Genomic DNA, 57,671 nt, shown 5'->3' on the forward strand with positions numbered 1-57,671 from the left:
GCGGGTCGTGAACACCTGCGCGGGAATGCCGACGTCGAGCGGCTTGGCCCCCTCGAGCACAAGGACGGCGACACGTTGCAGGCGGGAGGACGACACCCGGAACAGGGTACGGGGGTACGGGCCGTGGTATCGGCGGCACCGCCCGCGCCCACCGGCGCCGGGTGGTCGGCGGATCCCCGATGCGGCGCCGTCCTGCGGTGCTCCGCGCTAGACGTGCGCCCCGGGCACGTGCCGCGGCTCGGCGATCAGCCCGTAGATGACCAGCGCGGACACGACCATGGTGGCCAGCGACCAGAACGGGTAGACCGGCAGGAAGATCATCTGCCCGACCAGGCAGAACACCGCCAGACAGAGGCCCGTCAGCCGTGCCGCCCTGGAGCCCACGAGCACGCCGATGCCCGCCAGGGCCATCACGATGCCGATGGCGACCCAGATCCAGCCCCAGGCCGTGTAGTTGAAGATGAGCAGCCGGTTGCCCTCGGAGTAGGCCTTCGAGTAGTAGCCGTGATTGAAGATCGCCACGAATCCGTTGAGCAGGTTGAAAAGAGCGCTGACCAGCAGCAGGATCCCGGCGAAGGCCACCCAGTGCGAGCGCTCCATCGGAGGTATGGCGTCGTCTGAGAGAGAGGCTTGTCGCTGCATGGGATCCATCAGACGCAGCACCACGGCAGGTCGCAATCAGTGATGGCCCGTTGGGGTTGCGCGGCCGACGGTGTCCTCGGACGCCCGGCTCGTGGGTGCCGGCGGCAGCCGGCCACGGGCCCGACGGGCCTTGCCGACGGCGGCTCCGACAGGCGCCCCCGCATGGCCTGCCGGATAGTGGGCGGCGACGGCACCCTTGGGATTGGACGCTCATGGACCGCTATCCCCCCATCGCCGACCACGGTCTGGTCGGCGACCTTCAGACCGCCGCCCTCGTGTCCTCCCAGGGCGTGGTGAACTGGTTCTGCTCGCCGAGGTTCGACTCGCCCAGTGTCTTCGCCTCGCTGCTCGACCATGACCGTGGCGGGTACTTCCGGCTGGCACCCGAGCATGCCGACATGACGTGCAAGCAGCTCTACTACCCGGACACCGGCGTGCTGGTCACGAGGTTCATGTCGCCGGAGGGCGTCGGCGAGGTCATCGACTGGATGCCGGCGAACACCAGCCGTGTCCCCACCGACCGCCACTGCCTGATGCGGGTGATTCGCGTGGTGCGCGGCACCGTGCGGTTCCTGCTGGAGTGCAGGCCGCGCTTCGACTACGGCCGGGCCGAGCACGAGCTCGATCTGCGACCCCAGGAGGCGGTGTTCCGGGGCCCCGGGATCGCCGGTCATCTACAGGCCGGCTTCCCGCTCGCGCGGGACGGGCAGGACGTACGGGGTGCGGTCACGCTCGGCAGCGGCGAGTCGGCCGTCGCCGTCTTCACCACGTGCGCGGTCGACGGTGAGGCACCGCCGCCGCCCACGGTCGAGAGCGTGACGTCCGCTCTGTGGCGCGAGGTGGACTTCTGGCAGAAGTGGCTGCGCACCTCCCACTACCGGGGGCGTTGGGGCGAGATGGTGAACCGCTCCGCCATCACGATCAAACTCCTCACCTACCACCCGACCGGTGCGCCGGTCGCCGCCGCCACCATGGGCCTGCCGGAACAGGTCGGCGGTGAGCGCAACTGGGACTACCGGTACTCGTGGGTGAGAGACGGATCGCTCTCGGTACGGGCCCTGCTCGACCTCGGGTTCACCGAGGAGGCGTCGGCGTTCACCAAGTGGCTGGGCGACCGGATGCACGACCGGGCGGAGCTGCCCGGCGAACGCCTCCAGATCATGTACCGGGTCGACGGGGACCCGCACCTGACCGAGGAGACCCTCGACCACTGGGAGGGCTACCGGGGATCGAGGCCGGTCCGGGCCGGCAACGCGGCCGCCGACCAGTTGCAGCTCGACATCTACGGCGAGTCCCTCTACGCCATGGCCGAGGGCATGGACATCGGCGTGGAGCTGGGCTACCACGGCTGGAAGGGGCTGGCCCGGACGTTGGACTGGCTGTGCGACAACTGGGACCGTCCCGACGAGGGCGTCTGGGAGACCCGCGGAGGCCGTAACGACTTCACGTTCAGCCGGGTGATGTGCTGGGTCGCCTTCGATCGAGGCATGCGCATGGCGACCGAACTGAGCCGCCCCGCCGACATCCCGCGCTGGCGCAACGCCCGCGACAGCATCCTCGACCAGGTGATGGACAAGGGCTGGAGCCATGCCGAGCAGGCCCTGGTGCAGCACTACGGCGGCGACGTCCTCGACGCCTCCCTCCTGCTGATCCCGCGCGTGGGTTTCCTCGCCGCGAAGAGCCCCGGCTGGCTCTCCACCCTGGACGCGATGGAACGCAAGCTGGTCTCGGACAGCCTCGTGTACCGGTACGACCCGGCCGCCTCCCCGGACGGCCTGCGCGGCTCGGAGGGCACCTTCAGCCTCTGCACCTACCTCTACGTCGACGCCATGGCCCGGGCCGGGCGCGTACGGCCGGCGCGCTACACCTTCGAGAAGATGCACACCTACGCCAACCATGTCGGCCTTTTCGCCGAGGAGATCGGCCCGAGTGGCGAGCAACTCGGCAACTTCCCGCAGGCGTTCACCCACCTGTCCCTCATCATGGCGGCATCGACCCTGGACGAGGCCATCGACCGGCAGCGGCGGCTCGACTGAGCCGGAGTCGGCGAGTTCACGCCGGCGGACTTCGAGCCCCACGGGCCGCGGTGACCGTGCCCGCCCGCCTGCCCGCCTGCCCGCCTGCCCGCCGGGAGGGAGGGGACGACGCCCGGCCGGGGAGAGGTCCTACGGGCCGGGCTCGTCGGGCGGTGAAGCACCGGGGGCAGCGTCCCGGGTGCGCCGTCCCCCGATGCCCTGGGAGTCGGCCGTCCGTGCCTCGGCGCGACGGAGGTCGTCCGCGAACTCCCTTTCGACAGCCTCGTCGAGGAGACGGAGTTCGGCGTGCAGCGCGGGCCCGCACTCGTCCGGCAGGCTCGCGAGGAGACCTTCGAGCAGGGCCCGCAGCCGTCGGCAGACCTGGACGGAGGTCGCGCCGTAGTCGCGGATCTCGGTGACCGCGAGCTCCAGGTAGTCCTCCCAGGGCCGGCCGGACAGCACGAGGCGCAGCCGGCCACGGTCGTCGGCGAGCTCGTAGTGGCCGCGGGGTCCGGCGCGGCCGACGGTGTGCAGGAACGCTTCGATGTGGTTCAGCACCTGGACGGCGGTGGTGGGGTCGTTGACGGCGGGTGAGAGGGCGCGGATGGCGATGTCGACCAGGATGCGCAGGGCGAAGGCCGGGTCCTGCTCGATCGTCCGCTCCGCCCCGAGGGCGAGAAGGTCTGTCACCCGTTGCGGGTCGGGCGGGGACGCGGCGCTGTGGACCTCGACGACGGTGCCGCCGGGCGGCACGAAGTCGCCGACGGAGGCGGCCAGCACGAACACGCAGTCGTGCCGGGCCGCGAGCGAGACCATCCCGGGTACGTTCAACGCCTGGACGACACCGCCGCGTTCCGACCGGATACGGGTCACCGAGCCGGTCGTCGGCGGGGCCTTGTCGGGCGCAGCGGTGCTCCGTAGGTGTGCCGCCGCGTGATGGACGACCTGTTCGCCCGAGCGTCCCACGATGTCCGCGATCGCCACCGGCCGCAGGTTGTGGGTGAAGCGGTTGAGGTAGATCAGCAGGAGAAGGAGGCTTGCGGAGACGGCGATACCGGCCATGGACACGCCGAGGTTGGGCACGGAGTCCGTCTCGATGCTCCGCAGCAGCGTGTACGCGAAAGCGAAAGTGCCGGTGAACGTGCCCAGCACTGCTTTCTGCAACCGGTCGCGATACCAGAGCCGCATGTACCGCGGTGAGAGGGTGCCGGTGGCCTGCTGGATGACGAGGACGCCGATGGTGACGACGAACCCGAGCAGCGCGATCATCGATCCGACCACGGAGCTGAGGACACTGGTCGCGGTCGACGCGGAGTAGTCCCAGGTCGACGGCAGCCAGGACGCCCCGTCCACGGAGGCAGCCGCCTCGGCCAGGGCGACGCCGAGCACGAGCCCGAACAGCGGGACGATCCAGAGACTGGCCTTGACGTACTGCCTCAGTCGGAAGCGGGCGGCCCAGGAGGTCATACGGAACCCATCAGAACGGCGGTGTCGCCCGGCAGCGGTGTGATGGTCTGGGTCCCGGTGACCGGGGCCAGCCGGCCGTCGGCGCGGACGACGAACAGGATGTCGTGGTCCGGGGGGACCGGCGTGGATCCGGGCCGCACATGGAAGCGGGCACCCCGCTCGTAGCGGGCCGCGAGTCGCTGTCGGACGAGTGCGCGGCCGAAGAGGATGTCGCCGCCGGTGTAGGGGGCGACCACCCCGTGGCTGTCCCGCGGCGGCCCCACCCGGTAGACGGGCCCCTGCACGTTGTCCTTGATGACGACCGAGGCGAGGGCGTTGAAATCGTCGTCGTCGGTGAGCAGGAACACCGCCGTCACGCCCTCCAAGCGGGCTCGGGGGTTGGTGGCGGTCGCCAGCATCTCGCCATGGGCGAGGTCGATCCCGGCCGAGGTGATCCGCTCGCGTTCCTCGTCGAGTCCGGCCCACATCAGCACGTCGAGTCCCGCGGTCTTCAGGGCCTGTCCCAGGCCGATCACCCACGGGGCCCCGCCGACCAGCAGAGGGCGCGTCCGCGCCGACCGGACGACCTCCAGCTTCCGGGCCACGGGGGCGGCGGTCAGCGCGTAGAGCAGGACCGTCCCCACGATCACGAGGAAGGTGATCGGAAGGATCTTGGACGCGCCGGGCAGTCCCTTCTCCACCAGGGCGGCGGAGAAGGCGGACGCGGTCGAGGCGGCGACGATGCCGCGCGGTGCCATCCACCCGATGAAGCCCCATTCGCCCATGGTGAGATCGGACCCCCGGGCCGCCGCGTACGCGACGAGCGGCCGGATCAGGAGGACGAGCACGGCGATCAGGATCAGGGAGGGGACGAGCACGGGCACCACGGACGCGGGGGTGACGGCGGAGGAGATGGAGATGAACAGCAGACCGATGATCATCTGGACGAGTGTTTCGAGGAACGGTCTGCGGGCCGGCATGTCCATCCCCGGCAGGTTGGTGATGGCGAGTCCGGTGACGATGGCGGCGATGAGGCCGGTGTCGTCGCGGACGATGTCACAGAGCGCGGAGACGAGGATGACCGTCGCCAGCTGGGCGAGGGTGCCGAGCGTCTCGCCGAGCCTCAGCTTGTGCAGGGCCAGCCACAGGACGACGGTGGCCACCGCACCGCCCGCGAGGCCCACGCCCATGCTGAGGAGGAACTGCCCGATCTGGTAGCCCCGGCCGATGTCGATCGGATGGCTGGTCGCGACCGCGTGGAACACGATGGCGCCGAGAATGCCGCCGATCGGGTCGGTCAGCGTTCCTTCCCAGATCAGGATGCGCCGCAGCTTGTCCGTCGGTCTGACGTATTCGAGCAGGGGGCCGACGACGGTGGGGCCGGACACCACGAGGATCACGCCGATCATCGCCGCCACCCGCAGCGGGATGCCGAACAGGGCCGGTCCGATGCCCGCGACGGCGAAGAAGGTGACCAGGATGCCGATGATCAGCAGCCGTACCACGGTGCCGCGGGTACGGCCGGTGAGGTTGCGCAGGTTCAGTCCGAGGCCCGCGTCGTAGAGGATCACGGCGACGGACAGCGAGACCAGCGCGGGAAAGTCCGGGCCGACGAGCTGCCCGGGGTGAATGACGTCGGTCACGGCCCCCGCCGCGAAGCCGACCGGCAGCAGGACGATCAGTGCGGGAACACGCAGCTTGTTCGCCAGGATCTGCGAGCCCGTGGCGAGGGCGACGGTCAGGGCGATACCCAGGAGGATGTCCTCGCCGGTCATAGCGGTTGTCCTCCTCTTGACTCTCAGGCCGGTGGGATTCAACCGCGTCCGCACGTCCCATGGCCGCCGATCCCAGCCGGACACGGATCCCACCACCCCATCGGCCCCACCGAGGCCCCGGAGGCCTTGAGCGGACTGCTCGTCGGCCGGAGGCGGGGCGAAAACAGGGCTCACATTGGCCTAGACCTGACAAGCGGACCCGGCTAGGCTCTGCCGCGCCACATCTGAGAGCGCTCTCACCCATCCGCTGTTCCACCCCCACTTCCTGGAACGACGAAGGGCAACTCCCATGAGACGCACAAGGTTCAAGCACGTCTGCCTGGCCGCGCTCCTCACCCTGGCCGGGCTCGGTGGCGCGGGCACGCTGCCCGCGGCGGCGAGCGGGGGCGGTGCCACGGCCTCCTCCCCGTCGGCCGCCGACGCCGCCCCCGCCTCCGCCGCACTGCTCGACGGCATGCGGAAGGAGTTCGGGCTCACGAAGGAGCAGGCGGTGGCCCGGCTCGAGGCCGAACGCGACGCCACCGCGCTCGAACCGAGGGCGCGCCGCACGGCGGGGACTGCGTACGCCGGGTCCTGGTTCGACGCCGCCGACGGCCGTCTCACGGTGGCCGTCACCTCAAAGAGTTCGCAGGCCACGCGCGCGGCGATTCGCGCCGAGGGCGCAGGCGTCCGGGTCGTCGAGCACAGCGCACGGGTGCTGGACGCGGCGAAGTCACGCATCGACCGGCTCTCCGCCCCCTCGGGGGTGAGTGGTTGGCACGTCGACGCGGCGACGAACACCGTGGTGGTCACGGTCGTCCGGGGCGAGGACTCCGACAACGATGTCCAGCGATTCCTGGCGCAGGCCCGTGCCGCCGGTCCCGTCAGCGTCGAGACGGTCGCCGCGACCCCGCGCACCTTCGCGGCGGGCACGGTCGGCGGCGACCCCTACTACACGGGCAACGTCCGCTGCTCGATCGGCTTCTCGGTCCACGGCGGGTTCGTCACCGCCGGTCACTGCGGCCAGGCCGGTGCGGGTGTCCGGGGCTGGGACGGCTCGTACATCGGCAACTTCCAGGGCTCATCGTTCCCCGACAACGACTACGCCTGGGTCAACGTGGGCAGCGGCTGGTGGACGGTGCCGGTCGTGCTCGGCTGGGGCACGGTCTCCGACCAGTTGGTGCGCGGCTCGGCCGAGGCACCGGTGGGCGCCTCCGTCTGCCGGTCCGGGTCGACCACGCACTGGCACTGCGGCACGGTGCTGGCGAAGAACGAGACCGTCAACTACAGCCAGGGGGCCGTGCACCAGATGACGAAGACGAGCGTCTGCGCCGAAGGGGGCGACTCCGGCGGCTCGTTCATCAGCGGCGACCAGGCACAGGGCGTCACCTCCGGCGGCTGGGGCAACTGCACCGGCGGCGGCGAGACGTGGTTCCAGCCGGTGAACGAGATCCTCAGCCGCTACGGGCTCACCCTCCACACCTACTGACCGCGAAAGGAGAAGGACGGCCTGAGGGGTTCCGTGCCTCCGGCGTACACCCGGTGCGCGTCCGGTGTGCGTCCGGTGTGCGTCCGGTGTGCGTCCGGCGTGCGGAGCCCCTCCTGGACCGCTCGGACAGGGAGCGGACGCCATGCCCGGGGCGGTCACCATCGCCCGTTGACGTGGTCCGACGACCCCCAGGAGTACGGCAGTTGAACACTTCGCGTGCCGCCTGTCGGGCCGTCGGAGCGTCCTTACGCTGACGCGCGTGCGAGAACAGCGGCAGGCGGGCGACGACCGTCATGGCAGTGCCCTCGAGCGGTCCCCGCGGGCGACCCGGGCGCCCCACGTGGCCGGTCGGAGCAGTGGCCCGAATCCCCTGCTGGGGCTTCAGCAGACCGCGGGCAACGCGGCGACCGTCGCCGCGCTGAACGCGGCCGGCCCGTCCACCGTCCGGCGCAGGCCCCCGCAGGTACCGCCCGCCATCGAGGAGGTCGGGGACGACGCCCTCGAACTCCCGTCGTATCTACGGGACATGGAGGCGGCGGGGCTGTCCACGGCGTACGGGCTCACCGGCCACGAGTTCGTCACCACCACGCTGGCCGATGTCGTCGGGCGGCGCGACGGTGTGGTCGCCGAGATCGCCGCGGAGCTCGCCGGGCGTCCCGAGTCCTTCTACGGGCGCGGCCGGGCCTTCGCCGTCACCGGGGTGCGGGGTACGGACCGTTACGACGTCACGGTGAGCGTCTCGCCCGCCGACGACGACCGTCCCGGCGTCTTCTCCGCCGCGGGTCCGGACAGCGAGGGCGCGGCCACCAAGGTCGACGTGCAGCACAACTCGGCCGCCACCGTGGCGCAGAGTACGAGCGGATCCGCGTCGAAGGGCGTGGCGTTCACCGGGTTCGGGCTGGCCCCGGTCGCGCCCGGCGTCTGGGTCGGCGGGGCGGCCACCGTCAATGCCCAGCCGTTCCAGTCGTCGCGGGACTCCCGCACCCAGCGGAACATGGCGGAGCCGCGGGTTCTGCGCAGTGACAAGGGGTCGGTCGAGGTATCGCGCCGGGTCCGCTACAACGTGCGGATCATGAAGGACGGCGAGCGCTCGGCCCGGAACGCCGGTGGGGCCGGCGCTCTGACGATGCGGGTGCCGGTGGAGCATCTGGTGCCGACGGCCGCCGGGCCGCTGCCCCGTCCGCGTCCGGTGGCCCCCGAGACAGCCCGGGCCGTGTCGCTGGCCGATTCCATGGCCCCGCTCGCCGTCTCGGACCGGGCCGCGCCGCACCAGGGCGGCGGCGGTCTCTTCGACGCGGTCGCCTCCGCGCTGCATCCGTCCCTGACCTGGCCCGGTGCTCCCGGCCGGGCCCGGCTGTACGAGGCCACCGCCACCGCGACCGTGCTGGAGGACCTGCCCCGGCTGCTGCGTGACGGGGTCGTCGGCGAGGATCTGACCAGCAGGGACGGCAGCACCACCGGCACCTACCGGATGCGGGCCGCGATCACCGAGCTGGCCCCCGGGTGGAGCACCGGCAAGACGCAGCTGCGCACCCATCAGCAGTCGCAGCACGCGGTGACGGACACAGCGGGCAAGGGCCGTGGCGGTGCCTTCGGCGTCGGTCCGGCGGCGGGGTTCGGTGTCCTCGGGAACGCGGCCGCCGTCCGCGGCACCGTCATGCCCGTCGCCGGTGCGCGCAAGGCGCGGTTCAGCGTGGCCGAGCAGACCGTGTCCAGCCGGCAGGGCGCGGAGGTCCGCGGCGAGAAGGTGCTCTATCTGGGCACCGTGCTGTTCACCGTCGAGGGCACCGGTCCGACCTCACCCCTGACCAGGGCGCGGGGCGGCGGCCGTACCGCGCACCACACGATGCGGGTCTGGGTCTCGCTGCGGGCCGACGAGGCCCAGGAGCTGGGGCTGCCCCTGCCCGAGGGGGTGACGGCCGGCGAGTTCGTCAAGCGTCCGGAACGTGCCGGGAAGGACGTCAAGGGCAAGGGGAAGGCAACCGCGACCGAGCAGGACCTGACGGAGAACGGCGAACGGGCGGGCGAGGACGGAGCCGCCGAGCACGACGTGCGGCACCTGCCGTTCGGCGCGATGGGCTCCAGCGTGGCGATCAGCCGGCTGGACACCGCGCCGATGATGCGGGCCGTGACGCGGCTGTTCGCCACCGATGCGCGGCTCGCCGGGTATCTTCCCGCCTTCGGGGAGGAGGAGCAGCCGCGTGATCTCAGCCCTGAGGAGGCCGAGGTCCAGCGGCGCAACTACCGCGAGCTGGTGACCGTACTGTCGGAGACCAACCTGCGGGTCAACAAGGACCAGTTGCTGTCCACCGGCGTCCGGGTGCGGTTGCGCCGCAAGTCCCGCTTCCACACGCACGACGTGCAGCTGAAGGTCACCGGTTCGCTGCGGGAGACCGGTCACCTCGGTGAGACCAAGGACTGGCTCGTCCGCAGCCACGCGGGCGTCACGAGCAACCTCCAGAGCGGGCGGGCGAGTTCACGCACGGTCGGCGGGATGGCGCTCGGCCAGTTCCGGCTGATCCCCGGCGCTCTGACCCTGTCGGCGCGTGCCGAGAAGGGCCGTACGACGACCCGGCGCGGCCTCGCCGGGCCGACCCTGCGCACCGACGTCCTCACCAACGGTTCCGAGGACGCGAGCGTGTTCGGCGGGGCGCTGAGCCTGAACGTCGACGTGACGATGACATCCCGGCAGCGCAAGGCGGCCCGCGCGCTCACCCCCGGCGCACCGGGCCGGGACGCGCCCGCCGCCGCGCGGGTCGGCACGCTGCCCCTCGACGCTCAGGACGTGCGTCTGCTCACCCCGACCGCGTTCACCCTGGACGGCGACGCCAAGCGGCAGCTGGACGAGGCGACCGCCGCCCGCAGGGCGGGCCACCGTGATACGCGGACGGAGTTCACGGCGGCGGGCATCGGTGACCTGGCCGGTCTGGCGTCGCGGCAGCTGGGCGGCAGGCGGGGTGTGCGGGACTGGACGCTGGTGGAGACCGTGGGCGACGGGCAGCCGGTGCGGGACCTGGCCTTCGAGCTGCTGGCGCGGGCCGCCGCCCGCAACAAGGAGGCGCGGGAGGACCGGGCGCTGGAGACGGAGGGGCTCGCGCCGCGGCTCGCGATCGAGGACCGGTTCAGCCCACAGGCGGTGACGGCCGCGCTGCGGCAGGCCGTCTCGGCCGGCTGGGTGGTGCAGAACCTGCGGCACGCGCGGCGGCTGGCCGGGCTGACCGGCGCGGTCGGCACCCGGTTCGCGCTGACCGGTGGGCGGGTCGTCCATCAGGGCACGGGGGCGGGCACCGAGACCTTCGTGCTGGGTGGGCATCAGGTCACCGGGCAGGAGGGCACGAGTCACCACGTCTCGGTGCAGGGCGGCCTGACGGGCGCGGAGAACGGCGCCGAGTGGCGTCTCGCCGAGGGGGTGGCGGCCGGCCGGAATTTGGGCAGCGGCGACACTACGGCGTCCACGCTGGTCGGCACCGTCGAACGCAACGCGCACACCTCCCGCAAGAGCCCGCTCTATCTGGTGCAGTGCGATCTGGTGGTGCGCATGGTCGCCGAGGTCGCGGTGACGGGCGGCGGCCCGTACGTGGCGCGCGGTGGCCGTACGGTGCCGGGGGCGGTCGCGGTGTGGCTGACCGAACGTCAGCTACGGGCGGCGGGGCTGAAGGTACCGGGCGAACAGGGGCGCGAGGACGCGGCCTCCGGTTCGGGCACGACGTCGGCGAAGACGTCCGGAAAGTCCGGGAAATCCGAGAACTCCGGGATCTCCGACAAGTCCTCGCGGCCTGCCGGGACGGCACGGGCCGGGGCGGAGACGGAGACCTCGGCCGCGGCCACCTCGGCCTTCGGCGGTGCTCCGAAGAGCGCGCCCCTGGTGCCCCCGGCCCCGGTTCCCGCGCTGGCCGAGTCGCTTCCGCTCGGCTTCGGCATGATCGAGGACCTGCCCGACTTCGTGCCGCTGCTGGAGGGGATCCGGGGGCGCCTCGGTGCCTCCCTCGCGGACGACCTGCTGCCGCGTACCCATCTGTCGGACCGCAACGACAATGTGCAGCGGCTGCTACGGGTGCTCGACCGGGACGGCTCGGCGGGCCTGTTGTCGAGCGCGATGGACGGCGGGGTGGGCGTCGAGCTGCTCGACGGGCGCAAACGGCCCTACCGGGCGCTGTTCCGTATCCGCAGGACCGGGCGGGGCAGCTATGTGGAGACCGCGTCCGACGGCCGGGACATGGAGTACATCACCTCCGCCGCCGCCCAGCGGGCCACCGCGCACGACGAGAGCGACAGCCGGGGCGTCGAGGCGGTCCTGGCCGGTTCCGGGAAACCCGACGGGGGCGCGGGCCAGTTGAAGAGCGTCGGCGCCGCCGCGGGGCTCGGTCTCGGCGCGAGCGACTCGCGGCGCTCCGTGGGTGTCGGGCGTGCCCAGCTGGGCGTGAAGACCGTCGCGGAGGCGGCGTCCGCCCCGTCGGCCCGGATGAACGTGCCGATCGAGGCGACCCTGGAGGTGTTCTCCGGCAACCGCCGACTGGCCCTCGCGCCGTTGAAGGGCCTGAGCCTGACCCACCGGGTGCTCGCCGCGGATCTGCGTGCGCTGTCGCAGCTCGCCCCGGTACCGCCCCAGCAGGTCGGTGTGCACGCGGTGGCCGCCGCGGACGCGGGTGCCGACCGGCTCGGTCCCTGGCGCGACTCCGGGGTCCGGCTGCCGATGGAGGCCCAGGTCAACGGGTTCCGGGGGACGCCCAGGGTGCGGCAGGCGGTCGACGACGCGGTCCAGCGGGCGGGCGGCGGCGCGCGGTTCCGCACCGGCGGCGAGGCCGCGTATCACCTGTTGCGCGAGGCCGTCTCCACGGAGTGGCTGATCGCGGCGCTGCCGCTGCTGACCGCCGCGGGCGTCGACCTTCCGCCGGTGCACGCGACCGGCGCGTCGGGCCAGGACCTGCGCGCCTCGCTGCACGCCCGGCTGCGCGGCGGCCGGGTGCTGGGCGTGGGCGACAAGATGACCTTCGAGACGGTCGCGCAGAGCGGGCTGGACGCGCCGCGCCCGGCGGGTACCGACGGCCAGCAGGCCAACGAGCACGGCCGGTCGGCGCGCGGCCTGCTCGGCGCGGGGGTGTTGAACGCGGACGAGTTCCGGATGAACCAGCTCCTCGGCACCGTGGACGGTTCCGGCAGCGCCACCGCGACCGCCGCCAACGCCGCCGGTTCGATACCGCTGCACAAGCCCAAGGCCGAGTCGGTGCTGGTGCAGTTCACGCTGGACGTGCGGGCGGTGGCGGAGGTGAGCGACCGGGTGCGTTCGGGCCGCCGCGCGACGGCCGTGCAGGAGGTCACGCTGCCGGAGCCGGTGGTCGTCCGGATGCCCGCGCCCGCGGTGCGGCGCATGCTGGCCGACGCGGCGAACGCCGGGCGTCTGCGGGATCCGGGGGGTCACCTGGCCTGATGCGTCGGGCGCGGCGGTGCCGTCCTGCCGGGTCGGGGGCGCCGCCGGCGTGGACGACGAGCCTGCCGCCTTCCGCTACCGGGCCGCGCGGTCCGGTACACCCCCATCCACGTTCCGCCGCCGGACGTTCCCCGGCGGGCCTCCGGCGCCGAGGAGACCAGGTCCCTCGACGGCCGGTGCGCGGGTCAGAGCTTGGCGCCGAAGTTCTGTGTCCACCACGGGCCGCCGGACCCGTCGTGGATTCCCACGCCGATGTTCTTGAAGGAGCAGTTCAGGATGTTGGCCCGGTGGCCTTCGCTGTTCATCCAGGACGTCATCACCGACGCGGCCGTCTGCTGCCCCTTGGCTATGTTCTCGCCGTACGTGGACCAGCGGTACCCGGCGGCCGTGATGCGCCGGCCGGGGTCGGCGCCGTCGGGGTTGGTGTGGTCGAAGAAGTCGCGGGCGGCCATGTCGTCCGAGTGGCCCTGTGCGGCGTCGCGCAGCAGGCTGTCCTCCGTGAGGGGGCCGCAGCCTGCCGTCGCCCGCTCCTTGTTCACCAGTGCGATCACCTGGGTCGAGAGATCCGACGAACCCGCCTGCACGGTCGGCGTCTCGGAAGCGGTCCGCTTCGGCTCGGTCGACTTCGCCGGAGCCGCCGCGACCGCGGTCCTGCTGGGGCGGGGCGTCGGTGAGGCGCTCGCACTCGGCGACTTGGACGCGGACGCCGTCGGGGACGGGGACGGGGACGGCGAGCTGCTGCGGGCGCTGTCCGGCGTGGGGTGGTCCGAGGCGAGTGCGTCGTTCGCGGGCTGGACTGCGGTGCTCTCCCCCGTCCCGCCGTCCGGCTGCGTGCCGAAGTAGTAGAGGCCGCCGCCGGCCACGCAGGCGGCCACGACCGCGCCGCCGACCGCCCGTCGGCGGGTGCGGCGCCTGCGACGGGCGTCGGTGCGGGAGGTGGTGCGGTCCTTCGTGGCACGGTGGTTCAGCGCCGGGACGGACCCGCCCAGATCCTCGTCCCCGGCGAGCGGGGACGCCGAGCCGACCACGGCGATGGTGTCGGCGGCGGAGTTCGTCCTCGCCAGGAGCGCGGACGACGCCGCGACCAGCGCCAGACCGGCCAGCAGGCCCTCGGCGGGCATCAGCCCGCTCCACAGGCCCGAGCAGTGTGCGCAGCCGCGTGCGTGCCGGGCGGTGCGCTTGCGCCACAACGCCGAGGGCCGGCCGTCCCAGCCCGCGAGCGCGCCGCGCAGTTCCGGGCACTGCGGTCGCGAGTCCAGCGCCCGCACGACGACACGGGCCGCCTCCAGCTGCGCCTTCATCCGCTGTACGCGGACCGCCGTGTGCTCCGGCGTCAGGTCCAGGGCCGCTGCTATCTCGGCCCGGGTCAGTTCACCGGCGCACTCCAGCCACCACAGGGACAGCAGTCCCCGGTCGTCGGGCTCCAGCCAGCGCGTCGCCCGCGCGGTCTCCTGCCGCTGGCCGGACAGCTGGAGTTGCACGATGGTCAGGTCGACGAAGTCGGCCCCCGGATCGGCGACGTCGTCGGCCTCCTCGATGCCGCCCTGGACGGGCTGCTGCCGGTTCCAGTGCGCCCGGACCTGGTTCATCGCGATGGCCACCAGCCAGGAGCGGAAGCTCGCGGGATCCCGCAGTGAGCCCAGCGAGTCGAGGGCGCGCAGCATGGTGTCCTGCACGACGTCGTCGACGTCCACCGAACCGTTCAACGCCCGGCCCACGATGTTGTAGACGAGCGGAAGGTACGCGCCGACGAGCGCGTCCTGGGCCGCCTGGTCGCCCGCTCGGGCGGCGGTGACCAGCGCCACCGCCTCCACCGTGTGCCGTGTACTCATTGAGACTTCCCTGTCCTCGACGCCGAACGATGCTGTCCGTCATATGGGGGATCTCTGCGGAAGCAACGGATAACAGTTCCTCGGAAATTCGTGCGAGGTGAGGGTCGCCGGTTCGGGGCCATGAGTGCAATGGGACTCGTCACATCACGCGCGGGACGTCGGCCGCGGGGGCGCGGTCCGGGGGCACGTGACGGGTCGTCTTCGCCCTCGTCGAAGGGGTGTCGGCCTGATGGCCGCGACGACTACGGTGGCCCGGCCGGCCCGCCGTGTCCCACGCCCCCGGCGAACCGACGTCCGCACGGCACAAGGAACCCCTATGACGCGTATGCCTGTTACGGCCAGATATGCCCGCACACTGCTCGTCACCCTGGGCCTGTCGGGCATCGCCTGCTCGGTGCGGCTGACCGCGGCCGCGGCCGTCTTCGAGTCCGGCGCGCTGGGCGGGCTGGTGGTCGGGATGCTGTTGCTGGCGGCGACGGGGTGCGCGGTGCTCGCCGTGACGTCGCTGGTCATCTCGGCGAGGTTCGCCGACGGTGGTGGCGCGGTGCGCAGGGGCGCGGTCGTCGTCGGCTGGGTGATCATCCTGGGCAGCTCGGCCGCGGCCCTGGCCCATCACTTCGCGTGGGGCGCCGGTGTCGCCGCGGGTGCGCTGCTGGTGGCCCTCTCCAGCGGTGCGGCGACCAGGGAGTGGTTCGGTCGCTCGCGTCTCTTGAATGCTTGATTCAGCGTTCCTAGCATATCTTGGTGACTCCAATCACCTCACGGCGTCTTCGCCGCCCCCCACACCCCGTCAGACCCCGCCGCCTGTACGGGGCCCTGCTCCTGGTCCTGGGTCTGACGGTCCCCTCGCTCCCGTCGGCCACCGCCGCGCCGGCCGGGCCGGCCGTCACGGCGATCCCCCAGGTATGGCCGACGCCCCGGCACATCGAGTCCACAGGCCGACAGATCGACGTCCCCGACCGGGTGGTCGAGGTGGTCGGACCGGACACCGACGCCTCCGCCCGCCGCGTCGTCGAGGCCGCGCTGCGGGCCGCCGGAGCCGACCGGATCGTCACGGTCCCCTCCGACGCCCGCACGCCCGCGGCCGCGCTCACCGTCTTCGTCGGCGGCCCGCACGAGAATCCCGCCACCGCGGGCGCGCTGCGGCGACTCGCTGTCGGCTCCCCGGCCGGACTGCCCCCGGAGGGATACGTCCTGGCCTCCGGCCGCCACGCCGGACGCGCCCTGCTCGCCCTCTCCGGCGCCGACGCCACCGGCACCTACTACGCCGCCCAGACCCTCCGCCAACTCCTCACCGGCCCCCGTCTGCCCGCGGTGAGCGTCCGCGACCGGCCCACGGCCCGGCTGCGCGGGGTCGTCGAGGGCTTCTACGGCACCCCCTGGACGCACGCCGAGCGGCTGAGCCGACTCGACTTCTACGGGCGCACCAAACAGAACGTGTACGTCTACTCGCCGAAGGACGACGCGTATCTGCGGGAGCGCTGGCGCGACGAGTACCCCGCCGCCGAGCTGGGCCGGCTGCGCGAGCTCGTCGACCGGGCCGGCACCGACCACGTCCGCTTCACCTACGCCCTCTCCCCCGGCCTGTCGGTCTGCTACTCCTCCGCCACCGACACCGCCGCGCTGGTCCGCAAGTTCGCCTCGCTGTACGACATCGGGGTGCGCTCCTTCGCGATCCCGCTGGACGACATCAGCTACACGAAGTGGAACTGCCCCGCCGACGAGGAGGAGTTCGGCAGCGGGGGCGGCGCGGCCGGAGCCGCACAGGCCCGGCTGCTCAACCAGGTGTGGCGGGACTTCTCGGCCGGCCGTTCCGGTCTCCAGCCACTGGAGACGGTCCCCACCGAGTACTCCGACCTCGCCGACACCCCGTACAAGAAGGCGCTGCGCGAGCGGCTCGACCCGGGCGTGGTCGTCGAGTGGACGGGCGTCGGCGTCATCGCGCCGACGGTCACCGCCGCGCAGGTGCGGCAGGCCCGCGCGGTGTTCGGGCACCCGGTCCTGGTCTGGGACAACTACCCGGTCAACGACTACGCCACCAGCCGTCTGCTGCTCGGCCCCTACACCGGCCGGGAGCCGGACGTGGCCCGTGAGGCCGTCGGCGTCACCGCCAACCCGATGGTCCAGGGCGAGGCGAGCAGGCTCGCGCTGTTCACCTCGGCGGCGTACCTGTGGAACCCGGACGGCTACGACCCGCAGGCCGCCTTCCTCGCCTCCGTCCGTGATCTCGCGGGCAGTGCGCACGCGGGGAAATGGCTGCGGATCTTCGCCGAGAACAACTACTCGTCCCAGCTGAACGCCACCGAGTCCCCGACCCTGGCCCCGCTCATCGCCGCCTTCGGTACGGCCCATGAGGGGGACAGCGGCCTCGCCCGGGCGACGGCCGCGCTGCGGTCCTACTTCACCGACATGGCCGCCACGCCCGCCCGGTTGCGCGCCGGTCTCGCCAACCCCGGCTTCCTGTCCGAGACTTCCCCCTGGCTGGACAAGCTGGGCTCCTACGGCACCGCCGGACTGACCGCCGTGGACCTGCTGCTGGCCGGCAAGCGGGGTGACGACGAGGACGTGTCGACGTACTGGACCAGGCTGCGCAGCGAACGCAAGGCGCTGGACGCGATCCCGCAGCAGGTCGCGCCGGGTGTGCTGGACGGCTTCCTCTACCGGGCGATGATCCGGTACGCCCCCGACCCCGGCGCGGACCCGTCCTTCTCGCCCGCTTCGCTGTCCCTCGAACCCGGGGCGAGCGCCACGGTCACCCTCACCCTCGCCGATCGCCGGTCCACCGCCGCGACGTCCGTCGACTGGAGGCTCACCGTGCCCGACGGCGTCACCGCGTCCCCGGCCGGCGGCACGGTCACCGTCCCGGCCGGCGGCAGCTCGACGGCCACCGTCACCTTCACCGCCGCCCGGGGCGCCTCGGCGGGTGTCCGCTCGGTCGTGGTGTCCGGCGGTTCCGGCGGCCTCACCCGGGCGATCCCCGTCCGGGTGACCGACGGCACGGGGACGCCACGGGCGCTCACCGCCGACTTCAGCGGCGGGTCCGTCAGTTCCGTCGACCTCGTCTCCGGGACCAGTACGGCGATCAAGGTCGGCGCCAACCCCGGCGAGGTGGTCGTGAGCGCCGACGGCCGTACCGCGTACGCGGCCGACCAGGGGTCGGACTCGGTCAGTGTGATCGATGTGCCGAGCGGGACGGTCACCGGCACGGTCGCGGTGGGGCGTGTGCCGGCCGGGCTCGCCCTCACCCCCGACGGCGGCACGCTCTGGGTGGCGAACTACACGGACGGCACCGTGCAGCCCGTCGACACCGGCACCCTGACGGCGGGCGCGGCCGTCCCCGTCGGCTCGGGTCCGGAGAACATGGCGGTCACGCCCGGCGGCGGCACCCTGTACGTGGCGAACATCCACGACGCCACGGTCACCCCGGTCGACCTCGCGACCCGTACGGCCGAGGCCGCGATACCGGTGGGGCCGTCGCCGTTCAACGTGGTCGCGGCGCCGGACGGGCGGACCGTGTACGTGTCCGACTCCGGGGGTTCGACGGTGACTCCGATCGACACGGCCACGAACGACACCGGCCCGACGCTGCTCGTCTCCGGTCAGGCCTACGGCCTCGCGCTCTCCCCGGACGGCCGGACCCTGTGGGTCAGCGCCAGCACCGGGGACACCGTCACACCGGTCGACACGGTGACCGGTGCCCCGGGGACGCCGGTCACGGTGGGCAGGTCGGCCTTCGACGTGGGCCTGAACTGGAACGGCAGCACGGCGTACGTCACGACGGCCGACGCAAACGCCTTGGTACCGGTCGACATCGCCTCGGGGAAGGCCGGTACCCCGCTCCCCACCGGTGCCTATCCGCTGGCGGTGGCCCTGATCCCCTAGGGACGGGGCCTCCCGGCACAGCGACCACGTGGAGCGTCTAGTGCTGTGACCGCATAGGTTCGCCGGGTCGGCGGTCGTGGCGGTTGCCTGTGCGGTGACATCGATCCGACCGCTGGAGGCGCGGTGGCCGAGCCCGTCCGTGTGCGCAGACTGACCGACCACGAGGGGCAGAAAAGCAGATCGTGCGCGGGCGATGATGCTGCTGGCCTCCGCTGGAGGAAGACGGGTGCCGGTGATCGCGCAGCTGGTGCAGGCCGACGAGGACACCGTCCGGGATGTGGACGACCGGGCGGCGTTCGAGTGGTGGGGCGGTCACCTACGACTGCCATGTCTGCCGGCAGCCCTACGAGCGCCCCGACCTGGCCGCCTGCGCCACGCACGACGCGGTAGGACGGCATCATCGCGTCGAAGGCGCCCTTGAACTGCTGAATCGACCCACAAAGCCCTGACCGCACCACACGGGCCTCGACCCGGAATCCTGGGGACAGGGACTGTGGGACGGGAACTCGACGCCACGTAGGCAGGCAATCTCCGGAATCCCAGCAGCACGCGGTGGCGGTAGCCCTCCGGCCGGCCGCCCCAGCCGTCCAGTCATGCCGGTATGGGCACAACGGCCGGATGACCTGTCATTTGGGGATTCGGGCCATGCCGCAGCCGGGACTGCCCGGATGGTCGCCTGGGCCTGAGGTTGGGGCCGCGCTTCAGCGAGGCAGCAGGACGTCGACCTGCCCCCGGATGTCCTGCACGATCTCCTCGACGCTCAAGGCGGTGTTCACGCCCGCCGCCATGCTGAGGAACATCACTGCGGACACGATGTGTGCCAGCGTCGCGGCGTCGCCCTCCGCGACCCGATCGTCTCGGCGCAGCACGGCGGCGACGGCCTCCTCGGTCTGCGCGACGATGGCCAGTGCCGCGCCGTGCCGGGGCTCCTCGGGGTCGCCGAAGACCATCTCTCGCAGGTAGGTGCGTCCGTTGTCGATCTGGATGCGGTTGCACTCGACGATCGGCCGGACGATCGCCAGCACCGCGTCCAGCACGCCAGGGATGGCCTCGGCGTCCGCCCGGCCCTGCTCAAGTGCTTCGACGTACTTGGCGTTCTGGACAAGGAGGAGGAGTTCGCCCTTGGTCTTGGCATAAAGGAACAGGGTCCCGGTGCCGATGTCGGCCTTGTCGGCGATCTGCTGGGTCGTGACCTCGTCGACGCCGTGTTCGGCGAACAGTTCACTGGCGGCAGCGACGATGCGGTCGAGTTTCTCCTGCTTGTTCCGCTCGCGCCGTCCGACCGACTGGGAGGCGACAGACATGGGTGGTGTCCTCGTGCGTTCTGTGTCGCCCGTCGCGGTTGCGGCGGGTCAGTTGTTGCCGATGACGGCCTTGCCGCGGATGCCGCCCTGGGACAGGGACTGCAGCGCCTGCGGGGTCTGGTCGAAGCCGACCACCTTTCCCACGACCGGGCGCACCACGCCCTGGTCGACGAGGGTGGTGATCTGGCGGAGCTGGTCGCCGCTGGCGCGCATGAACAGGAACTCGTACGTCACGCCGAGCTTCTTGGCCTGCCTGCGGATCTTGCCGCTCAGGCCTGCGACCGCCAGGCGCAGCAGCGGGTTCAGGCCGGCCTCGCGGGCGAACCCGGGGTCCGGGGGACCGGAGATCCCGATGGCCTTGCCGCCGCGCTTGAGCACCCGCAGGGACTTCTCGAGATTCTCACCACCGAGGCTGTCCAGCACCAGGTCGTAGCCGGTCAGGAGCTGCTCGAAGTCCTGACTGCGGTAATCGATCACCGTGTCCGCGCCGAGCGCGCGCACGAAGTCCGCGTTGGAACCGCTGGCGGTCGTGGCGACGCTCGCCCCGAGGTGCGCGGCGAGCTGGATCGCGATCGAACCGACCCCGCCGGCGCCGGCGTGGATGAGAACCTTCTGCCCGGGCCGCACCTTCCCGCGCTCCACCAGCGCCTGCCACGCCGTGAGCGCCGCCAGCGGCAGCGAGCCGGCCTCTTCCATGCTGATGGAAGCGGGCTTGAGCGCCAGGTCGCCTTCCGCTATGGCGATGCGCTCGGCGAAGGTGCCGATGCGGTCCTGGTGGGGCCGGGCGTAGACCTCGTCTCCGGGCTTGAAGCCGCGAACCGCCGTCCCGACGCTGATGACGGTGCCCGCGACGTCGTTGCCCAGGATCAGCGGCAGCTTGTAGGGCAGGATCTGCTTGAACTCACCGGCGCGGATCTTCTCATCCAGCGGGTTCAGTCCGGCAGCCTCCACCCGGACGAGCACGTCGTGCTCCCCCACGGTGGGTTCGGGGACATCCGCCTCTTGCAGCGGCTCCTTGTACTTGGTGACGACGAACGCTCGCATGGGGCGCCACTCCTTGTCTTCATCCTGTTTATCCAGGCGTGAGGCCAGATCAGCCAATTCGGCGTGCCATGGGGCCTCGCCTCACTCACTCACTCAACCCGAGTGAACTCAATTATGAGTCTACTCAGGATTATTCTCAACCGAGGGCGCCCTGGACCCGCAACGCGCCCTTCCCGGTGCCACATGCCGGCCGCGTGCACCCGCCGGCAGCAGCGGGCCCCGGCCACCACCGAAGACACCCCTCCGGCGCGAGCCGCAGCCCTGCCTCCGCCCCCGTGCGAGCCGCCGCCCCGGCCGCCGTCACCGAAGCACCCCCGCGAGCCGCAGCCCCGCCCCCTCCGAAGCCCCGAGCCGCAGTTCCGTCCTGTCCGGCCGTGCCCACAGGCCCGCCCCGTCCCGTTCGGCCGCGCCCGGAGCCGACCCGGCCGGGGCGGCCGGCGTCAGGCGACGCTCAGGACGATCTTCCCGGTGGTGCGGCCCTGCTCGCCGATCTCGTGCGCCTTCGCGGCCTCGGCCAGCGGGACGACGGTCTCGACCACGGGCGTGAGCGCGCCCCGCTCGGCCAGGGCGGCGATCTCGCGCAGACCCAGGTGGTCGGGCTCGACCAGCATCCACACCGCCCGCACGTGGCCGGGGACGTCGGCGGGGACGTCGTCGGGGCCGGGCAGGGTGATCAGCCGGCCGCCCGGGCGCAGCACCGTCAGGGACCGCTCGGCGTTCTGGCCGCCGAGCCCGTCCAGCACCACGTCCACGTCCCCGACGGCGTCCTCGAAGCGGACCGTGCGGTAGTCGATCACCTCGTCCGCGCCCAGCTGCCGCAGCAGGTCGTGCTTGCCGGCGCTGGCCGTGCCGATGACGTACGCGCCGCGGGCCTTGGCGATCTGCACGGCCAGGTGGCCGACCCCGCCGGCCGCCGCGTGCACCAGCACCCGCTCACCGGCGCGCACCCCGGCGGTGTCCACCAGGGCCTGCCAGGCGGTCAGCGCGGCCAGCGGCAGCGCCGCCGCCTGCACGTGGGTGAGGTTCGCCGGCTTGGGCGCGAGGTGGCGGGCCGGGGCGACGACGTACTCGGCGTAGGCGCCGACCTGCCGCGGGAACAGCGGCATGCCGTACACCTCGTCCCCGGGGCGGAACATCCCCACGCCCGGTCCGACGGCCTCCACGGTGCCGGAGACGTCCCAGCCGACCGCCGGGACCTCGCCCCACTCGATCAGGGCCCCGCTGGCCCGGGTCTTGAAGTCCACCGGATTCACACCGGCCGCGTGGACCCGCACCAGGACCTCGTTCAGTCCCGGCTCGGGCCGGGCGACCTCACGCTCCACGAGCACCTCCGGTCCGCCCCACTGCTCCACGACCACCGCACGCATACTGTCCGCCTCACTCTTTCCGTCTTGATCGGATACCGGCCGCCCGGGCCCTTCCCGGCGCGACGCAGTCCACGATCCGGCACCCGCTCCCACCATGGTGTTGGCCGTCAGGCCACTATGTGACAGGATCTGGCCATGAGCGAGATGCAGTGGCCGTGCACCGACCCCCGCCCCGACCCGAGCGCCGACGCGGCCGGGCGGCACCGCATCGCCGTCCTCGCCCTGCCCGGCGTCCCGCCCTTCGAACTCGGCATCCCCTCCCGCGTCTTCGGCAGCGTCCTGGACGCCGGCTCACGCCCGCTGTACGAGGTCACCGTCTGCACCGCCGACGGCGCCCCGGTCCTCAGCGACGCCGGGTTCACCGTGCAGCCCGCGGCCGGTCCCGAGGCCCTGGCCGCCGCGGACACCGTGATCGTCCCGCCCACGCACGCCATGCCCGAGCTGGGCCACGGCGGCCCGCTGCCGCCCGAGGTCACCGCGGCCATCGCCGGCATCCGGCCCGGCACCCGCCTGGTGTCCATCTGCACCGGCTCCTACGTCCTGGCCGCCGCGGGCCTCCTCGACGGCCGGCCCGCCACCACCCACTGGCACCTCGCCCCCGAGTTCCGCCGCGCCTACCCCCGCGTCAAGGTCGACGAGGAGGTCCTCTTCGTCGACGACGGCGACGTCCTGACCTCCGCGGGCGTCGCCGCCGGCGTCGACCTGTGCCTGCACATGATCCGCCGCGACCACGGCGCCGCCGCCGCCAACCGCGCCGCCCGCATGTGCGTCGTCCCGCCCTGGCGGGACGGCGGCCAGGCCCAGTACATCGACCGCCCGGTGCCCGAACCCACCGTCGCCACCACCACCGCCACCCGCGCCTGGGCCCTGGAACACCTCGGCGAACCCCTCTCCCTGAACCGCCTGGCCGAACACGCCCGGATGAGCCTGCGCTCCTTCACCCGCCGCTTCCGCGACGAGGTCGGCATGACCCCCGTGCAGTGGCTCACCGCGCAACGCCTGGAACTGGCCAAGCAGTTGCTGGAGACCACCGACCTGTCCATCGACCTGGTCGCCCACCGCTGTGGCTTCGGCTCCGCCAACTCCCTGCGCGCCCACATGCGCACCGCCTTCGGTGTCTCACCCGCCTCCTACCGCCGCACCTTCCATACCGACGACCTGGTGGAAGCGGGCGTCTGAGGACACATCAGCGCCGCACATACCCGCTCCGCGGGCCGGCCGGGATCCGCCTGATCATCCGCTGCCGGTGCCCCCTCCAGCGGAGGCCAGCAGCATCATCGCCCGCCGATGGCGCACCGAACTCGTGCTGCCCCGGCGCACGATCTGCTGCAGCTTCTGCCCCTCGTGGTCGGTCAGTCTGCGTACACGGACGGGCTCGGCCACCGCGCCTCCAGCGGTCGGATCGGATGTCACCGCACAGGCAACCGCCACGACCGCCGACCCGGCGAACCTATGCGGTCACAGCACTAGCCGGCGGTGCGTCGGATCCGTCCGGCGTACCGCCGCTCCAGCTCCAGGTTGCCCTCGAAGCCGCCGGGCACGTTGGCGGAGACGTAGACCGGGGGGCGGTCGCCGGAGGCGAGGAGCTGGGCGGCGGCCTCGGCGACCGTCATCTGCACCAACAGGGCGCCGGTGAGCGTGGACAGGGCGCAGACCGCGCCGCCGCCGGGCAGCGGGAGGAGGGCGTCGCCGGGCGGGGCCGCGTTGTCGAGGGCGACGTCGGCGAGGTCGGCGAGCTTCCTGCCGCTGGGGTGGACGGCCGGCACGGCCGCGGTGTGGGCCAGGGAGGTGATGGCGAGCAGACGGTGACCCCGCCCCTTGGCGTGCAGGGCCATCTCGACCACGACGCTGTTGACCCCGGAGTTGGAGATGACGACGAAGAGGTCCTGGGGGCGGGGGGCGGCGAGTTCGTAGAGGCGCAGCGCGATGCCGGGCTGACGTTCGAGGAGCGGGTCGTCGAGGACGCCGGGGTGGTCGCCGCCGTGGAGGACGAGGTCGGCCATCTGGAGGCGGTTGGTGGGCACCAGTCCGCCGGCCCGGCCTGCCAGTTCGAGGACGAGAGCCTGGGAGTGGCCGGTGCCGAAGGCCTGGACCACGCCGTCCTCGCGGACGCAGTCGGCGATCAGCCCGGCGGCCGCGCTCACGTCGGCGCGCGCCGACTCGGTGAGGCGGTTCAGGACGGCCAGGCTCTCGCGCGCGAAGGTCTCGGCACTCACGGACTCGACGGTCACGTCACACTCCCCACTGGTGGATTGAACCACCCCATACACATCTAGAGATGAATCAATAAATCACAAGCCGAGGGGCGCGGGCAACGGGCCCGGCAGGGTCGGCCGGTTCGGCCCGACCATCAGTGACCATCGGTCCTGATATTCAAGGGTCGTGCGAACGGGTGGCTGGTACCTTCTCTGCATGCCCTCGACCGATGTCACCACCCTGATCCGCACCGAGCTGCCCCGGCTGGCCGGCTCCCTGCGGAAGGTCGGCGAGCTGATCCTGGAGGATCCGGCCGCCGTCACCCACTGCTCGGCCGCGGAGCTGGGGCGTCGCACCGGCACCTCCCAGGCCACCGTCACCCGGTTCTGCCGGGCCGTCGGCCTCGACTCCTACCAGCATCTGCTGATCGAACTCGCCCAGGAGCGCGGCCGCGGCGAATCCTCCGACTGGGGCAGCGCCGAGATCGGTCCGGACATCTCCCCCGACGACAGCCTGGAGCGGGTCGTCCAGGTCGTCGGCACCGCCGACCTGCGGGCCGTTCAGCAGACGATCGACCGGATCGACCTGGACGCGATCGAGCGCGCGGCCCAGGCCGTGGCCCGCGCCCGGCGCATCGACGTCTACGGCGTCGGCGGCAGCGGCGCGGTCGCGCAGGAGACCGAGACACGGCTGTTCCGGATCGGCTGCGCGGTGCGCGGCTGGACCGAGGTGCACGCGGCCACCACCTCGGCCGCCCTGCTGACCCCGGCGGACGTGGCGATCGGCATCTCCCACTCCGGGGCGACCCGGGAGACGATCGAGCCGTTCGAGCTGGCCAAGGAGCGCGGCGCCACGACCGTCGCCCTCACCGCCGACTCGCGTTCGCCGCTGGCCCGCGCCGCCGACGTGCGGCTCATCTCCTCGTCTTCGGAGACCAGCTTCCGCACCGGCAGCATCGGTGCGCGCCACTCGGTGCTCATGCTCATCGACTGCCTCTACGTACGGGTCGGCCAGCTCTCCTATCAGCGGGCGAGCGCCTCCCTCGCGCTGACCGACCACATCGCCGGGGCGCATGCGGTGAAGGCCCGGCGAGCCCGCTGAGCCGATCGACCATGCATGGATGAGCCAACCAAAATGACAAGAGATGGTTGATTGAACCACCCTGCGGTGCCAGGATGGGGCTCCCCCGCGCACTCCTAGGAGCCCCATGCGTGTCATCTCTGTCGAGTCGACCGAGCTCTTCACCGGCACGGAGGACGAGCCGCGCCAGGTGGTCGCGGTCGACGTCGGGCACGACCCCGGCCGGCCGGTCCGGCTGAGCGTGACGGGCCCGGGCGTCCGCAGCGTCGGCGAGACCGCCGTCACCGTCGGCGAGGACGGCACCGTACGCGCCGAGATACCCGTGGCCGTCGACGGCCTCGCCCCCGGCGACCGCCGCGAGATCACGGTCACGGCCGTCGACGGATCCCGACTGGCCCGGCACACGGCCGAGTTCACCGTCGCCGAGCCCGGCTGGACGATGTTCATGGTCAGCCACTTCCACTACGACCCCGTCTGGTGGAACACCCAGGCCGCCTACACCGAGACCTGGGACGTCGCCGACGACCCGGCCGTCACCGGACTGCCCGCCCGGACCTTCGACTCGCGCGGCCAGTCCGGCATGAGCCTGGTGCGGGCCCACTGCGACCTGGCCCGGCGCGACCCGGCCTACACGTTCGTGCTCGCCGAGGTCGACTACCTCAAGCCGTACTGGGACGCCTTCCCCGAGGAGCGGGCCTTCCTGCGCCAGCTGATCCGCACCGGCCGGGTCGAGATCATGGGCGGCACCTACAACGAGCCCAACACCAACCTCACCGGCGCGGAGGCCACCGTACGCAACGCGCTGTACGGCGACGGCTTCCAGCGCGGGATCATCGGGGCGGCGCCGGAGACCGCCTGGCAGCTGGACGCGTTCGGGCACGACCCGCAGTTCCCGGGGCTGATGGCGGACGCGGGAATCACGTCCAGTTCCTGGGCGCGCGGCCCGTTCCACCAGTGGGGGCCGACCCTGTCGGTGTTCGGCGAGGAGCCCCGCGACCCGCGACGCATGCAGTTCCCGGCCGAGTTCAGCTGGATCGCCCCCTCCGGGCGCGGGCTGCTGACCGCGTACATGGTCAACCACTACGGCGCCGGCTGGGCCATCGACAACGCGCCCACGCTGCCCGAGGCGGAGGCCGCCGCACTCAAGCTCTTCCAGGGCCTGAAGAAGGTCGCGCTCACGCGCAACGTCCTGCTGCCCGTCGGCGGCGACTACGCCCCGCCGTGCCGCTGGGTGATGGGCATCCACCGCGACTGGAACGCCCGTTATGTCTGGCCGCGGTTCGTCAGCGGCGTGCCCCGGGACTTCTTCGCCGCCGTCCGGGCGGAGTTGGAGCGGGAGGGGCGGACGGCGTCCCCGCAGACCCGGGACATGAACCCGGTCTACACCGGCAAGGACGTCTCCTACATCGACACCAAGCAGGCCCAGCGGTACGGCGAGACACTGCTCGCCGACGCCGAGGCCTGGGCGACCCTCGCCTCCCTGGTCGCCGGGCACCCCTTCCCGGACGCGGCCCTGGACAAGGCCTGGCGGCAGCTGATCTACGGCGCCCACCACGACGCGATCACCGGCTCGGAGTCGGACCAGGTCTACATCGACCTGCTCACCGGCTGGCGGGAGCTGTACGACCTCGCCGGAGCGGTGCACACCGACGCGACCGACGCGCTGGCCCGCAAGGTGGTCGCGCTGCCCGGCGGCGCGCCCGACCTGGTCGTCTTCAACTCCGCGACCTGGCGGCGCAGGGACGTCCTGACCGTCGCCGACCCCGGTCTGGTCCCGCTGGACCTCGACGGCCTGCCGCTGCCCGCGGTGCTCGAGGACGGCACCCTGCGGGTCGTCGTCCCCGAGGTGCCGGGCATGGGCCTCAAGGCGCTCTCCCTCGCCGAGGGCCGGGCACCCGGCTGGACGGCCGGCGAAGGGACGACGATCCGCAACACGTTCTACGAGGTGACGGTCGACCCCGCGCGCGGCGGAGGCGTCAGCAGTCTGCGCGCGCTCACCGAGGGCGGCCGGGAGCTGCTGCGATCCGGGGACATCGGCAACGAGCTCGTGGTGCAGGAGGAGTATCCGCGGCATCCGCGCTTCGGCGAGGGCCCCTGGCACCTCACGCCGACCGGCACCACCCTGGCCCGCAGCCGTGACGTGACCGCTGACATCGATGTCGAGCACTCGCCGGCCGGCTCCCGCGTCACCGTCCGGGCCGATCTCGGGCTGTTCCGGTACACCCAGCGGCTCACGCTGTGGGCGGGCGTGGACCGGCTGGACGTGACGACGACCGTCGACGGCTACGACGGCGCGGACCGGCTGATCCGGGTGCGCTGGCCCTCGGACGTGCGCGGCGGGCTGCCGGTGCACGAGGTCGCGGACGCGGTCGTCGGGCGCGGCTTCGGGTTCGTGGAGGTGGACAGCGAGCGGTTCCCGTGGACGCTGGACAACCCCGCGAACTCCTGGTTCGGCCTGGGCTCCACGGCCCGCGTCGCCGTCCACGACGGCGCGGGCCGACTCCTCGGCCACCGGTCGATCGGCGTCGCCGAGCTGGTGTTCGCCGACTGGGACACCGCCGGCGAGCTGGGCACCCCCCTCGCCGCTGCCCTGGTACGGGTGGGCGTCACGGCCACCTCGACGATCGCGGGCGGCCCGCGCTACGGCGACCTGGAGGTCGACTCCAACCTGCCCGACATCCGGATCGCCGTGGGCGGCCCGGAGCGCAATCCCGTGGTCGCCGAGGCACTCGGCTGGGACCCGGCGGCGGCCCGCGAGGTGCGCCGCCAACTGGCCGAGGAGGGCCTGGCCGTCGTATGGGTGGCGCCCCGCGCCTCGCTGCGCGAGGAGTGGGTGCCCGGCGCCGACCTGCGCGACCTGGAACGGCTGCCGCTGCTGGTGGTGGCGGGCGTCGGCCCCGAGGACGACATGAAGGCCGTCGACGCGCTGGTCGCCGACCTGGACGACGCGACCGTACGGGCCACCGCGGCCGGTGGCGGGGAGGCGCTGCCGCCGGGCGACGCGTGGGACGGCCGGGGCTTCGCGGTCCTCAACCGGGGCACGCCGGGCTGTGTGGTCACCTCCTCCGGCGACCTCTACACGTCCCTCATGCGCTCGTGCACGGGCTGGCCCTCCGGTATCTGGGTCGACCCGCCCCGGCGTACCGCGCCGGACGGCTCCGCCTTCCAGCTCCAGCGCTGGTCGCACACCTTCGAGTACGCGGTCGTCGCGGGCGAGGGCGACTGGCGCGAGCTGGGCTGGCCGCGCGCCGGGCATGCCTTCAACCATCCGCTCACCGCGCGGCTGCGCGAGCCCTGCGAGACACCGGCCGACCTGCCGAGGAACGCGGCCCTGCTGAGACTTCAGCCCGAGGGCCGGGTGCTGCTGGACGCGCTGAAGCCGGCCGGCTCCCCGCTGGCCCGGGGCGGCACCGCGCCGCCCGACCCCGCGCACGGGGTCGTCGTACGGGTGCACGAGGTGGACGGACGGCCGGTGAGGGCGCGGCTGGTGGGTCCCTCGCCATGGACGGAGGGCAGCCGGGCGGATGTGCTGGAACGGCCCGGTCAGCCTCTCGACCCGGGCCCGGACGGCGCGTTGGAGCTCGACCTGACGGGCTTCGAGGTGGCCACCGTGCTGGCCTCGCCGTCGGCCGGCCCGCGGGCGGAGGGGCCCGGGGTCGCCGCGCGGGAACCCGCCCAGCCGGTGTACACCCGCTACTGGCTGCACAACTCCGGGCCGGCCCCCCGGGGCAACCTGCCCGTGGCCGTCCACCTCGCACCGGCCGCGCTCACCGCCGACGGCCCGGTCACCGCGACGGTCCGCGTCTCCTCCGAGCTCACCGACGCGCCGGTGTCGGGCACGGTGGCGCTGGAGGTGCCGCCCGGCTGGAGCGTCGAGCCCGCCGCACTGCCGTACGCGCTCGGCCCGGGCGGCTTCACGCTCACGGAGGTCACCGTCACACCGCCCGCGGACCCCGTGCCGGGCCGGTACCTGCTCGCCGCGCGGCTGGCGTACGGCGGACAGACGTACGAGGACGTGGTCGCCCTGGATGTGCCCGGGGAGGCCGCGCCGGGCGGACCCGACGGGCGGACCGGGCCGAGCCTGGTGATGGAGCTGGGCGCCGACCGGATCGAGGTGCGCCGGGGCGAGCGGGTGCGGGTGCCGGTGCACGTGCGCAACACGACGCGCGGTCCGGTGAGCGGGACGCTGTGGGCACTGTCGTCCTGGGGCACCTGGGCCGGTGTGGGGCCGGGCTGCCAGGGGTTCGCGGTGTCCGCCGGGGAGAGCGCGGTGTGCGAGGTGGAGGTGGACGGTTCGGCGGTACCGCCGGGCTCGTACTGGCTGATGGCCAAGGCCGGCTGGCACGGCTGCGTGGCCTACACGGAGGCGGTCGTGCTGGAGGTGACGTCATGAGCGGGCCCACGTTGGTGGGAGACGAGCCCGCGCCCGGACAGCCGGCGCCGACAACCCAGCACGCCCTGAGCAGGCACCCGGTGCTGGGAGACGAGGCCACCCACGGACAGACGCCGCCGGCGGCACGCCACGTCGTGAGCGAGGACGCGCCGGTACCGGACGAGGCGGCACGCGGACAAGCGGCGTCGGCCGCACACCACGCCGTGAGGGGGCATGCGGCGCTGGTGCGTGGTGAGGCCGTGCCCGAGGGGCGGGTGGACGTGGTGCTGGACGCGGTGCCCGCCCGGGACCGGGAGACCCGGCCGGAGGCACTGGCCCGCGCGCAGCGGCAGCGCAGACGGTGGGCCACGCAGGTCGTGGTCGTCGACGAACTGGCCCGCCGCGCCTGCGCCGAGCGCGGCCTCGCACCACCGCCCGAGGTGTCCCCGGCGCGGGTGCTCGCGGTGTCCGGCACCGAGGTCGCCGACCTGGGCAGCATCGTCGCCGTGGCACTCGCCCACTCCCCCGCGGTGCGCGCCCTGCTGGCGGCGCTGGAGGCCGAGCAGCAGGTGCCGGAGCAGGCCGCACGGGCCTACTACGACCGCAATCCGGACCGATTCCTCACCCCCGAGGCGCTGCGGCGCGGCGTCGACCCGTACGGAGTTGCCGGCGCCGGGGACTTCCTGCCGTACGCGGAGGTCCGTGACCAGGTGGTGCGGGAGCTGCGGCGGGCGGTGGGCCGGCAGGCCTTCTTCGACTGGCTGGACCGGGCCCGGGCCGAGGTGGAGTACGCGCCCGGGCACGAGCACCCGGGCGACCCGTCGCACCCGGACCACGAGCACCGGCACTGAACACGCCGGTAACCACCCGGAACCGAAAAGCAACACGGCAAGGCATTGACCTCCGATGAATTCTGGTCCACCTTTTCATCAATCGGAGTCCAAGTTGGTGATTTGAACCAGCAGTTTGGCCAGCGCTTGGACCGGCACTTTGGGCCAGCAGCCCGCATCAGCGGCTGCCGGATCGCAGGAGGCAACATGCGTGCGGGAAGACTGACCGGAACCGTGGCAGGCGTCATAGCCCTGGCCCTGACCGCGGCCGGCTGCGGCCTGTCGGGCGGCTCCGACGGCGGGGACGCCACGGCCGGCGGCTGCGAGGTCGACAAGGGCAACGTCGGTTCCGGGAAGCTCACCGGGGATGTCGAAGGGAAGATCACCTTCCAGACGACCAACCTGAAGAAAGACTTCGGCGACTTCTTCAACGGAGTGATCAAGGCGTTCGAGAAGGCCCACCCCGACGCCTCGGTCAAGTGGATCGACGACCCCGGCGACAACACCTTCACCCAGCGCACCGTCGCCGACGCCCAGGCCTGCACGTTGCCGGACGTCCTCAACCTCAACTCCGAGACCGGGACCGCCCTCACCAAGGCCGGCTACCTGCTCAACCTCGGCGTCAAGGACCCGGACGCCAAGGAGCCGTTCGTCCCGGCGTTCTGGAACTCCAGCACCATGAAGGACTCCTCGGGCATGCCGCAGCACACGGTGCTCCCCTGGTACACCGGCGGCATCGTCCTCACGTACAACACCGACCTGCTGGAGCGGGCCGGGATCGACCCGGCGAAACCTCCGACGACCCTGTTCGGACTGTTCGCCGACTACGAGAAGATCGCCAAGGCTGGCCAGGGCAAGTACTACGCGACGATGGCGAACCCGGTCTGGCGGATCCCGGCCGACTTCGACCAGATGAACATCAAGGTGCTGGCCGACGACGGCAAGACCGCCGTCTTCGCCGATGATCCGAGGACCACCGAGTGGGTCGCCTGGATGGCCAAGCTGTACAAGGAAGGGGCCATGCCCAAGGACTCACTGTCCTCCAGCAACGACCCCTCCACGCTGTACAGCCAGGGCAAGGTCGCCTACGGCTCGACGAACCCGAGCTTCGTGCGGTTCGTGAAGCAGAACAGCCCGTCGGTCTACACCAAGACCGGCGTCGGCCAGCAGCCCTACGACAAGCTCGGCCACACCACGGGGGCACCGCAGTACATCGGGGTCGCCGCCACCAGCAAGCACGCGCCCGCGGCGCTCGCCTTCGCGAAGTTCCTCACCGACGCCGAGAACCAGACGGCCTGGTGCAAGGACCCGAACGTGGTGATCTTCCCGACGACCACCGTCTCGCTGGACGACCCGTTCTTCCAGAAGGTGACCGGGGACGACCCCTTCTCCGAGGCCCGCAAGCTCGTCGCCGAACAGCTCAAGACCACCACCGCCTACCAGACCAACCTCTCCCCGGCCGTGCAGAACGCGATCGTGGCGCAGGTGCAGCTGGCGATGCAGGGCAAGAAGAGCCCCGAACAGGCCGTGAAGGACGCCCAGTCGAAGGCCGACGAGCTGCTGAAGCAGGCGGGCTGATCGTGGCGGCCCAGGCCATGAACGCCCAGCCCATGAACGCGCAGACCATGAACGCGCAGACCACGACCCCGGTGCCCGTGCCCGGTGGGGAGCGCACGGTCTCCGTGCCGGGCCCGGCCCCGTCCCGGGTCCGCCGCCTCGGCCGGGCTCTGCTGCCAGGCCCCTCCGCCGGCGCCAACGGCGCGGCGCTGTACCGCCGTTGGTGGCTGCCCTGGCTGTGGACCGCGCCCGCCGTCGTCTGCGCGGTGGTGTTCGGCGTGTTCCCGTTCCTCAACACCGTCCTGCTGTCGTTCACCGATGCCAAGCCGCTCGGCGGCGCCGCGGACTTCGTCGGGCTGTCCAACTACACCCGGATGCTCGACGATCCCGACTTCTGGCTGGCGACCCGCAACAGCGTCCTGTACGCGGTGATCGTCGTACCGCTGATGGTGCTGCTGCCGCTGATGCTGGCCGTCCTGGTGGAGAAGAACCTGCCCGGCATCGGCTTCTTCCGTTCCGCCTTCTACACGCCGGTGCTCGCCTCCAGCGTGGTCGTGGGGCTGAGCTGGCAGTGGCTGCTGGCCGACGACGGGCTGATCAACACCTGGCTGGAGAAGGCCCATCTGATCAAGGACGCCATCCCGTTCCTGTCCGATTCCTGGCTGATCCTCCTCTCCGCCATGGGCCTGACGCTGTGGAAGGGGCTCGGCTGGTACATGATCTTCTATCTGGCCGCGCTGGGGAACGTGCCGAAGGAGCTGCACGAGGCCGCGTCCATGGACGGCGCGGGCACGGTCCGCCGCTTCTGGCACATCACCGTGCCGGGTGTGCGGCAGGCCATGATGCTGGTCGGCACCCTGACCGGCATCGGCTCGCTGCGGGTGTTCACGGAGATCTACATGCTGGGCAGCTCCACCGGCGGGCCCGGCGGCGCCGACCGCACCCTGCCCTTCTACATCCGGGACGTCGGCCTGGACCCGCTCACCGGCAACGCCGGCTACGGCTCGGCGGTCAGTGTGGCCCTGTTCGCGCTGACGCTGGGGCTGACCCTGCTGGCGCAGCGTCTGACGAAGGAGGACGAGTCATGACGACGGCGGTGGACAAGCCCCGGCGGCTGGTGCCGCGCTGGCGGGAGTACGGCCGCCCCCGTGAACTGGTCGTCCGCTACCTGCTGTTGCTCTTCGTGCTCGGCATCACCGTCGGCCCGCTGGTCTGGCAGTTCCTGGCCTCACTGAAGAGCACGAGCGAGGACGTGTTCGGCGCCGACGCCTCGCTGCTGCCGCACCACCCGACGCTGCGGGCCTACCGGCAGGTCTTCGACCAGGTGCCGGTGGCCACGTACATCAGGAACAGCGTGATCGTGGTCGCCCTGTCGGTCACCAGCCAGCTGCTGTTCTCCACCACGGCCGGCTACATCCTCTCCAAGCCGGGCTGGAAGGGCCGCAAGGCGGTCTGGGTCGTACTGATCGCCTCCATGATGTTCCCCTTCGAGTCGATCATGGTGTCGCTGTTCCTGAGCATCCGCGACCTGGGTCTGGTCGACAACCTGGTGGGCGTGTGGCTGCCCGGGTTCGTCGGCGCCATCAACGTCCTGCTGATGCGTGGTGCGTTCCTGGCGGTGCCCCGCGAGATCGAGGACTCGGCGATGCTCGACGGCGCGAACGAGTGGCAGCGCTTCCGGTACCTGTATCTGCCGTCCGCCTGGGGCGCGATCCTGGTGGTCACGATCAACACCTTCATCAGCGCCTGGGACGACTTCCTCTGGCCGCTGATCGTGCTGCGCTCCGAGGGCCACATGACGCTGACGCTGGGGCTCTCCCGGCTTCAGAGCTCGTCGTTCGGCTACGACCAGCGGGTGGTGATGGCCGGCTCGGTGATCTCCGTGGTCCCGGTGCTGGTGCTGTTCGTGATCACACAGCGCTGGTTCTACAAGGGCGTGTCGTCGGGGGCCGTCAAGCTCTGATCGCGCCCGACCTCGAGGACGAGGGGGACTGCGGTGAGCGCCTCCCGTGCCGACACCGCGACCCGGATCTCCACCGCCTGTGACGGTACGACCGTCTCCAGATCGGCGCCGACCAGCTCCAGTTGGTCGGCGCCGAGGTGTATCGCGACCGTACGGCGCTCCCCCGGCGCGAGCTCCACGCTCCGGAACACCCGCAGTTCGAGCGTGCGCGGCCAGACGGGCGCGCGCAGGCGGCGGACGTAGAGCTGGACGACGCTGCGACCGGGCCGGGTGCCGGTGTTGGTGACGTCGACCTCGACGGTGTGCCCGGCCCACCGGGGCGGCCCGTGGTGGAACGTCGTGTACGACAGCCCGTGCCCGAAGGAGTAGAGCGGCCCGGCGTCGCCGTCGACGTAGGAGCCGTACTCGGTGTCCTTGTGGTTGTAGTGGACGGGGAGCCGGTCGGCCGAGCGCGGCACGGAGACGGGCAGGCGGCCGACGGGTTCGGTGAGCCCGAGGAGCACCTCGGCGATCGCCTCGCCTCCCCACGGGCCCGGATACCAGGCGGTGAGCAGCGCGGCGGCCCGGTCCGCCGCCTCCGGGACGGCGTGCGGGCGGCCCTGGACGAGGACGACGACGGTGGGTGTGCCGGTGGCCGTGACCGCGTCCAGGAGTGTGTGCTGGGCCCGGCCCAGCCGCAGTCCCGCGAGGTCGACGCCCTCGCCGCAGGTCATCTCGGACACGACCGTCCGGGCGGCCCCGTTGGCGTCGAACTGCGTGTCGGGGGTGCGGGCGCTGCTGCCGCCCAGCACCAGTACGGCCAGGTCACTGGCGGCGGCCGTCGCGACCGCCTCGGGGATGCCGGTGAGGTCGGCGCCGGTGAGGGCCGCGCCCCTGGCGTGGCGGACGTCCGTGCCCGGCGGGGCGAGGCGGCGCAGCGCGTCGAGGACGCTCACGCCGGTGCCTGGGCGCTGTGGGGCGGTGTAGTCGCCGAGCTGGTGGGCGGTGGTGGCGGCGTGCGGGCCGAGCACGGCGACGCGCCGCACGTCCGGCCCGACCGGGAGGACGCCCCCGGTGTTGTGCAGGAGGGTGACGCAGGCCCGGGCCAGTTCGGTGCTCAGTTCCCGTCCGGCGTCCACGGGCACCGCCGCGCGGCGGGTGTACGGCTGCTCGAACAGGCCCAGCCGGAACTTCAGCCGCAGGACGCGGGCGACGGCGGCGTCGAGAGCGGCCTCGCTGGCCAGGCCCCGTTCGACGGCCTCCGCCAGGTGGGTGAAGCCCTCGTCCCAGAGGCTGAGGTCGACTCCGGCGTCGAGGGCGAGAGCCCCGGCGGAGACCTTGTCACCGGTGATGCGGGCCAGCCGGTCCACGGCCAGCCCGTCGGCCATGACCAGGCCCCCGAAACCCCACCGTTCGCGGAGCAGTCCGGTGAGCAGGGCACGGTTGCCGCAGCAGGGCAGACCGTCCACCTCGTTGTAGGCGGCCATCACGGCGGCGGCCCCGGCCCGGACTCCGGCCCGGGCGGCCGGGAGATGGATCTCGTGCAGTTCACGCGGGCCGAGTTCGGACTCGGCGGAGTTGCGGCCGCCGACCGTGGCGCCCTGGCCGGCGAAGTGCTTGAGGACGACGGGCGCCTTGTCCGCCGCGAACCGCTCCCCCGCGCCCTGCATCCCCCGGACGAGTGCCTCCGTCAGCCGGGCCGCGAGGTACGGGTCCTCGCCGAAGCACTCCTCGGTACGTCCCCAGCGCGGGTCCCGGGCGATGTCCAGCGCGGAGACGAGCGCCAGATGGCCGCCCCGGGCGCGCAGTTCGGCGGCGGCGTGGGCCGCGGCCCGCTCGTACAGGGCGGGGTCCCAGGTGGCGCCGATCGCCAGGTTGACGGGGAGGACGGTGCCGTCGAGGGCCATGTGGCCGTGCGGCACCTCCTCTACGAACAGGGCGGGGATCCGCAGCCGGCTCCGCTCCAGGACATGACGCTGGACCAGGTCGGCGAGGTCGGCGCTGTCCTCGAGGCCGGGTCCGTCGCCGTGGTCGACACCGGACCAGGCGTCGGCGCGCATCAAACCGTAGAGGGCGCCTAGTCCTTCGAAGCGCTCGGTCTCGGCGTGCAGTGCCTCGGTGAGTTCGAAGTCCCCGGCCGATGTGCGTCGGTAGGCGTCCCAGCCGTACATCCGCTGGTTGAGCTGGCCGACCTTCTCGCGCGTGGTCATCCGGTCGAGAAGATCGGCGACGCGCGTGTCCAGCGGAGCGGCCGGGTCGAGGTAGCGGGCGGCCGAGTGGTCCTGGAGGGGCATGGGGGCGTCCTTGCGAGGCCGGGCGTCAGCGGGCGGTGCGACGGGCGTGACAGGTAGCCGGGTACGGAGCGGCCGGGTGGTCCTGGAGGGGCATGGGGGCGTCCTTGCGAGGCCGGGCGTCAGCGGGCGGTGCGACGGGCGTGACAGGTAGCCGGGTACGGAGCGGCCGGGTGGTCCTGGAGGGGCATGGGGGCGTCCTTGCGAGGCCGGGCGTCAGCGGGCGGCGCGACGGGCGTGACAGGTGTCCGGGTACGGAGCGGCCGAGTGGTCCTGGAGGGGCATGGGGGCGTCCTTGCGAGGCCGGGCGTCAGCGGGCGGCGCGACGGGCGTGACAGGTGTCCGGGTACGGAGCGGCCGGGTGGTCCTGGAGGGGCATGGGGGCGTCCTTGTGAGGCCGGGCGTCAGCGGGCGGCGCGACGGGCGTGACAGGTATCCGGGTACGGAGCGGCCGAGTGGTCGTCGTGCGGCGCGGGTCGTCCTTGCGCGGGGCGCGTCAGCGGGTGGTGCGGTGGGCGAGGCGGGCCAGGGCCACGGCGCCCGGGGAGCCGTCCGACACGGGAGTGATCGTGAGCGCGAGATGTGCCAGGCGCTCGGTGAGGGGGGTGAGCAGGGGGCCGTGCGGGGCGAGCAGGCCGCCGGTGACCACCAGGGGTTCGCCCGGGCGCGGGGCCAGGGCTGTCACGGTCTCCGTCAGTCGGCGCGCGGCCTCCCGCAGGATCTCCCCGGCGACGGCGTCCTTCTCCTCGGCGGCCCGGACGACCAGCGGCGCGTGGTCGGCCAGCCGGACCGGCGGCCGGTCCATGACGGCGGGCAGCAGATGCGCGCGGTAGGCGGTGCGCAGGACCGCGCTCCAGCCTGCGGTGTCCGTGACGCCGTAGGCCTCGGGGGGCAGGACGCCCGGCGGCAGCCCGAGCTCGCGGCCGACCGCGCGGGCGAGGACGGTGGGCGCGCCCCGGCCGTCGGCCGCCCGCAGGGCCGAGCGGACGGCCGCGCGGCCGATCCAGAAGCCGCTGCCGTCGTCGCCGAGGAGCCAGCCGTCGCCGCCGGAGGTCGCGGTCGGCGCCCGGGCGGCGATCCGGGCCGCGACCGCGCCGGTGCCGGCCACCAGGACCAGGCCGTCGGCGGGGTGGCCGGGGGCGGTGGCGAACGTGGTCTCGATGTCGCTGTGGACGTCGACCGTCGTGGCGGTGATGCCCAGCCGGGCGAGCGCGCCGGACAGGGCCGTGCGGGCCCGCACCCGGCCGGGCTCGTCGGCGCCCTGGCGCTGGTGACCGGTGCCGGCGAAGCCGCCCGCCACCGCGGCCACCCGCCCGCGCAGCGGTTCGGGCACGGCCTGCGCGAGAGCCTCGGCAAGGTGGTCGGCGAGCTCGGGACCCGGCACGGTGAGCGCGTTGCCGGGCCCTGCCGCGCCCTCGCCCCGCGGTCGGCCGTCGCCGAGGTCCGCCAGGACGGCACGGGTGCGCGTGCCACCGGCGTCGAGGCCGACCACGAGATCGCGGTCTTGGTTCAAATCACTATTCATTGCATCCCATGGTGGTTGATACATTCGCCCGAGACAAGGTCCGTCTCGCGAGGAGGACGCCATCAACACGCACCGGTCCGCGCCCGAGCTCCGCTTCGGTGTCAACTACACCCCACGCCGCGGCTGGTTCCACGCCTGGCACGACTTCGATCCCGGGCTCGCGCGCGAGGACCTGGCGCAGATCGCCGGGCTGGGTCTGGACCACGTCCGGGTCTTCCATCTGTGGCCGCTGCTCCAGCCCAACCGCACCCTGGTCCGCGCGTCCGCCGTGGACCAGCTGGTCCGCCTGGCGGACCTGGCCGCCGAGTGCGGCCTGGACGTCCTGGTGGACGGCGTCCAGGGGCACCTGTCGAGCTTCGACTTCTACCCGGAGTGGACGCGCAGCTGGCACCACCGCAACGTGTTCACCGACCCCGAGGCGATCGAGGCCCAGGCGCTGCTGCTGCGCACGCTGGGCCGCGCGCTGTCGGGTCACCCCCGTCTCCTCGGGCTCCAGCTCGGCAACGAGCTCAACAACCTGGTCGAGCACAACCCGGTGTCGGTGGCCGAGGTGGACCACTACCTCGACACGCTGCTGGCCGCCGCGCGGGACGGACTGGGCGACGGCGCCGGCCTGGTCACGCACTCGGCGTACGACGCCGCCTGGTACGGCGACGACCACCCCTTCACCCCGCAGGCCTCGGCCCGCAAGGGCGACCTGACCACCGTCCACCCCTGGGTGTTCTCCGCCGACTGCGCGCGGCGCTACGGTCCGCGCTCACCGCAGGTGCACCATCTCGCGGAGTACGGGACGGAACTGGCGGCGGCCTACGCCACCGATCCGGCCCGCCCTGTCTGGGTCCAGGAGACCGGGGCCCCCGAGCCGCACATCCCGGCGGCCGACGCCCCCGACTTCGCCCGCGCGACACTGCTCAACGCGGCCGGCTGCGCACGGCTGTGGGGCGTCACCTGGTGGTGCTCCCACGACGTCGACCGCTCGCTGGCCGACTTCCCGGAGCTGGAGTACACGCTGGGCCTGTTCGACTCCGCGGGCCGGCCCAAGCCGATCGCGAAGGCCCTGTCCGCCACGGTCGCCGAACTCCGCGCCACCCCCGGCCCTCCGCCGACCCGCACCACGGCCCTTGTTCTGCACTGCACCCCGTCCACGCGCTCGGTGTCCGGGCCCGGCGGCGCGTTCTTCGACGCCTGGATGCGGCTGCGCCAGGAGGGGACCCGCCCGGCGGTGGTCCTGGCGGAGCGCGCGGCGGACACGGCGTATCTGGCCGCGAGGGGGATCACGGAGCTGGTCGACGGGAAGTGAGACGCCCGGTGCGGGAGCGAGGGCGGGGGCCGGGAGGAGGGCGGGGGCCGGGGCCGGCCGGAACTCCGGCCCCGGAGTCTTCGCCCCGGTCAGGACGTGCGGCCCGTCAGGACCTCCGCCACCGCCCGCAGATTGACCCGCCCCCTGCCGTGCGAGCACACCGCGCTGCCCGGCTCCGGCAACCCGGTGGAGACCAGCAGCGCGTCCGGTCGCGCCGCCAGCAGCGCGTCCCGCATGCGCCCCTGCCAGAGGTACAGCTCGGCGTCGCACACGGCGACGACCAGCGGCCGTCCCTCGGCCGCCCGCAGCACCTCCTCGACGACGACCTCCACGACACCCCCGGCGTCCTCCGGCTCCCCGGCGACCGCCGTCCCGGTGACCGTCGGGTCGAGGGCGTACCAGGCGGTCAGGAGGTCCTCGCCGCCCCAGTTGAGGGCGGGGTGCGGGGCCGGGAACAGGTCGACGACATGGGCGCCCGCGCCGACGCCCGATTCCTGCAACGGCCCCCCGCGCCGCACGGCCCGCCGCGCCGCGCTCAGCCCGGCCTCCGTGTCCCACGCGGCCACCGCGCCCGGCCGGTACGGCAGCGCGTAGCGCAGCGCGAGCCGCCGCACCCTCTCCGCGGCCTCGGTCACCCGCGCCTCGGCCAGTTCCCCCGACCCCAGGGCGTCGAGCACGGCGTCCCGGCAGGCGAGGGTGACCTCCAGGTCCGGTACGGCGACGACGACCTGGTCCGCTCCCGCGGCGAGCGCGAGACGCGCGCCGGCCGCCTCGCCGTAGCGGTCGGCGATGGCCTTCATCTCCAGCGCGTCGCTCACCAGCACGCCGTCGAAGCCGAGTTCGCCGCGGAGCAGGTCGGAGAGGATGCGCGGACTGAGGGTGGCGGGCCGGTCCGGGTCCAGGGCCGGGAACACGACATGGGCGCTCATCAGCATGGGCACGCCCGCCTCGACGGCCGCCCGGAAGGGCGCGAGGTCGAGCCGGTCGTAGGGCCGAGGGTCGACCGCGAGCTCGTGATGGCTGTCGGTGACGGTCCCGCCGTGCCCGGGGAAGTGCTTGGCGCAGGAGGCCACACCGCGCGCCTCGGTGGCCGCGATCCAGGCACGCAGATGCCGGGAGACCAGCTCGGGGTCGGATCCGAAGGCGCGGGTGCGCACGATGGGGTTCTCCGGCCGACTCTGGACGTCGGCGACGGGGGCGTAGGAGGCGGTGATGCCGAGCGAGAGCAGGTGTCCCGCCAGGGCGTCGGCGCAGGCGGCGGTGAGCAGCGGGTCGTCGGCGACGCCGAGCGCCCAGGAGCCGGGCACCTCGGGGGCGCCCGCGGCCACCAGGTGACCGATGCCGCCGCCCTCGTTGTCGATGGCGATCAGCAGGTCCGGGCGCAACGTCCTCAGTGTGCCGGTGAGTTCGCGGACCTGGTCGGCGTCGCGGACGTTGCGGGTGAACAGGATGACCCCGCCCAGTCCGCGGTCGACGAGCCGTTTCAGGGTGTCGGGGACGGTGGTCGTGCCGTCGAAGCCCGCGACGAGGCAACGGTGGGCCGCCTCGTCGAGGTCGGCGGGGAGTGCCGGGCCGGCGGGCCCGGGGGCGGGGTGCGTCACCCCCGAAATCCTCTGGCTCGTCAAGCCGAAAGTCAATATTCCGGTGGATTGACGATTCAATCCGCCGATCGCGGGGGCGTTTCGCAGAGGCGGGCCCTCCAGTTGGTACCACTGGAACCGTAGGGGCCGCGCCTCAGGGCCGGTGCCCTGCTCCAGACCCTGGTGAAGCCGCCGTGCCTGGAGAACTCCAACGAGGCATTCGCCTGGCACGCCACCGAGGCCTGTCCGATCCTCAACTCCCGCAGGCTCCACTACCCGCCCAAAGCCGCCGTCGCCCTCGTGCGCGACGCCGCCGCCGGAACACTCGGCGTCGCCCGCATCGCCCGCCAACTGCGGGAGTGGACCGCCGCCTGATCATCGTCCCGGCCCGGGGCGATCCGGCGCTCCGAAATGGGCGCCGTCAGGGAAGCCGGGGCGGCGCAGCGTCTCGCGGGATGTCGGGCACGTCGGGCCTCGGCGGGGCGCCGAGCGGGGTTACTGTCGCCGGCATGGACCGTGATCACCGAGGATGGCTGCCCTGTCTGCTCGGCGGAGCCGTCTTCGCCGTGTGCATGGCCGGCACCACGCTGCCGACCCCCCTCTACGGCCTCTACCAGGAGAAGTTCGGCTTCTCGGAGCTGACGGTCACCGTCGTGTACGCGGTGTACGCCTTCGGAGTCATCGGTGTGCTGCTGCTGGCGGGCAACGCCTCGGACACGGTGGGCAGACGTCCGGTGCTGATGGCGGGCCTGGGATGCGCGGCGGCGAGCGCCGTGTGTTTCCTGGCCGCCACCGGGCTGGGCTGGCTGTACGCGGGGCGGCTGCTGTCGGGGCTGTCCGCCGGGCTGTTCACCGGGGCCGCCACGGCGTACGTGATGGACCTGGCACCGCCCGGCGGCGGCTCCCGGGCCACGTTCGTCGCGACGGCCGCCAACATGGGCGGGCTGGGCTGCGGTCCACTGCTCGCCGGAGTGCTCGCGCAGTACGCCGACTGGCCGCTGTACCTGCCGTTCGCCGTGCATCTCGCCCTGGTGGCCTGTTCGCTCGCCGTCGTGGCGTGGCTCCCGGAGACGGTGCGGCACCAGACATCGCTGAGCACCGTACGGCCGCAGCGGCCCGGCCTGCCCCCTCAGGTGCGGACGGTGTTCGGGCCGGCGGCGATCGCCTCGTTCGTAGGGTTCGCGCTGTTCGGCGTGTTCACCTCGGTCAGCCCGGCGTTTCTCGCCGACTCCCTCGACGTGCGCAATCACGCCGTGAGCGGTCTCATCGTCGCGCTGGCCTTCTTCGCCTCGACCGCCGGGCAGTTGGTCGTCGGCCGGGTCGGGGTCGGGCGATCGCTGCCGCTGGGCTGCGCCGCGCTCCTGGCCGGGCTGGCGCTGCTCGCTGGCGCGTTGCGGTGGGATTTGCTGGCGCTGGTGGTGCTGAGCGCGATCGTCGGCGGGGTCGGGCAGGGGCTGGCGTTTCGCGGGGCGCTGTCCGCGGTGGCCGGGGCGTCTCCCGAGGACAGCCGCGCGGCGGTGATCTCGACGCTTTTCGTCGTGGCCTACGCGGGCATCTCGGTGCCGGTGATCGGCGTCGGACTGCTGGTGGGTCCCCTCGGCCTGGAGGGTGCGGGGCTGGTGTTCATCGGGTGCATGGCCGTCCTCGTCTCGACGGCGGGGGCCTATCTGCTCCGGCGGCCGGTACGGGTGGGGATGTGAACGCCTGAGTCTTCGGACGCGGCCTGTCGCGCGCCGGGCCGCAGCACCGGCGTCGCGGGACAGGGCGGCACGCTCACACGCTTGGCCGCATCCGTACGGGTGGGGTCGGTCCCGGGGCGAAGCGACAGAGGGCCGACCGGCGTTGTGCAGAACCCATCCGTCATCACCGGAAAGGCCCCTCGATGCGACGTACCGCCCTCCTCGCCTTCTGTGCCCTGCTCAGCGCCGCGGCCATGGGATTCTTCACCACCAGCGCCGTTCGCAGCCGCTGAGACCCGGAAGCCGGGGAAGCCTTACGGCTGCCCCGGCTTCCGACCGCTTGTCCGTCGTCCGTCGTGCGTCGTCCGTCGTGCGTCGTCAGGAAGACCGGTCGAGGGTCTGCGAGCGGTCGTCGGACGGCTCGTCGGCCCGTTCCGTGCCGCTCGTGCCGCCGGGATGCCGGAGCGCGCACAGGTATCCGATGCCCAGGGCGATCGCCATCCCGTAGAACACCCACTGGTTGGCCTCGGCGAAGTCCATCCGGATCGCGGACATCGAGTCCTGCACCGTCCGCGCGACCGGGCCGCCATCGCTGAGCTGCCAGTCGTCGGCATTGCCGGTGATCGCCTCGGCGACGTTCCTCGCCGCGCCCTCCGCGGCCCCGGAGGGCACTCCACGCGACTGGAGCGTGTCGGTGACGTTGTCGGTCATGCGATGGGTCAGCAGGGTGCCGAAGAGTGCCAGGCCGACGCTCGCGGCGTAGTTGCGGATCGTCTGGGTGATGCCGGTGACCTCACCGTAGGAGGCGTCGATCGCCCGGTTCACGGCGTCGGTGGAGGCGGGCGCGAGGATGAAGCCGATGCCGGCCCCCGCGAGGGCCGCGTAGGGCCACTGGTCGTGCATGGACAGGTCGGTCAGCTTCCCGGCCCAGAGCGCGAAGCCCACCGCTCCGACCACGCAACCGATCTTCATGGTCGGCCGCGCGCCCCGCTTGTCCAGGATCCGCCCGCCCCACTGCGAGGCGAGGGCGAAGCCCACGAAGAAGTACAGCAGGTACAGGGCCGCCTGGTTGGGCGAGGCGCTCAGGGACACCTGCGCATAGACGGAGGCGAAGAAGAACAGCGGGACGAACGCGAGCATGGCGAAGAACAGCACGAGTCCGTCCGCCACGAAGGCGCGGTCCCGGAAGACCGCGAGCTTGACCAACGGGTGGGCCGTGCGCAGTTCGTAGCGGCAGAACAGCCACAGCACGGCCAGACCGCCCACGATGCAGACCCAGGTGAGCACGCTGTCCCAGCCCCACGCCGACGCCTGCTGGAAGCCGAGCACGCTCGCGCCCATACCGACCGCGATCAGCACCGCGCCCCGCACGTCCAGGGGCTCGTCACGGCGGCGATCGGACACATGGGCGAGCGCGGTCAGGATCAACGCGACGATGGCCACGGGCACGTTGACCCAGAAGATCGCCCGCCAGGTCCAGTCGGTGAGCCAGCCGCCGAGAAGCGGCCCGAGGGCGGTCAGGGCCCCGGTGACGCCGAAGAACAGGGCCAGGGCGCGGCCGCGTCGCTCCACCGGGAAGACCGCCACGACCACCGCGAGCGCCGCGGGGAAGAGCAGCGCCGCGCCGAGCCCCTGCGTCGACCGGAAGACGATGAGCCACGTCAGCGCGAAGTCGCCGCTGGGTACGCAGCCGCACAGGACCGACGAGACCACGAACACCAGGGTGCCCGCCACGACGACGCGCCGAGGACCGAGCAGGTCCGCCAGACGTCCGCCGAGGGCGAAGAACGCGGCCAACGACAGCAGATATGCGTTGACGACCCACTGCATACCGGAGGCGGACAGGCCGAGTTCGCTGACGATGTCCGGCGTCGCGATCGCCACGATGGTCTGGTCGATGAACGTCATCGCCACCGCGAACATCATGGCCGCGAGCGCCACCGACTGCGAAGGCCTGCGCGGACCCTCTTGCGCACTCCCCGCCTGCTGTTTGGTGTACATGCCAGTCACGCCCTCAGTCTGAACCCGCTCAGCTGACGACGCATCCGGTGCAGATCTCCGACGGGGAGGCAGGTCATCGCAGGGGGCAGGTGCCCGCCATGGACGCCTGACCGGCCGCGGCGGCGGCCCCGAACAGGGCGCTGCCGAGTCCGGTCAGCCGTGTCTCCGACGACCGTGGCGCCCCTGGCCCCGACGCGATGCCGGCGGTGGTGGTCGGGGAGCCAGGGGGAGCCGGTGGAGACCGCAGGCAGCGGATGCCGGGGTCCGTACCGCCGGCCGGCGCGCTCGCCGCTCCGGGGTGGCCCGCTACTCCGGCTGAGTCACCGTCAGTGACCACCGGACGTCGTCCGCCGAAGCGTCCACTCCCACGGTGAAGGAGCCGGCTCGCACCACGCCGGCGGCCATGGTCGCCGAGCCCACTCCGGCGCTTCCCGCCGGACAGTCGACCGAGAACGCGGCGACCTCGGCCTCCTGCGACTGCATCGTCACCCGCACGCTGCCACCGCCCTCGCACGCCACCGTGAGGACGGTCGGCAGCCCCTCCCAGGCGCCCCCCGACGCGACGCCGCCGTCCCCCGTCCACTCCTCCACCCACACCAGGCCGTCCGGACCGGGGTGCGGCAGCAGGGGATCCCCGGCCGCGGCGGCGGGCACCGTACCGGCACTCGTCAGCGCACAGGCGGCCAGCACCGTCATGACCAGGGACTTTCTCGCTCGGCTCATGTTCGCTCCTCCGTGATGTGTCATGAACCCCACAGTCTGCCGGGGTGATCGTCCCCGGACCTGAGTACGCGTACTCAGGGACGATCAGGTTGGCCGGAACTCAGCCAAGCCCCGACTCTCCCGCCGTCGGGATGCGCCAGGACCCGGCCGGGTGGACTCTGACGATCATGGCGCGAAAGGGTGTACGACCCGCTCGACCCGCTGCGGGGCACGAGGTGGAGCGGATGCTCGACGAGCTCTACGTCACACCGCCGGCCGACTTCGTCTCCCGACGGGAGCAACTGGCCGCCGAGGCCGAGCGCGACGGGCGCGGGGACGATGCACGTCGGATCCATGCCGCCCGGCGCCCCACCCTCGCGGCCTGGGCGGCGAACCTGCTGCTGCGCTCGCAGCCGCAGGAGAGCGGGCAATTCCTGGAGCTGGGGCGGGCGCTGCGCGAGGCGTACCGGACCCTGGACGCCGACGGGATCAGGGAGCTGTCCGAGCAGCGCCGGAGCATCGTCTCCGCGCTGTCCCGCCAGGCCGCCGAGCTGGCTCGTGATGCCGGTCACCGGTTGTCGGGCGCGGCTCGGCAGGACGTCGAATCCACCCTGCGCGCGGTGCTCGCCGACGAGGACGCGGCGGAGCGGTGGGCCACCGGTCGCCTGGAGAGCGCCCTCACCCCGCCGGCCGACTTTCCGTCCCGCGACGCGACGACAGCCGGCCCCTCGCGCAGACCGGCCCGACCGGCGCCCGCGCCGCCGGACACACGGTCCCGCGCGAAGGACGAGCTCGCCGAGCGGCGCCGCCGACGGCAGCAGCAGCTCGGCCAGGCCCGCCGGTCGGCGCAAGCCGCCGACCGCCGGCTCCGTGAGGCGAGCGCCGGACGGGCCGATGCCGACGCGTCGCTCCAGCAGGCCCGCGAACGGCACGACCGGGCCCGTGAGCACGAGTCCGCGGCGGAGGAGCGGCTGCGACAGGCGCGCCAGGAGCTCCGGCGCGCCGAGCAGGACCAGAAGGAGGCCGAGGAACGGCTGCGGACCGCCGCCGAGGCGGTGGACCGGGCCGAGCGGGCAGCCCGGGACGCCGCGCAGGAGGTGGCCCGGCTGGCCGAACCGACCGAGTAGGTCTCCTGGTGTCCGCTCGCCCGACGGCCGCTGAACACCGGGACGTGTGAGCGCAGGGGCCGGCGGTCGGCCCGCCGGGCCCCGGCCTGGTGGACGGCGGCGGGCGCGCCACGGATCACGCGTCGGCTCCGCGCCGGCGCTCATGGCCGGTGGCGGTCGCATCCCGCATGGTGAGGGGCGTCCGGTGGTGCGACGCTGGAGGCAAGGGCGTCCGACACAGGACAGGCCGGGAGGGCCGATGGGACGTGATGTCCCGGCGCTGGTCTTCACCCGCGAGGACCGCCGCCGGTACCGGATCAAGATGCAGGAGTGCCTCGATGTGTTCGCGCAGATGCTGCGCGAGTCGCGGTTCGAGTCCGAGCGGCCCCAGGTGGGTCTCGAGATCGAGCTGAACCTGGTCGACGACGAGGCCGAGCCGACGATGCGCAACAGCGATGTGCTCGACGCGATCGCGGATCCCGCCTGGTCCACCGAGCTCGGCCGCTTCAACCTCGAGATCAATGTGCCGCCGCGCCGTCTGACGCAGGGCGGCCCCGACGCCTGGGAGGCCGAGATCCGTGCCGCGCTCAATCACGCCGAGCAGCGTGCCCGGTCGGTCGGCACGCATCTGATCATGATCGGCATTCTGCCCACGCTGCGACAGGAGGACGTCGGCGAGTCGGCGCTGTCGGAGAACGCCCGCTACCGGCTGCTCAACGACCAGGTGTTCGCCGCGCGGGGCGAGGATCTGCACATCGAGCTGGACGGTGTCGACCGGCTGCGGACCTACGCGGACACGATCACTCCGGAGGCCGCGTGCACCAGTACGCAGTTCCATCTCCAGGTCTCCCCCGAGGAGTTCGCCGCCTACTGGAACGCGGCGCAGGCGATCGCCGGCGTCCAGGTGGCACTGGCGGCCAACTCACCGTTCCTGTTCGGGAAGGAGTTGTGGCACGAGACCCGGATCCCGCTGTTCGAGCAGGCCACCGACACCCGCCCGCAGGAGATCAAGGTGCAGGGCGTACGGCCCCGGGTGTGGTTCGGGGAGCGGTGGATCACCAGCGTCTTCGACCTCTTCGAGGAGAACCTGCGCTACTTCCCCGCGCTGCTGCCCCTGTGCGACGAGCAGGATCCGCGCGACACGCTGGCCGGAGGGGACGTTCCGGAACTGGGCGAGCTGACCCTGCACAACGGCACCATCTACCGCTGGAACCGTCCGGTCTACGCCGTCGCCAACGACCAGCCGCATGTGAGGGTGGAGAACCGCTGTCTGCCGGCCGGTCCGACCGTCGCCGACACCCTCGCCAACGGCGCCTTCTACTACGGCCTCACCCGGGCCCTGGTGGAGGACGAGCGGCCGGTCTGGTCACGGATGTCCTTCCGGGCCGCCGAGGAGAATCTGCACACGGCGGCGCGGGACGGCATCGACGCCCGGCTGTACTGGCCCGGCATGGGCGAGGCGCCGGTGGCCGAGCTCGTACTGCGCCGCCTGCTGCCGCTGGCCCACCGGGGGCTGGAACTCTCCGGGATGGACGCGGCCTGGCGGGAACCACTGCTCGGGATCATCGAACAACGGTGCGTCACCGGCCGTAACGGCGCCGTCTGGCAGAAGGAGATGTTCCATCGCATCACCGCCTCCGCCCAGGCCGGCCGCCACGAGGCGCTGCGGCGGATGACGCAGCTCTACATCGACTACATGCACCTCAACGCCCCCGCCCACACCTGGCCGGTCGACTGAGGGAAGACCCTCGCCGACCGCCCCGATCAGAGACTGTGAGCGCCGACACGACCCCCTCGATTCGGCAGCGCTCGCAGGACCGTGCAGGATAGAACCATGACGTTCAAGATCTACTTCGACATCACCATCAACGACGAGCCCGCCGGGCGGATCAACTTCAACCTGTTCGAAGACGTCGTCCCCAAGACGGCCGAGAACTTCCGCGCGCTGGCCACCGGCGAGAAGGGCTTCGGTTTCGCCGGCTCTTCCTTCCACCGGGTCATCCCCGACTTCATGCTCCAGGGCGGCGACTTCACCCGCGGCAACGGAACGGGCGGCAAGAGCATCTACGGCGAGAAGTTCGCCGACGAGAACTTCCAGCTCAAGCACGACCGGCCCGGCCTGCTCTCCATGGCCAACGCCGGCCCCAACAGCAACGGCTCGCAGTTCTTCATCACCACGATCGTCACCGACTGGCTCGACGGCAAGCACGTGGTGTTCGGCGAGGTCGCCGACGAGGCCAGCATGGCCCTCGTCAAGAAGATCGAGTCCTACGGCTCGCGCAGCGGTTCGACCTCGGCGAAGATCACCATCGCGGAGTCCGGCCAGCTCTGACCCCGGTCGTGAGCGCCCGCCGGCCGGGGGTCATCCCCGGCCGGCGGCGCGAGCGCCGTCGTTCCGGGCGCGGGTACACGGGCATGCTTGACATGATCAGGCCAGGGTCACCTCGACCGGCAGCCTCTTGATGCCGGTGAGCCGCGGGGCGTCGGACGTCAGCGGTAGTCGGGGTTGGGCGCGTCGAAGCGGCAGCCCGCGTCCCACTCCGAACGCTGGTTGCCGTGGGCGGGGACGCCGCCGTTGCGCTTGAGCAGGGTCGCGAGGTGCATCAGGTTCCACGTCATGAAGGTCGTGTTGCGGTTGGTGAAGTCGTTCTCCGGACCGCCCGAGCCGGGATCCAGATACGAAGGCCCGGGACCCGCCGGCCCGATCCAGCCGGCGTCCGCCTGGGGCGGGATCGTGTAGCCGAGGTGCTGGAGGCTGTAGAGGATGTTCATCGCGCAGTGCTTCACGCCGTCCTCGTTGCCGGTGATCAGACAGCCGCCGACCCGGCCGTAGAAGGCGTACTGGCCCTGCGGGTTGAGCAGGCCGGAGCAGCTGTAGAGGCGCTCGACGACCTTCTTCGTCACGGAGCTGTTGTCGCCGAGCCAGATCGGTCCGGCCAGCACCAGGATGTCGGCAGCCATCACCCGCTCGTACAGGGCCGGCCAGGCGTCGGTGGCGAAGCCGTGTCCGGTCATGTCCGGGTAGACGCCGGGGGCGATGTCGTGGTCGACGGCCCGGATCTCGTCGGTGCTCACCCCGTGCGCGTCCATGACGGCCCGGCTCTTGTCGACCAGGCCCTGGGTGTGGCTGAGCTGCGGGGACGGTTTGAGGGTGCAGTTGACGAACAGGGCGCTGAGGTCGGCGAAGCGGTACGTGTCGTCGGAGGAGGGCGAGGCTGCCATGACGGTCTCCCTTGCTGAAGGCGTGGGAAGCGTCTCGCGGAGAGTCCGTTTCGTCCCGGTCCGACGCGCGTACTGCGTCTTACGGAGTGATGACGTGCCGGGCGGGTCACGGGGCCCGGACCGGCCGCGGCCCTAGCGTGGCCGTATGCGTGTACTGGTCACCGGCGGTGCCGGGTTCATCGGGTCCCATGTCGTCGACGCCCTGCGTGCGCGCGGGCACGAGGCGCTCGTGTACGACGTCCGGCAGGACCCCGCCGCCGACGTGCGCGATCCCGTTGCGGTCGCCCGTGCCCTCGCCGGTGTCGACGCCGTCTGTCACCAGGCCGCGATGGTCGGGCTCGGCGACGGGGTCACCGACGCGGCGGAATACGTCTCACGCAACGACCTGGGCACGGCCGTCCTGCTCGCCGCCATGGCCGGGTCCGGCGTCGGGCGGCTCGTGCTCGCCGGGTCGATGGTCGTGTACGGGGAGGGGCGCTACGAGTGCCGGGAGCACGGGGTGGTGCGACCGCGGCCACGGGCCGTCGCCGATCTGGACGCGGGGCGGTTCGAGCCGCCGTGCCCGGCGTGCGGCAGGGCTCTCGCCCCCGGGCTCGTCGCCGAGGACGCCCCCGCCGATCCGCGCAACGTGTACGCCACGACCAAGCTGGCCCAGGAGCACCTGGCCGCCGCCTGGGCCAGGTCGACGGGCGGGACGGCGGTGTCGCTGCGCTACCACAACGTGTACGGACCCCGGATGCCCCGTGACACCCCGTACGCCGGAGTCGCCTCCTTCTTCCGCTCCGCGCTGGCCCGGGGCGAGGCCCCGCGCGTCTTCGAGGACGGGCGGCAGCGGCGGGACTTCGTGCACGTACGGGACGTGGCCGCCGCGAATCTGGCCGCGCTGGACGCCGACACGCCGAAGGGCGCGCTGACGGCGTACAACACCGGCAGCGGGGAGCCGCACACGGTGGGCGAGATGGCGCGGACCCTGGCCGCCGCGTACGGCGGGCCCCGGCCGGTCGTCACCGGCGAGTACCGGCTGGGCGACGTCCGCCACATCACGGCGGACTCCGCCCGGCTGCGGGCCGAGCTGGGCTGGAAGCCCCAGGTCGGGTTCCAGGAGGGGATGCGGGAGTTCGCGCGGGCCGGACTGCGCGGGGAGTGAGCGGCCGGGGCGGGAGCCGGCGGGCCCTCAGGGGGCCGTCGGCAGGGTCACCTCGAAGCGGCAGCCGCCCGGGATGTTGCGTACCGTGGCCCACCCCTGGTGGGCCTCCACGATGCCCCGCACGATGGCGAGGCCCAGCCCCGCGCCGGCCGGCGGGGTCCGGGCGTGCGTGCCGCGCCACCCGGTGTCGAAGACACGCGGCAGATCCTCCTCGGGGATGCCGCCGCAGCCGTCGGTGACGGAGACGACGACCCCGGCGGGCGAACGTTCGGCGGCGACGGCGACCGTGCCGTCGGCGGGCGTGCGCCGGATGGCGTTGACGAGCAGATTGCCCAGCACCCGGCTCATCTCCTTGCCGTCCACCTCGACCGGGAGAGGCTCGACACGGCCGCCGACGAGTCGTACGCCGTGTTCGCGGGCGAGCGGGTCGGCGCCGGCGAGGGCATCGCCGACCAGGTCGTACACGGACATGCGGGAGGTGGAGAGCGCGAGCGCACCGGCATGTATGCGGGAGAGCTCGAACAGGTCGCCCACCATGTCGTTGAGCCGCTCCACCTCGGTGCGGATCTGGCGCAGATAGCGGTCGGGGTCGGCCGCGACGCCGTCCTCCAGCGCCTCCGACATGGCGCGCAGTCCGGCCAGCGGAGTGCGCAGGTCGTGCGAGATCCAGGCGACGAGTTCACGTCGGGACGTCTCCAGGGCGCGTTCGCGGTCCCGGGACTCGGCGAGCTTCCCGCTGGTGGCCGCCAGCTCACGGCTCAGCGCGTCCAGTTCGGCGGTGGTCGGACCGTCGGGGGCGGTGAAGGCACCGCCGTCGCCGAACGAACGGGCGGCACGGGTGAGTTCACGGCTGCGGGCGACCACCCAGCGACCGAGGAGAAGGGCGGTGGCCAGGGAGACCACCGCGGCCATCGCCACGACCGTCGTCACGACACTCAGGTCGTGCCCGGACAGGAACATCGCCTGGGCCACGGCCAGCGTGCCCGCCAGCATCGCGGTCACGGCGACGGCGGCCACCACGGTGAGCGACGCGGTGAGCGACCGGCGGCGCAGCAGCCACAGCGCCCCCGCGCCGACCAGCCCGGCGAGCAGGGCGCCGAGGAAGGCGAACAGGGCGATGAGCAGGGTGTCGCGCACGGTCACTCCCCCTCTCGGTCGGGTCCGGGTTCGAAGCGGTAGCCCACGCCCCACACCGTCCGGATCAGCCGCGGCCTCGCCGGGTCGTCCTCGACCTTGCCGCGCAGCCGGCGCACATGGACGGTCACGGTGGACAGGTCACCGAACTCCCAGCCCCACACCTCGTGCATCAGGTCCTCCCGGCCGAACGCCCGCCCGGGATGCCGCAGGAAGAACGCGAGCAGGTCGAACTCGCGCAGGGTGAGGGCGAGTTCGTTGCCGTCCTTGGTGGCGCGGCGGGCGCCGGGATCGAGGGACAGACCGGCCGCGCCCAGCACCCGCGCCCCGGTGGCGGGCCGGCTGCGGCGCAGCACCGACTCCACCCGCAGCACGAGTTCCCGGGGACTGAAGGGCTTGGTGACGTAGTCGTCGGCGCCGACCTCCAGACCGAGGATGCGGTCGTCCTCGTCGCCGCGCGCGGTCAGCATGATCACCGGCACGGGTCCGTGCCCGCGCATCCGGCGGCACACCTCGAGACCGTCCATGCCGGGCAGCATCAGGTCCAGCACCACCAGGTCGGGCCAGTGCGCGGCGGCCCGGGTCAGCGCGGTCGGGCCGTCGTCGGCCCGGTCGACGACATAGCCGGCCCGGTCCAGGTATCCGGCGACGACCTCCGAGACCGTGTGGTCGTCGTCCACGACCAGGACCCGGGCCGATGCCGGTGGAGGGGGCGGGGACTCGTGCGGCTGCTGCATGCGCCCAGCCTCGCACCGCGACCCGGTCCGTGCGGCGCCGCGGGCGCCCCGGCGCCCGGACGTCCGCGTTTCGTAAGGAGCCGAAGCCCGGTTTGTCCTGTTCGCGTTCGTAGGGTGAAGACCGTGACCACGGACGTAGAAGTAGATGTCGTGCTCCCCTGTCTCAACGAGGCCGAGGCACTCCCCTGGGTGCTCGCCCGCCTGCCCGGCGGCTGGCGGGCCCTCGTCGTCGACAACGGCTCCACCGACGGCTCGGCGGAGATCGCCCGCGCTCTCGGCGCGAGAGTCGTCCACGAGCCGCGCCGGGGCTTCGGCGCCGCCTGCCACGCCGGACTGACCGCCGCCACCGCCGACGTCGTCTGCTTCTGCGACTGCGACGCCTCCCTCGACCCGGCGCTGCTCGTGCCGTTCGTCCACGAGGTCCGCGCCGGCACGGCCGATCTGGTGCTCGGCCGCAGGCGGCCGCTGGGCCGGGGCGCGTGGCCCGCGCACGCCCGGGCCGGCAACCTCGCGCTCGCCCGGCTCCTGCGCCGCCGCACCGGGCTGCGCCTGCACGACCTCGGCCCGCTGCGGGCCGCCCGCCGTGAGCCGCTGCTCGCCCTCGGGCTCACCGACCGGCGCAGCGGCTACCCGCTGGAGATGGTGGTGCGCGCCGCCGACGCGGGCTGGCGGATCACCGAGCACGACGTCCCCTACCTGCCCCGTACGGGCGTTTCGAAGGTGACGGGCACCTGGCGCGGCACCTGGCAGGCGGTCCGGGACATGAGCCGCGTCCTCAACGGCGTTCCGGCGCGCGAAGGGGTCGCACGGTGACCACGCTGCTCGTCATCGCCAAGGAACCGCGGCCGGGCCGGGTGAAGACCCGGCTCACCCCGCCGTTCACCCCACGGGAGGCGGCCGCGCTGGCGGAGGCGGCTCTGTCCGACACCCTGCGGGTGGTCGCGGCCACGCCCGCCTCCCGTCGCGTCCTGGTGCTGGACGGCGCCCCCGGGCCCTGGCTGCCGTCCGGATTCGACGTCCTACCGCAGTGCGCGGGCGGACTCGACGAACGGCTCGCGGACGCCTTCGCCCGGTGCGACGGCCCGGCCCTCCTCATCGGGATGGACACTCCGCAGGTGACGCCGGAGCTGCTGACCGCCGACTTCGACGGCTGCGACGCGTACTTCGGCCCGGCGCGGGACGGCGGCTTCTGGGCCCTGGGGCTCGCCGAGCCCGATCCCGCTCTGCTGCGGGGCGTGCCCATGTCGACGCCTTCGACGGGGGCCGTGCAGCGGGCGCGGCTCGTCGGCGCGGGGCTGCGGGTGCGCGACCTGCCGTGTCTGCGGGACGTGGACACCGCCCCGGACGCGGCGGCCGTCGCCGCGCTGGCCCCGCACAGCCGCTTCGCCGCCCGTCTCGCCGGGTTCACGGCCGCGGTGAGCCGATGAGCACCGCGTACGACCTGACCGGGGCCGGCGCCGGCCCCGCCGACGGCGGGGTGGCGGGGGTCGCGGGGGTCGCGGGGGTCGTCGCGGGGGTCGCCACCGACTGGGCCGCCGCCGACCCGTACAGCGCCGCCCTGCGCACCGGCCGGGGCCCGCTGTTCCTGCGCCGCGCCGACGGCTGGCTGCTGCCGCTGGAGGTGGAACGGTGGTGCGCCCGCGCCGACCCGGCCGATCTGGCGATCCTGGACCGGTGCGAGGGAGCGGTGCTGGACGTGGGCTGCGGCCCCGGTCGGCTGGTGGCCGAACTCGCCGCCCGGGGGCGGACCGTGCTGGGCATCGACGTCAGCGAGGCCGCCGTCGCCCACACGCTGGAGCTGGGCGGGCAGGCGCTGCGGCGGTCGGTCTTCGACCCGTTGCCGGGCGAGGGGCGCTGGGCGACCGTGCTGCTCATCGACGGCAATGTCGGCATCGGCGGCGACCCGCTCGCCCTGCTGCGCCGGGCGGCCGCCCTGCTCGTCCCGGGCGGCCTGCTGATCGCGGAGACCGTACCGGTGGACGTGGACGAGCGGGCCGAGGTCGAGGTCGTCGACCTGTCCGGGGCGCGCGGCACCGGCCGGGCGTTCCCCTGGGCGCGGCTCGGCACGCCGGCCCTGCTGCGGTACGCGGCCCGCGAGGACTGGCGGGCGGCCGGTCAGTGGACGGCCGGCGGCCGCTGTTTCGTCGCCCTGCGCAGTCGCAGCGCGAGGAGCAGCGCCGATCCGCCGAAGAGCACCGCGGTGATCAGCAGCCAGTGGGCGAGGAACCCGTCCGCCGAGCGGCCGGTGGCCGACCGGTAACGGAGCTCCACCATCCCGCTGATCAGCGGGAACCACACGAGCAGCAGCAGCCCGGAGAGCGCGGCCGGCACCCGGACGTACATCGCCCACCGCCGGTGACCGGTCGCGTCGAGCCCCTGGACGACAGCCCGGTCGGCCACGGCGTACAGGGGCAGCAGCGCGAGGTCGTGCAGCAGCGCCGCCCCCACCCACCACAGCGCCACGCCGAACCAGTCGTCGGCGAGGAGACGTACGCCCGCGTAGGCGGCGAGCGCGAACGAGCAGGCGAGCAGGAGGATCTGGAAGGGGCTGCCGATCGCCGGCCGTCGTCGCACGGGTGTCATCGCGTCTCTCCGAACGTCATCCGGGCCACCCACTTGGTGTTGAGCACGCCGGGCGCGGCGGGCACGATGACGCGCGCCGGGTAGCCGTGGTCGGGGGTCAGGGGCTCGCCGTTGACGTACAGGGCGAGCAGGGAGCGCGGGTCGGCGACCTGGTTGGCGCGCAGGGCGGCGTGGCGGAAGGCGCCGCGCCGCTGGAGGGACTCGACGAACACGTCCGGCGGATCGTCGTCGTGGCCGACGAGCGCGGCCAGGTCCCGTAGCCGTACGCCCCGCCACCACTGGTCCGAGGTCGACCAGCCCTCGACGCAGGCGATGGGCAACGCCGCACTGTGCAGCGGGAGTTCACCGAGCTGGGCGCGGCTGAGGCGGAGGGTGCCGGTGCGCCCCGTGACGACGAGGCGCCAGGCGTCCTCGTCCGTCTCCGGCGCGGTGATCCCGGCGTACGCGGCCGTCTTGTTGATCTGGAAGCCGTTCGGGCCGCTGCCCGGATCGGGTCCCCCGTGCGGAGCGAGCAGGGCGGTGCGCCGCAGCGGTCCGTCGAAGTTCTGGCCGGCCGTCGTGGCGAACAGCAGCAGCGAGCCGCCTCCGACGAACCACAGCGCTCCGCGGCGGGAGACGGTCGCGGGGTCCGGGCGCGGGGAGACGAGCTCCCGCTCGGGCGCGGGCGCGGACTCCTGCGACGAGACCGGCTCCTCCGCCCGCAGGCGGCGCAGATTGCGTACGGCCGCCGGGACCTTCAGCACGGCGTGGGCGACGAACGCGGCGAAGAAGACCCATGCCCCGTAGAAGTGCAGGGGGTAGAAGGAGCCGGGGAAGACGTAGTCGAGCTGGACGTTGAGTACTCCGGTCGTGAACTCGAACAGCCCGCCGCCGACCAGCAACAGCAGGGAGATCCGTTCGAGCGCGTGGGCGAGCGAGCGGGCCGGCGGCAGCACGAACAGCTTCGGCACCACCGACCACAGCTTGGCCAGCAGGACGGGGATCAGGGTGACACCGAGGGTGACATGGACGCCCTGATTGACCCGGTACAGCCAGTGCGGGTCGGTGGGCCAGGCGAACAGGTAGAAGCCGAGGATCCCCTTGTCCGGGGTCTTGTCGTTCACCGGCGAGAGGTCCGGGTTGTAGGCGGCGTACGAGACCAGGCCCGTCACGAACAGCACCGTGATGCCGACGAGCAGCACCAGGCCGAGGACCGAGGTGAACCAGGGGCCGCGCAGTGGGCTGCGCCAGAAGCCGGGAGAGGTGGGGAGCCGTGAGTCGTCTCGCATGCCCCGACCGTAGGCCGCGGCACCCCCGGGAAAGGGTGCGCGACCCATGACGAAACGCTGACGTCCGGCCCGGACGGCGGCTCGCGGCCCGCCGCTCGGCCTAGCGTGCCGATGTGACCCGCACCCTGCGCTCCGCCGAGCCGCGAGCCCCGCGCTCCGGTGGCATCACCCGCGACCTCCGCCGTGACCTGTACGCGGCGGGCGCCGCCGTCCTGCTCGTGACGGCGGCCGTGCTGATCGGCCACCACATCCAGCACACCCATCACACTCTCCGGGTCGACTGGCCACCGCTGCTGGGCAGTTGGGGCCCTCATGTGGGACCGGGAACGCCGGCGGCCGTCGTGGTGGCGGTCGCGACCGTGGGGTACGGACCCGCCCTGGCCGCCCGCCTGCCCTGGCGGGCCCTGCTCGCGGCGGCCTGGGGCACGGCCACGGCCTGGATCCTCTCCCTCGCCCTGATCGACGACTGGCAACGGGGAGTCGCCGGCCGGCTCACCACCCGCCATGAGTACCTCCAGGTCATCGACCGTTTCCACGACGTCCCGGCGACCCTGCGCGACTTCACCCACCACATCCTTCTGGAGTCCCCCGACAACTGGCCCGCGCATGTCGCCGGCCATCCCCCGGCGGCCACGCTGACCTTCGTCCTGCTCGACCGGATCGGGCTGCGGGGCGGGGGCTGGGCCGGGACCTGGTGCGTCGCCGTCGGCGCGGCGGCCTGTGTGGCCGTGCTGGTGGCGGTGCGGGCGCTGGCCGACGAGGGGCTCGCGCGGCGGGCGGCGCCCTTCCTGGTGCTGGCTCCGGCGGCGGTGTGGATGGGGACGTCGGCCGACGCGTACTTCGCGGCGGTCGCCGCGTGGTCCGTGGCACTGCTTGCCCTGGCGGTCACGGGACGGCGGGTCAGGAGCGGGGCGCTGGGCTCAGGCCTGCTCTTCGGCCTGACCTGCTACCTCTCCTACGGCCTCACCCTCTTCGCACTCGTCGGCGCGGCGGTGCTGCTGCTCGGGCGGGGGCGCGTCCGGGAGCGTCCCGAGGTGCTCGTCCTTCTGCTCGCCGGCGCGGCCGTCGTGCCGACGGCGTTCACCCTCGCCGGATTCGACTGGTGGGAGGCGTACCGGCTGCTGGTCACGCGCTACCACCAGGGCGCGGGCGGTATCCGCCCCTACGGCTACTGGGTGTGGGCCAACCTCGCCTGCACGGTCCTGATCACCGGCCT

40 protein-coding genes and 3 pseudogenes (2 of these 43 running past the window's edge) are annotated in these 57,671 nt (G+C 72.9%); 24 read left to right on the top strand and 19 right to left on the bottom strand.

The window, feature by feature from the left end; genetic code table 11:
• On the bottom strand, positions 1-96 hold the start of the coding sequence (locus tag G9272_RS02955) for a GlxA family transcriptional regulator (protein WP_171395055.1). Its footprint begins 861 nt before the window's first position; 96 of the gene's 957 nt are visible here — the first part of the coding sequence; its start codon is at positions 94-96; its stop codon lies off the left edge, out of view.
• A 111-nt stretch (positions 97-207) separates the two neighbouring features.
• Positions 208-600 (bottom strand): DUF7144 family membrane protein, encoded by a 393-nt coding sequence (locus G9272_RS02960; RefSeq protein WP_171395056.1) that lies wholly within the window; start codon positions 598-600, stop codon positions 208-210.
• Between the two features lie 254 nt (positions 601-854).
• On the opposite strand from G9272_RS02960, the gene G9272_RS02965 reads away from it, so the two are divergent.
• Entirely contained in the window at positions 855-2,678 is a 1,824-nt protein-coding gene (locus G9272_RS02965; RefSeq protein ID WP_171395057.1) for a glycoside hydrolase family 15 protein, read from the top strand.
• Positions 2,679-2,807: 129 nt separating this feature from the next.
• Here G9272_RS02965 and G9272_RS02970 read toward each other — a convergent pair whose 3' ends face one another.
• Together G9272_RS02970 and G9272_RS02975 are read right to left on the bottom strand one after the other, a co-directional pair.
• Entirely contained in the window at positions 2,808-4,124 is a 1,317-nt protein-coding gene (locus G9272_RS02970; protein WP_171395058.1) for a DUF2254 domain-containing protein, read from the bottom strand.
• A complete protein-coding gene (locus tag G9272_RS02975; RefSeq protein WP_171395059.1) occupies positions 4,121-5,878 on the bottom strand; it encodes a cation:proton antiporter in 1,758 nt (585 codons plus the stop codon). Before G9272_RS02975 ends, G9272_RS02970 begins: the two co-directional genes overlap by 4 nt.
• Before the next feature lie 289 nt (positions 5,879-6,167).
• Here G9272_RS02975 and G9272_RS02980 point away from each other — a divergent pair, with 289 nt between their 5' ends.
• Complete coding sequence (locus G9272_RS02980; RefSeq protein WP_171395060.1) at positions 6,168-7,346, top strand: S1 family peptidase; 1,179 nt, start codon at positions 6,168-6,170, stop codon at positions 7,344-7,346.
• A 259-nt stretch (positions 7,347-7,605) separates the two neighbouring features.
• A complete protein-coding gene (locus tag G9272_RS02985) occupies positions 7,606-12,774 on the top strand; it encodes a hypothetical protein (protein ID WP_171395061.1) in 5,169 nt (1,722 codons plus the stop codon).
• 185 nt (positions 12,775-12,959) lie between these two features.
• Here G9272_RS02985 and G9272_RS02990 read toward each other — a convergent pair whose 3' ends face one another.
• The gene (locus tag G9272_RS02990) at positions 12,960-14,606 is read right to left on the bottom strand and encodes a sigma-70 family RNA polymerase sigma factor (protein WP_171395062.1); all 1,647 of its coding nucleotides are present in this window, start codon (positions 14,604-14,606) and stop codon (positions 12,960-12,962) included.
• Positions 14,607-14,922: 316 nt separating this feature from the next.
• Here G9272_RS02990 and G9272_RS02995 point away from each other — a divergent pair, with 316 nt between their 5' ends.
• From G9272_RS02995 to G9272_RS45055, 3 genes and pseudogenes are all read left to right on the top strand, one after another.
• Positions 14,923-15,327, top strand: coding sequence for a hypothetical protein (locus G9272_RS02995; RefSeq protein ID WP_171395063.1), 405 nt, complete (start codon positions 14,923-14,925; stop codon positions 15,325-15,327).
• Between the two features lie 23 nt (positions 15,328-15,350).
• Positions 15,351-18,488 (top strand): beta-N-acetylglucosaminidase domain-containing protein, encoded by a 3,138-nt coding sequence (locus tag G9272_RS03000; RefSeq protein ID WP_367398541.1) that lies wholly within the window; start codon positions 15,351-15,353, stop codon positions 18,486-18,488.
• 123 nt (positions 18,489-18,611) lie between these two features.
• Positions 18,612-18,768, top strand: a pseudogene (locus G9272_RS45055) (IS630 family transposase); the annotation flags it as partial.
• Between the two features lie 421 nt (positions 18,769-19,189).
• Here the strand turns inward: G9272_RS45055 and G9272_RS03005 are convergent.
• The 3 genes from G9272_RS03005 to G9272_RS03015 all read right to left on the bottom strand — a co-directional run bounded on the left by G9272_RS03005 (position 19,190) and on the right by G9272_RS03015 (position 22,203).
• On the bottom strand, positions 19,190-19,792 hold the full coding sequence (locus G9272_RS03005; protein ID WP_171395064.1) for a TetR/AcrR family transcriptional regulator: 603 nt from the start codon (positions 19,790-19,792) through the stop codon (positions 19,190-19,192).
• 48 nt (positions 19,793-19,840) lie between these two features.
• A complete protein-coding gene (locus tag G9272_RS03010) occupies positions 19,841-20,836 on the bottom strand; it encodes an NADP-dependent oxidoreductase (RefSeq protein WP_171401809.1) in 996 nt (331 codons plus the stop codon).
• A gap of 440 nt (positions 20,837-21,276) precedes the next feature.
• Positions 21,277-22,203 carry an NADP-dependent oxidoreductase gene (locus tag G9272_RS03015; RefSeq protein WP_171395065.1) on the bottom strand — a complete coding sequence of 309 codons (927 nt, stop codon included), beginning with the start codon at positions 22,201-22,203 and terminating at the stop codon, positions 21,277-21,279.
• 135 nt (positions 22,204-22,338) lie between these two features.
• Between G9272_RS03015 and G9272_RS03020 the strand changes: the two genes are divergently transcribed.
• Positions 22,339-23,382 carry a GlxA family transcriptional regulator gene (locus G9272_RS03020; protein WP_437184244.1) on the top strand — a complete coding sequence of 348 codons (1,044 nt, stop codon included), beginning with the start codon at positions 22,339-22,341 and terminating at the stop codon, positions 23,380-23,382.
• Between the two features lie 72 nt (positions 23,383-23,454).
• Here G9272_RS03020 and G9272_RS46105 read toward each other — a convergent pair.
• Positions 23,455-23,586: pseudogene (locus tag G9272_RS46105) on the bottom strand (IS630 family transposase); the annotation flags it as partial.
• A gap of 83 nt (positions 23,587-23,669) precedes the next feature.
• A complete protein-coding gene (locus G9272_RS03025; protein ID WP_171395066.1) occupies positions 23,670-24,434 on the bottom strand; it encodes a sugar isomerase domain-containing protein in 765 nt (254 codons plus the stop codon).
• Positions 24,435-24,615: 181 nt separating this feature from the next.
• Here G9272_RS03025 and G9272_RS03030 point away from each other — a divergent pair, with 181 nt between their 5' ends.
• From G9272_RS03030 to G9272_RS03055, 6 genes are all read left to right on the top strand, one after another.
• A complete protein-coding gene (locus tag G9272_RS03030) occupies positions 24,616-25,500 on the top strand; it encodes a MurR/RpiR family transcriptional regulator (protein WP_171395067.1) in 885 nt (294 codons plus the stop codon).
• Between the two features lie 106 nt (positions 25,501-25,606).
• Positions 25,607-29,872 carry an NEW3 domain-containing protein gene (locus G9272_RS03035; RefSeq protein ID WP_171395068.1) on the top strand — a complete coding sequence of 1,422 codons (4,266 nt, stop codon included), beginning with the start codon at positions 25,607-25,609 and terminating at the stop codon, positions 29,870-29,872.
• A gap of 203 nt (positions 29,873-30,075) precedes the next feature.
• Positions 30,076-30,702 (top strand): peptidyl-prolyl cis-trans isomerase, encoded by a 627-nt coding sequence (locus G9272_RS03040; protein WP_171401811.1) that lies wholly within the window; start codon positions 30,076-30,078, stop codon positions 30,700-30,702.
• A gap of 186 nt (positions 30,703-30,888) precedes the next feature.
• Positions 30,889-32,259 (top strand): extracellular solute-binding protein, encoded by a 1,371-nt coding sequence (locus G9272_RS03045; RefSeq protein ID WP_171395069.1) that lies wholly within the window; start codon positions 30,889-30,891, stop codon positions 32,257-32,259.
• A gap of 47 nt (positions 32,260-32,306) precedes the next feature.
• Positions 32,307-33,326, top strand: a complete 1,020-nt coding sequence (locus tag G9272_RS03050; RefSeq protein WP_171401812.1) for a carbohydrate ABC transporter permease — start codon at positions 32,307-32,309, stop codon at positions 33,324-33,326.
• The gene (locus G9272_RS03055) at positions 33,323-34,201 is read left to right on the top strand and encodes a carbohydrate ABC transporter permease (protein ID WP_171395070.1); all 879 of its coding nucleotides are present in this window, start codon (positions 33,323-33,325) and stop codon (positions 34,199-34,201) included. Before G9272_RS03050 ends, G9272_RS03055 begins: the two co-directional genes overlap by 4 nt.
• Here the strand turns inward: G9272_RS03055 and G9272_RS03060 are convergent.
• Both G9272_RS03060 and G9272_RS03065 read right to left on the bottom strand, forming a co-directional pair.
• A complete protein-coding gene (locus tag G9272_RS03060; protein WP_171395071.1) occupies positions 34,165-36,474 on the bottom strand; it encodes a glycoside hydrolase family 3 N-terminal domain-containing protein in 2,310 nt (769 codons plus the stop codon). The two genes, G9272_RS03055 and G9272_RS03060, sit on opposite strands and share 37 nt — an antisense overlap.
• Positions 36,475-36,967: 493 nt before the next feature.
• Positions 36,968-37,996, bottom strand: a complete 1,029-nt coding sequence (locus G9272_RS03065) for an N-acetylglucosamine kinase (RefSeq protein WP_171395072.1) — start codon at positions 37,994-37,996, stop codon at positions 36,968-36,970.
• Positions 37,997-38,264: 268 nt separating this feature from the next.
• Between G9272_RS03065 and G9272_RS03070 the strand changes: the two genes are divergently transcribed.
• On the top strand, positions 38,265-39,296 hold the full coding sequence (locus G9272_RS03070) for a glycoside hydrolase 5 family protein (RefSeq protein WP_437184245.1): 1,032 nt from the start codon (positions 38,265-38,267) through the stop codon (positions 39,294-39,296).
• Positions 39,297-39,385: 89 nt separating this feature from the next.
• Here the strand turns inward: G9272_RS03070 and G9272_RS03075 are convergent, their stop codons facing one another.
• Positions 39,386-40,897, bottom strand: coding sequence for a glycoside hydrolase family 3 protein (locus G9272_RS03075; RefSeq protein WP_171395073.1), 1,512 nt, complete (start codon positions 40,895-40,897; stop codon positions 39,386-39,388).
• 132 nt (positions 40,898-41,029) lie between these two features.
• Here G9272_RS03075 and G9272_RS03080 point away from each other — a divergent pair.
• A pseudogene (locus G9272_RS03080) lies at positions 41,030-41,251 on the top strand (fic family toxin-antitoxin system, toxin component); the annotation flags it as partial.
• Positions 41,252-41,385: 134 nt separating this feature from the next.
• Positions 41,386-42,576: an MFS transporter gene (locus G9272_RS03085; protein WP_171395074.1), complete on the top strand. Its 1,191-nt coding sequence runs from the start codon at positions 41,386-41,388 to the stop codon at positions 42,574-42,576.
• Between the two features lie 357 nt (positions 42,577-42,933).
• Here G9272_RS03085 and G9272_RS03090 read toward each other — a convergent pair whose 3' ends face one another.
• Both G9272_RS03090 and G9272_RS03095 read right to left on the bottom strand, forming a co-directional pair.
• Positions 42,934-44,556, bottom strand: a complete 1,623-nt coding sequence (locus G9272_RS03090) for an MFS transporter (protein ID WP_171401814.1) — start codon at positions 44,554-44,556, stop codon at positions 42,934-42,936.
• A 306-nt stretch (positions 44,557-44,862) separates the two neighbouring features.
• Positions 44,863-45,279: a hypothetical protein gene (locus G9272_RS03095; RefSeq protein ID WP_253267688.1), complete on the bottom strand. Its 417-nt coding sequence runs from the start codon at positions 45,277-45,279 to the stop codon at positions 44,863-44,865.
• Between the two features lie 224 nt (positions 45,280-45,503).
• Between G9272_RS03095 and G9272_RS03100 the strand changes: the two genes are divergently transcribed.
• The 3 genes from G9272_RS03100 to G9272_RS03110 all read left to right on the top strand — a co-directional run bounded on the left by G9272_RS03100 (position 45,504) and on the right by G9272_RS03110 (position 48,696).
• On the top strand, positions 45,504-46,385 hold the full coding sequence (locus G9272_RS03100; RefSeq protein ID WP_253267689.1) for a hypothetical protein: 882 nt from the start codon (positions 45,504-45,506) through the stop codon (positions 46,383-46,385).
• Positions 46,386-46,623: 238 nt separating this feature from the next.
• On the top strand, positions 46,624-48,102 hold the full coding sequence (locus G9272_RS03105) for a glutamate-cysteine ligase family protein (protein WP_171395076.1): 1,479 nt from the start codon (positions 46,624-46,626) through the stop codon (positions 48,100-48,102).
• Between the two features lie 96 nt (positions 48,103-48,198).
• The gene (locus tag G9272_RS03110) at positions 48,199-48,696 is read left to right on the top strand and encodes a peptidylprolyl isomerase (protein ID WP_171395077.1); all 498 of its coding nucleotides are present in this window, start codon (positions 48,199-48,201) and stop codon (positions 48,694-48,696) included.
• 158 nt (positions 48,697-48,854) lie between these two features.
• On the opposite strand, the gene G9272_RS03115 is transcribed toward G9272_RS03110, so the two are convergent.
• The gene (locus G9272_RS03115; protein WP_171395078.1) at positions 48,855-49,586 is read right to left on the bottom strand and encodes a flavodoxin family protein; all 732 of its coding nucleotides are present in this window, start codon (positions 49,584-49,586) and stop codon (positions 48,855-48,857) included.
• 145 nt (positions 49,587-49,731) lie between these two features.
• Between G9272_RS03115 and G9272_RS03120 the strand changes: the two genes are divergently transcribed.
• The gene (locus G9272_RS03120) at positions 49,732-50,733 is read left to right on the top strand and encodes an NAD-dependent epimerase/dehydratase family protein (RefSeq protein WP_171395079.1); all 1,002 of its coding nucleotides are present in this window, start codon (positions 49,732-49,734) and stop codon (positions 50,731-50,733) included.
• Positions 50,734-50,760: 27 nt separating this feature from the next.
• Here the strand turns inward: G9272_RS03120 and G9272_RS03125 are convergent, their stop codons facing one another.
• The gene (locus G9272_RS03125) at positions 50,761-51,870 is read right to left on the bottom strand and encodes a sensor histidine kinase (protein WP_171395080.1); all 1,110 of its coding nucleotides are present in this window, start codon (positions 51,868-51,870) and stop codon (positions 50,761-50,763) included.
• Between the two features lie 2 nt (positions 51,871-51,872).
• Positions 51,873-52,604, bottom strand: a complete 732-nt coding sequence (locus G9272_RS03130) for a response regulator transcription factor (protein ID WP_171395081.1) — start codon at positions 52,602-52,604, stop codon at positions 51,873-51,875.
• Between the two features lie 114 nt (positions 52,605-52,718).
• On the opposite strand from G9272_RS03130, the gene G9272_RS03135 reads away from it, so the two are divergent.
• Genes G9272_RS03135 through G9272_RS03145 form a run of 3 tightly spaced genes read left to right on the top strand, consistent with a single transcriptional unit; the run spans position 52,719 to position 54,864 of the window.
• Complete coding sequence (locus tag G9272_RS03135; protein ID WP_437184246.1) at positions 52,719-53,417, top strand: glycosyltransferase family 2 protein; 699 nt, start codon at positions 52,719-52,721, stop codon at positions 53,415-53,417.
• Positions 53,414-54,031 (top strand): TIGR04282 family arsenosugar biosynthesis glycosyltransferase, encoded by a 618-nt coding sequence (locus tag G9272_RS03140; RefSeq protein WP_171395083.1) that lies wholly within the window; start codon positions 53,414-53,416, stop codon positions 54,029-54,031. The genes G9272_RS03135 and G9272_RS03140 overlap by 4 nt, the downstream gene beginning before the upstream one ends.
• A complete protein-coding gene (locus G9272_RS03145) occupies positions 54,028-54,864 on the top strand; it encodes a class I SAM-dependent methyltransferase (protein ID WP_253267690.1) in 837 nt (278 codons plus the stop codon). The genes G9272_RS03140 and G9272_RS03145 overlap by 4 nt, the downstream gene beginning before the upstream one ends.
• A 319-nt stretch (positions 54,865-55,183) precedes the next feature.
• On the opposite strand, the gene G9272_RS03150 is transcribed toward G9272_RS03145, so the two are convergent.
• The gene (locus G9272_RS03150) at positions 55,184-56,455 is read right to left on the bottom strand and encodes a molybdopterin-dependent oxidoreductase (protein ID WP_171395084.1); all 1,272 of its coding nucleotides are present in this window, start codon (positions 56,453-56,455) and stop codon (positions 55,184-55,186) included.
• Positions 56,456-56,619: 164 nt separating this feature from the next.
• On the opposite strand from G9272_RS03150, the gene G9272_RS03155 reads away from it, so the two are divergent.
• Positions 56,620-57,671, top strand: partial view of a hypothetical protein gene (locus G9272_RS03155; RefSeq protein ID WP_171401817.1) — the 5' portion only. 313 nt of this gene lie beyond the right edge of the window; the window shows 1,052 of its 1,365 coding nt (coding positions 1-1,052); the start codon lies at positions 56,620-56,622; its stop codon lies off the right edge, out of view.

It is taken from the genome of Streptomyces asoensis (genome assembly GCF_013085465.1).
GTDB lineage: Bacteria > Actinomycetota > Actinomycetes > Streptomycetales > Streptomycetaceae > Streptomyces > Streptomyces cacaoi_A.

Coding starts and splice junctions, on each gene's coding strand:
- G9272_RS02960 (WP_171395056.1), bottom strand. CDS start 600: ATGGAGCGCTCGCACTGGGTGGCCTTCGCCGGGATCCTGCTGCTGGTC.
- G9272_RS02965 (WP_171395057.1), top strand. CDS start 855: ATGGACCGCTATCCCCCCATCGCCGACCACGGTCTGGTCGGCGACCTT.
- G9272_RS02970 (WP_171395058.1), bottom strand. CDS start 4,124: ATGACCTCCTGGGCCGCCCGCTTCCGACTGAGGCAGTACGTCAAGGCC.
- G9272_RS02975 (WP_171395059.1), bottom strand. CDS start 5,878: ATGACCGGCGAGGACATCCTCCTGGGTATCGCCCTGACCGTCGCCCTC.
- G9272_RS02980 (WP_171395060.1), top strand. CDS start 6,168: ATGAGACGCACAAGGTTCAAGCACGTCTGCCTGGCCGCGCTCCTCACC.
- G9272_RS02990 (WP_171395062.1), bottom strand. CDS start 14,606: ATGAGTACACGGCACACGGTGGAGGCGGTGGCGCTGGTCACCGCCGCC.
- G9272_RS02995 (WP_171395063.1), top strand. CDS start 14,923: ATGACGCGTATGCCTGTTACGGCCAGATATGCCCGCACACTGCTCGTC.
- G9272_RS03005 (WP_171395064.1), bottom strand. CDS start 19,792: ATGTCTGTCGCCTCCCAGTCGGTCGGACGGCGCGAGCGGAACAAGCAG.
- G9272_RS03010 (WP_171401809.1), bottom strand. CDS start 20,836: ATGCGAGCGTTCGTCGTCACCAAGTACAAGGAGCCGCTGCAAGAGGCG.
- G9272_RS03015 (WP_171395065.1), bottom strand. CDS start 22,203: ATGCGTGCGGTGGTCGTGGAGCAGTGGGGCGGACCGGAGGTGCTCGTG.
- G9272_RS03020 (WP_437184244.1), top strand. CDS start 22,339: ATGAGCGAGATGCAGTGGCCGTGCACCGACCCCCGCCCCGACCCGAGC.
- G9272_RS03030 (WP_171395067.1), top strand. CDS start 24,616: ATGCCCTCGACCGATGTCACCACCCTGATCCGCACCGAGCTGCCCCGG.
- G9272_RS03035 (WP_171395068.1), top strand. CDS start 25,607: ATGCGTGTCATCTCTGTCGAGTCGACCGAGCTCTTCACCGGCACGGAG.
- G9272_RS03045 (WP_171395069.1), top strand. CDS start 30,889: ATGCGTGCGGGAAGACTGACCGGAACCGTGGCAGGCGTCATAGCCCTG.
- G9272_RS03050 (WP_171401812.1), top strand. CDS start 32,307: ATGAACGCGCAGACCACGACCCCGGTGCCCGTGCCCGGTGGGGAGCGC.
- G9272_RS03055 (WP_171395070.1), top strand. CDS start 33,323: ATGACGACGGCGGTGGACAAGCCCCGGCGGCTGGTGCCGCGCTGGCGG.
- G9272_RS03060 (WP_171395071.1), bottom strand. CDS start 36,474: ATGCCCCTCCAGGACCACTCGGCCGCCCGCTACCTCGACCCGGCCGCT.
- G9272_RS03065 (WP_171395072.1), bottom strand. CDS start 37,996: ATGAATAGTGATTTGAACCAAGACCGCGATCTCGTGGTCGGCCTCGAC.
- G9272_RS03085 (WP_171395074.1), top strand. CDS start 41,386: ATGGACCGTGATCACCGAGGATGGCTGCCCTGTCTGCTCGGCGGAGCC.
- G9272_RS03090 (WP_171401814.1), bottom strand. CDS start 44,556: ATGTACACCAAACAGCAGGCGGGGAGTGCGCAAGAGGGTCCGCGCAGG.
- G9272_RS03095 (WP_253267688.1), bottom strand. CDS start 45,279: ATGAGCCGAGCGAGAAAGTCCCTGGTCATGACGGTGCTGGCCGCCTGT.
- G9272_RS03100 (WP_253267689.1), top strand. CDS start 45,504: ATGCTCGACGAGCTCTACGTCACACCGCCGGCCGACTTCGTCTCCCGA.
- G9272_RS03105 (WP_171395076.1), top strand. CDS start 46,624: ATGGGACGTGATGTCCCGGCGCTGGTCTTCACCCGCGAGGACCGCCGC.
- G9272_RS03110 (WP_171395077.1), top strand. CDS start 48,199: ATGACGTTCAAGATCTACTTCGACATCACCATCAACGACGAGCCCGCC.
- G9272_RS03115 (WP_171395078.1), bottom strand. CDS start 49,586: ATGGCAGCCTCGCCCTCCTCCGACGACACGTACCGCTTCGCCGACCTC.
- G9272_RS03120 (WP_171395079.1), top strand. CDS start 49,732: ATGCGTGTACTGGTCACCGGCGGTGCCGGGTTCATCGGGTCCCATGTC.
- G9272_RS03130 (WP_171395081.1), bottom strand. CDS start 52,604: ATGCAGCAGCCGCACGAGTCCCCGCCCCCTCCACCGGCATCGGCCCGG.
- G9272_RS03145 (WP_253267690.1), top strand. CDS start 54,028: ATGAGCACCGCGTACGACCTGACCGGGGCCGGCGCCGGCCCCGCCGAC.
- G9272_RS03150 (WP_171395084.1), bottom strand. CDS start 56,455: ATGCGAGACGACTCACGGCTCCCCACCTCTCCCGGCTTCTGGCGCAGC.